Annotated in this window: 52 protein-coding genes and 3 pseudogenes (1 of these 55 only partly in view); 23 read left to right on the forward strand and 32 right to left on the reverse strand. The window is 66.0% G+C overall.

Annotation, left to right across the window (positions count from 1 at the left end):
• Positions 1 to 400, reverse strand: a pseudogene (locus CDN38_RS33480) (hypothetical protein); the annotation flags it as partial.
• Positions 397 to 1,056 (reverse strand): response regulator transcription factor, encoded by a 660-nt coding sequence (locus CDN38_RS01690; RefSeq protein WP_082277105.1) that lies wholly within the window; start codon positions 1,054 to 1,056, stop codon positions 397 to 399. The gene CDN38_RS01690 and the pseudogene CDN38_RS33480, both read right to left, overlap by 4 nt.
• Before the next feature lie 154 nt (positions 1,057 to 1,210).
• Here CDN38_RS01690 and CDN38_RS01695 point away from each other — a divergent pair, with 154 nt between their 5' ends.
• From CDN38_RS01695 to CDN38_RS01710, 4 genes and pseudogenes are all read left to right on the forward strand, one after another.
• Complete coding sequence (locus CDN38_RS01695; RefSeq protein ID WP_075510546.1) at positions 1,211 to 1,525, forward strand: hypothetical protein; 315 nt, start codon at positions 1,211 to 1,213, stop codon at positions 1,523 to 1,525.
• 88 nt (positions 1,526 to 1,613) lie between these two features.
• Positions 1,614 to 2,093, forward strand: coding sequence for a hypothetical protein (locus CDN38_RS30245; protein ID WP_082277106.1), 480 nt, complete (start codon positions 1,614 to 1,616; stop codon positions 2,091 to 2,093).
• A gap of 4 nt (positions 2,094 to 2,097) precedes the next feature.
• Positions 2,098 to 2,575 (forward strand): annotated as a pseudogene (locus CDN38_RS32095) (TetR/AcrR family transcriptional regulator); the annotation flags it as partial.
• A gap of 20 nt (positions 2,576 to 2,595) precedes the next feature.
• Positions 2,596 to 3,075: a nitroreductase family deazaflavin-dependent oxidoreductase gene (locus CDN38_RS01710; RefSeq protein ID WP_075510547.1), complete on the forward strand. Its 480-nt coding sequence runs from the start codon at positions 2,596 to 2,598 to the stop codon at positions 3,073 to 3,075.
• Here CDN38_RS01710 and CDN38_RS01715 read toward each other — a convergent pair.
• From CDN38_RS01715 to CDN38_RS01725, 3 genes are read right to left on the reverse strand one after another with little or no spacing between them, the layout of a single operon-like run.
• Entirely contained in the window at positions 3,072 to 3,428 is a 357-nt protein-coding gene (locus CDN38_RS01715; protein ID WP_075510548.1) for a DoxX family protein, read from the reverse strand. The genes CDN38_RS01710 and CDN38_RS01715 overlap by 4 nt on opposite strands.
• 9 nt (positions 3,429 to 3,437) lie before the next feature.
• Positions 3,438 to 4,583, reverse strand: coding sequence for an SPFH domain-containing protein (locus CDN38_RS01720; RefSeq protein ID WP_099318749.1), 1,146 nt, complete (start codon positions 4,581 to 4,583; stop codon positions 3,438 to 3,440).
• 21 nt (positions 4,584 to 4,604) lie between these two features.
• Positions 4,605 to 5,039: an NfeD family protein gene (locus CDN38_RS01725; RefSeq protein ID WP_036414862.1), complete on the reverse strand. Its 435-nt coding sequence runs from the start codon at positions 5,037 to 5,039 to the stop codon at positions 4,605 to 4,607.
• Between the two features lie 57 nt (positions 5,040 to 5,096).
• On the opposite strand from CDN38_RS01725, the gene CDN38_RS01730 reads away from it, so the two are divergent.
• The gene (locus tag CDN38_RS01730; RefSeq protein ID WP_075510550.1) at positions 5,097 to 6,047 is read left to right on the forward strand and encodes an Rv1486c family protein; all 951 of its coding nucleotides are present in this window, start codon (positions 5,097 to 5,099) and stop codon (positions 6,045 to 6,047) included.
• On the opposite strand, the gene CDN38_RS01735 is transcribed toward CDN38_RS01730, so the two are convergent.
• The 3 genes from CDN38_RS01735 to fabG1 are packed head-to-tail and all read right to left on the reverse strand — an operon-like array spanning position 6,013 to position 8,659.
• Positions 6,013 to 7,056 carry a ferrochelatase gene (locus CDN38_RS01735; protein ID WP_075510551.1) on the reverse strand — a complete coding sequence of 348 codons (1,044 nt, stop codon included), beginning with the start codon at positions 7,054 to 7,056 and terminating at the stop codon, positions 6,013 to 6,015. The two genes, CDN38_RS01730 and CDN38_RS01735, sit on opposite strands and share 35 nt — an antisense overlap.
• 5 nt (positions 7,057 to 7,061) lie before the next feature.
• Positions 7,062 to 7,871, reverse strand: a complete 810-nt coding sequence (gene inhA, locus CDN38_RS01740; RefSeq protein ID WP_075510552.1) for an NADH-dependent enoyl-ACP reductase InhA — start codon at positions 7,869 to 7,871, stop codon at positions 7,062 to 7,064.
• Between the two features lie 20 nt (positions 7,872 to 7,891).
• Positions 7,892 to 8,659: a 3-oxoacyl-ACP reductase FabG1 gene (fabG1, locus tag CDN38_RS01745; protein WP_075510553.1), complete on the reverse strand. Its 768-nt coding sequence runs from the start codon at positions 8,657 to 8,659 to the stop codon at positions 7,892 to 7,894.
• A 147-nt stretch (positions 8,660 to 8,806) separates the two neighbouring features.
• Here fabG1 and CDN38_RS01750 point away from each other — a divergent pair, with 147 nt between their 5' ends.
• Complete coding sequence (locus CDN38_RS01750; protein WP_075510597.1) at positions 8,807 to 9,649, forward strand: hypothetical protein; 843 nt, start codon at positions 8,807 to 8,809, stop codon at positions 9,647 to 9,649.
• 56 nt (positions 9,650 to 9,705) lie between these two features.
• On the opposite strand, the gene CDN38_RS01755 is transcribed toward CDN38_RS01750, so the two are convergent.
• The 6 genes from CDN38_RS01755 to CDN38_RS01780 all read right to left on the reverse strand — a co-directional run bounded on the left by CDN38_RS01755 (position 9,706) and on the right by CDN38_RS01780 (position 15,984).
• Positions 9,706 to 10,713 carry a VWA domain-containing protein gene (locus tag CDN38_RS01755; RefSeq protein ID WP_075510554.1) on the reverse strand — a complete coding sequence of 336 codons (1,008 nt, stop codon included), beginning with the start codon at positions 10,711 to 10,713 and terminating at the stop codon, positions 9,706 to 9,708.
• A gap of 34 nt (positions 10,714 to 10,747) precedes the next feature.
• On the reverse strand, positions 10,748 to 11,701 hold the full coding sequence (locus CDN38_RS01760; RefSeq protein ID WP_075510555.1) for a DUF58 domain-containing protein: 954 nt from the start codon (positions 11,699 to 11,701) through the stop codon (positions 10,748 to 10,750).
• Complete coding sequence (gene moxR1 / locus CDN38_RS01765) at positions 11,698 to 12,822, reverse strand: chaperone MoxR1 (protein ID WP_075510556.1); 1,125 nt, start codon at positions 12,820 to 12,822, stop codon at positions 11,698 to 11,700. The genes CDN38_RS01760 and moxR1 overlap by 4 nt, the downstream gene beginning before the upstream one ends.
• A 208-nt stretch (positions 12,823 to 13,030) precedes the next feature.
• Entirely contained in the window at positions 13,031 to 13,750 is a 720-nt protein-coding gene (ripB, locus tag CDN38_RS01770; RefSeq protein WP_075510557.1) for an NlpC/P60 family peptidoglycan endopeptidase RipB, read from the reverse strand.
• A 10-nt stretch (positions 13,751 to 13,760) separates the two neighbouring features.
• Positions 13,761 to 15,176 (reverse strand): NlpC/P60 family peptidoglycan endopeptidase RipA, encoded by a 1,416-nt coding sequence (gene ripA / locus CDN38_RS01775; RefSeq protein ID WP_099318750.1) that lies wholly within the window; start codon positions 15,174 to 15,176, stop codon positions 13,761 to 13,763.
• Positions 15,177 to 15,405: 229 nt separating this feature from the next.
• Positions 15,406 to 15,984 carry an Rv1476 family membrane protein gene (locus tag CDN38_RS01780; RefSeq protein WP_075510559.1) on the reverse strand — a complete coding sequence of 193 codons (579 nt, stop codon included), beginning with the start codon at positions 15,982 to 15,984 and terminating at the stop codon, positions 15,406 to 15,408.
• Between the two features lie 329 nt (positions 15,985 to 16,313).
• Here CDN38_RS01780 and CDN38_RS01785 point away from each other — a divergent pair, with 329 nt between their 5' ends.
• The gene (locus tag CDN38_RS01785; protein WP_142361231.1) at positions 16,314 to 19,160 is read left to right on the forward strand and encodes an aconitate hydratase; all 2,847 of its coding nucleotides are present in this window, start codon (positions 16,314 to 16,316) and stop codon (positions 19,158 to 19,160) included.
• Between the two features lie 25 nt (positions 19,161 to 19,185).
• Positions 19,186 to 19,749, forward strand: a complete 564-nt coding sequence (locus CDN38_RS01790) for a TetR/AcrR family transcriptional regulator (RefSeq protein ID WP_075510560.1) — start codon at positions 19,186 to 19,188, stop codon at positions 19,747 to 19,749.
• Between the two features lie 50 nt (positions 19,750 to 19,799).
• On the opposite strand, the gene CDN38_RS01795 is transcribed toward CDN38_RS01790, so the two are convergent.
• The 7 genes and pseudogenes from CDN38_RS01795 to CDN38_RS28805 all read right to left on the reverse strand — a co-directional run bounded on the left by CDN38_RS01795 (position 19,800) and on the right by CDN38_RS28805 (position 25,754).
• Positions 19,800 to 20,024 carry a helix-turn-helix domain-containing protein gene (locus CDN38_RS01795; protein WP_075510599.1) on the reverse strand — a complete coding sequence of 75 codons (225 nt, stop codon included), beginning with the start codon at positions 20,022 to 20,024 and terminating at the stop codon, positions 19,800 to 19,802.
• Between the two features lie 78 nt (positions 20,025 to 20,102).
• Positions 20,103 to 21,731 carry an ABC-F family ATP-binding cassette domain-containing protein gene (locus CDN38_RS01800; RefSeq protein WP_075510561.1) on the reverse strand — a complete coding sequence of 543 codons (1,629 nt, stop codon included), beginning with the start codon at positions 21,729 to 21,731 and terminating at the stop codon, positions 20,103 to 20,105.
• A gap of 35 nt (positions 21,732 to 21,766) precedes the next feature.
• Positions 21,767 to 22,588, reverse strand: a pseudogene (locus tag CDN38_RS01805) (enoyl-CoA hydratase); the annotation flags it as partial.
• 50 nt (positions 22,589 to 22,638) lie between these two features.
• Complete coding sequence (gene trxA, locus CDN38_RS01810) at positions 22,639 to 22,968, reverse strand: thioredoxin (protein WP_036414816.1); 330 nt, start codon at positions 22,966 to 22,968, stop codon at positions 22,639 to 22,641.
• Positions 22,969 to 23,011: 43 nt separating this feature from the next.
• Positions 23,012 to 23,368, reverse strand: coding sequence for a thioredoxin family protein (locus CDN38_RS01815; protein WP_075510563.1), 357 nt, complete (start codon positions 23,366 to 23,368; stop codon positions 23,012 to 23,014).
• 79 nt (positions 23,369 to 23,447) lie between these two features.
• Positions 23,448 to 25,430 (reverse strand): heavy metal translocating P-type ATPase, encoded by a 1,983-nt coding sequence (locus CDN38_RS01820; RefSeq protein WP_099318751.1) that lies wholly within the window; start codon positions 25,428 to 25,430, stop codon positions 23,448 to 23,450.
• A 45-nt stretch (positions 25,431 to 25,475) separates the two neighbouring features.
• Complete coding sequence (locus CDN38_RS28805; protein WP_142361232.1) at positions 25,476 to 25,754, reverse strand: hypothetical protein; 279 nt, start codon at positions 25,752 to 25,754, stop codon at positions 25,476 to 25,478.
• Here CDN38_RS28805 and CDN38_RS01825 point away from each other — a divergent pair.
• The 3 genes from CDN38_RS01825 (at position 25,738) to fmdA (ending at position 30,519) form a co-directional block, all read left to right on the forward strand.
• On the forward strand, positions 25,738 to 26,838 hold the full coding sequence (locus tag CDN38_RS01825; RefSeq protein WP_075510565.1) for a PE family protein: 1,101 nt from the start codon (positions 25,738 to 25,740) through the stop codon (positions 26,836 to 26,838). The genes CDN38_RS28805 and CDN38_RS01825 overlap by 17 nt on opposite strands.
• 134 nt (positions 26,839 to 26,972) lie before the next feature.
• Positions 26,973 to 28,802 carry an acyl-CoA dehydrogenase gene (locus CDN38_RS01830; RefSeq protein WP_099319311.1) on the forward strand — a complete coding sequence of 610 codons (1,830 nt, stop codon included), beginning with the start codon at positions 26,973 to 26,975 and terminating at the stop codon, positions 28,800 to 28,802.
• 457 nt (positions 28,803 to 29,259) lie between these two features.
• Positions 29,260 to 30,519 carry a formamidase gene (fmdA, locus tag CDN38_RS01840; RefSeq protein WP_075510566.1) on the forward strand — a complete coding sequence of 420 codons (1,260 nt, stop codon included), beginning with the start codon at positions 29,260 to 29,262 and terminating at the stop codon, positions 30,517 to 30,519.
• A gap of 179 nt (positions 30,520 to 30,698) precedes the next feature.
• On the opposite strand, the gene CDN38_RS01845 is transcribed toward fmdA, so the two are convergent.
• From CDN38_RS01845 to CDN38_RS01875, 7 genes are read right to left on the reverse strand one after another with little or no spacing between them, the layout of a single operon-like run.
• Positions 30,699 to 31,046: a metal-sulfur cluster assembly factor gene (locus CDN38_RS01845; protein ID WP_036401045.1), complete on the reverse strand. Its 348-nt coding sequence runs from the start codon at positions 31,044 to 31,046 to the stop codon at positions 30,699 to 30,701.
• Positions 31,039 to 31,509, reverse strand: coding sequence for a Fe-S cluster assembly sulfur transfer protein SufU (gene sufU / locus CDN38_RS01850; protein ID WP_082277108.1), 471 nt, complete (start codon positions 31,507 to 31,509; stop codon positions 31,039 to 31,041). The genes CDN38_RS01845 and sufU overlap by 8 nt, the downstream gene beginning before the upstream one ends.
• Positions 31,506 to 32,768, reverse strand: coding sequence for a cysteine desulfurase (locus CDN38_RS01855; protein WP_075510568.1), 1,263 nt, complete (start codon positions 32,766 to 32,768; stop codon positions 31,506 to 31,508). Before CDN38_RS01855 ends, sufU begins: the two co-directional genes overlap by 4 nt.
• A 2-nt stretch (positions 32,769 to 32,770) precedes the next feature.
• The gene (gene sufC / locus CDN38_RS01860; RefSeq protein ID WP_075510569.1) at positions 32,771 to 33,577 is read right to left on the reverse strand and encodes a Fe-S cluster assembly ATPase SufC; all 807 of its coding nucleotides are present in this window, start codon (positions 33,575 to 33,577) and stop codon (positions 32,771 to 32,773) included.
• Positions 33,577 to 34,749, reverse strand: coding sequence for a Fe-S cluster assembly protein SufD (gene sufD, locus CDN38_RS01865; RefSeq protein ID WP_075510570.1), 1,173 nt, complete (start codon positions 34,747 to 34,749; stop codon positions 33,577 to 33,579). Before sufD ends, sufC begins: the two co-directional genes overlap by 1 nt.
• Entirely contained in the window at positions 34,746 to 37,265 is a 2,520-nt protein-coding gene (sufB, locus tag CDN38_RS01870; protein ID WP_075510571.1) for an intein-containing Fe-S cluster assembly protein SufB, read from the reverse strand. Before sufB ends, sufD begins: the two co-directional genes overlap by 4 nt.
• Positions 37,262 to 38,047, reverse strand: coding sequence for a helix-turn-helix transcriptional regulator (locus tag CDN38_RS01875; RefSeq protein WP_082277109.1), 786 nt, complete (start codon positions 38,045 to 38,047; stop codon positions 37,262 to 37,264). The genes sufB and CDN38_RS01875 overlap by 4 nt, the downstream gene beginning before the upstream one ends.
• Positions 38,048 to 38,223: 176 nt before the next feature.
• Between CDN38_RS01875 and mptB the strand changes: the two genes are divergently transcribed.
• The 4 genes from mptB (at position 38,224) to CDN38_RS01895 (ending at position 42,745) form a co-directional block, all read left to right on the forward strand.
• Positions 38,224 to 39,936, forward strand: a complete 1,713-nt coding sequence (gene mptB / locus CDN38_RS01880; protein ID WP_075510572.1) for a polyprenol phosphomannose-dependent alpha 1,6 mannosyltransferase MptB — start codon at positions 38,224 to 38,226, stop codon at positions 39,934 to 39,936.
• Between the two features lie 14 nt (positions 39,937 to 39,950).
• Positions 39,951 to 40,883, forward strand: a complete 933-nt coding sequence (locus CDN38_RS01885) for an ABC transporter ATP-binding protein (RefSeq protein ID WP_408633052.1) — start codon at positions 39,951 to 39,953, stop codon at positions 40,881 to 40,883.
• A gap of 65 nt (positions 40,884 to 40,948) precedes the next feature.
• Positions 40,949 to 41,659 (forward strand): ABC transporter permease, encoded by a 711-nt coding sequence (locus CDN38_RS01890; RefSeq protein ID WP_233027146.1) that lies wholly within the window; start codon positions 40,949 to 40,951, stop codon positions 41,657 to 41,659.
• A 150-nt stretch (positions 41,660 to 41,809) separates the two neighbouring features.
• On the forward strand, positions 41,810 to 42,745 hold the full coding sequence (locus CDN38_RS01895) for a COX15/CtaA family protein (RefSeq protein WP_075510602.1): 936 nt from the start codon (positions 41,810 to 41,812) through the stop codon (positions 42,743 to 42,745).
• Here CDN38_RS01895 and CDN38_RS01900 read toward each other — a convergent pair.
• Positions 42,695 to 43,549 carry a DcsG N-terminal domain-containing protein gene (locus CDN38_RS01900; protein ID WP_099318752.1) on the reverse strand — a complete coding sequence of 285 codons (855 nt, stop codon included), beginning with the start codon at positions 43,547 to 43,549 and terminating at the stop codon, positions 42,695 to 42,697. The genes CDN38_RS01895 and CDN38_RS01900 overlap by 51 nt on opposite strands.
• Positions 43,550 to 43,568: 19 nt before the next feature.
• Between CDN38_RS01900 and CDN38_RS01905 the strand changes: the two genes are divergently transcribed.
• Together CDN38_RS01905 and CDN38_RS01910 are read left to right on the forward strand one after the other, a co-directional pair.
• Entirely contained in the window at positions 43,569 to 44,555 is a 987-nt protein-coding gene (locus CDN38_RS01905) for a quinone oxidoreductase family protein (protein ID WP_075510576.1), read from the forward strand.
• A 69-nt stretch (positions 44,556 to 44,624) separates the two neighbouring features.
• Complete coding sequence (locus CDN38_RS01910) at positions 44,625 to 44,939, forward strand: YbaB/EbfC family nucleoid-associated protein (RefSeq protein WP_075510577.1); 315 nt, start codon at positions 44,625 to 44,627, stop codon at positions 44,937 to 44,939.
• 4 nt (positions 44,940 to 44,943) lie between these two features.
• Here CDN38_RS01910 and CDN38_RS01915 read toward each other — a convergent pair whose 3' ends face one another.
• From CDN38_RS01915 to CDN38_RS01925, 3 genes are all read right to left on the reverse strand, one after another.
• Positions 44,944 to 45,147, reverse strand: a complete 204-nt coding sequence (locus tag CDN38_RS01915; protein WP_075510578.1) for a hypothetical protein — start codon at positions 45,145 to 45,147, stop codon at positions 44,944 to 44,946.
• A gap of 501 nt (positions 45,148 to 45,648) precedes the next feature.
• Positions 45,649 to 49,362, reverse strand: coding sequence for a trehalose-phosphatase (gene otsB, locus CDN38_RS01920; protein ID WP_099318753.1), 3,714 nt, complete (start codon positions 49,360 to 49,362; stop codon positions 45,649 to 45,651).
• A gap of 178 nt (positions 49,363 to 49,540) precedes the next feature.
• Positions 49,541 to 50,524, reverse strand: coding sequence for a heme o synthase (locus tag CDN38_RS01925; protein WP_099318754.1), 984 nt, complete (start codon positions 50,522 to 50,524; stop codon positions 49,541 to 49,543).
• Between the two features lie 293 nt (positions 50,525 to 50,817).
• Here CDN38_RS01925 and tkt point away from each other — a divergent pair, with 293 nt between their 5' ends.
• The 6 genes from tkt to CDN38_RS01955 all read left to right on the forward strand — a co-directional run.
• The gene (tkt, locus tag CDN38_RS01930; protein WP_023373281.1) at positions 50,818 to 52,908 is read left to right on the forward strand and encodes a transketolase; all 2,091 of its coding nucleotides are present in this window, start codon (positions 50,818 to 50,820) and stop codon (positions 52,906 to 52,908) included.
• Between the two features lie 14 nt (positions 52,909 to 52,922).
• Positions 52,923 to 54,041, forward strand: a complete 1,119-nt coding sequence (gene tal / locus CDN38_RS01935) for a transaldolase (protein WP_023373279.1) — start codon at positions 52,923 to 52,925, stop codon at positions 54,039 to 54,041.
• Positions 54,038 to 55,588, forward strand: coding sequence for a glucose-6-phosphate dehydrogenase (gene zwf, locus CDN38_RS01940; protein ID WP_023373277.1), 1,551 nt, complete (start codon positions 54,038 to 54,040; stop codon positions 55,586 to 55,588). Before tal ends, zwf begins: the two co-directional genes overlap by 4 nt.
• A gap of 102 nt (positions 55,589 to 55,690) precedes the next feature.
• Positions 55,691 to 56,602, forward strand: a complete 912-nt coding sequence (gene opcA / locus CDN38_RS01945; protein WP_023373275.1) for a glucose-6-phosphate dehydrogenase assembly protein OpcA — start codon at positions 55,691 to 55,693, stop codon at positions 56,600 to 56,602.
• Positions 56,599 to 57,339, forward strand: coding sequence for a 6-phosphogluconolactonase (pgl, locus tag CDN38_RS01950; protein WP_023373273.1), 741 nt, complete (start codon positions 56,599 to 56,601; stop codon positions 57,337 to 57,339). The genes opcA and pgl overlap by 4 nt, the downstream gene beginning before the upstream one ends.
• 49 nt (positions 57,340 to 57,388) lie before the next feature.
• Positions 57,389 to 57,671, forward strand: partial view of a hypothetical protein gene (locus CDN38_RS01955; protein WP_023373271.1) — the 5' portion only. Its footprint extends 116 nt past the window's final position; only the first 283 of its 399 coding nucleotides appear in the window; the start codon lies at positions 57,389 to 57,391; the stop codon falls past the right edge of the window.

The following is a 57,671-nucleotide window of genomic DNA, read 5'->3' on the forward strand; positions in this document are numbered from 1 at the left end:
CGTGGGCTCGGAGATGTGTATAAGAGACAGGGGGCGGCGGGTACCCGGGCGGCGCCGGGACGACGGGGCCCGCGGTGGTCGCGGGGCTGATGCTGCGATCACCGTAGGCGCTGCCGTCGGCGGTCACCAGCAGGGCCCGCACACTACCCCCGTTGAGCTGGGCGGCAAGCAATTCAGGTGATGTGCGCGCGGCCACCAGCGCATCGGCGCGCGAGGTGGCCGCCATGAGCCGGTCGTGCAGATTCCGTCGCGCCTGCAGCCCCAGGCTGACGTCGACGGTGACACCCAGCACCACCAGCAGCCCCGCCAGCAGGGCCACCACCAGCAGCACCACCCGGCGCTGCAACGACGGCGTCGGCGTGGCGGGATCGATCGCCGGTCTCGTCGGGGTAGCCGTCATGACCGTGGTTGTTGGAGCCGGTATCCGATGCCGCGAACCGTGTGCAGCATCCGCGGGCCATGGGCCTCGAGCTTTCGCCGCAGACTGCTGACGTGGACTTGCACCAGGTTGGTGTCGCAGGCGTCGTAACCCCACACCGCATTGAGTATCTGACGGGCGCTGACAATCCGGCCGCGTTGCTGCACGAGAAAGTCGAGCAGCCGAAGCTCGGTGGCGGTCAGTTCCAGCTGGCGGCCGTCGCGTGCGGCGACTCCGGCGTCGACGTCGAGGATCAGATCGCCGACCTGGACCACGCGCGGTAACCGGCCCCGCCGCCGCAGCACCGCGCCCACCCGTGATACCAGCTCGGCGAGTTCGAAAGGTTTGACCACGTAGTCGTCGGCGCCGCCGTCAAGACCGCGCAACCGGTCGGGCAGGCCGTCGCAGGCGGTGATCAACACGATGCTGATGTCGCCCCACGCCTGGATGACGTTGATGAGGTCGAAGCCGTCCCGACCCGGCAACATCACGTCGAGTACCACCAGATCCGGCCGCAGGCCCTCCAGGACTTCCTCCAAATCTTCACCGTCACAACGGGTTTCGGTGTGGTAACCGACGTCTGTCAATGCCTCGCCGACCATTTCCCGGATGGTCTCGGAGTTCTCGACCACCAGCACTCGCGGTGTGCCGACACTGAACCGGCCGATGCGCCCCGCTGAATGACCCGCGCCGCGAACGATCGGTCATGGCTCCATTGTTAACGTGCGGTGCTGAGATCAATCTGAAGCGCGCACGTTTGTCCCAACCAATCTCGACGACATGGGAGCTAGCATGACCGCCCACCACACCAACCCGCCACCGCCACCGGCGACCGGAGCCGCAGCCGGGCGGCGCCATTCCACCGGCGTGGTGATCGGGGCGGCGGTGGCGGGTTTGGCGATCGGCGCACTCGGTGTCTTCGCGGTCACCGGCGTCACCTGGAAAATCCGCGTCGAACTGCCCGCCCCGCTGTATCCGCCCGCGCTGTCAGCGACGCCACCGGTGAGTAATCCCCTGTCACCGCCGACAGCGCCGACCACGGCGGCGACGACCACGCCGAGCAGCTCCCCTGCGCCGCCGTTGCCGCCGTTGCCGCCTGGTCAGTAAACCGCTCGAACAAACAAGTTTCTTCAGGTCCACTTCAAGTACGGCCGTTACCGTCGCGATTACTGAGCACACCGACGTGAGGAGCCGTATGACCGCCGACGAAAGCACCGGCACGACCGGCCCTGTCGCAACTCCCGCACCGGCGGGGCCCCCGCCGGCTGTCGTCGCCGATCCCGGACGTGAGCGCCGCCGTTTCTCGCTGGCCGCGCTGATCGGCGCCGGGGTAGCGGGCCTGATCCTGGGCGCAGCCGGCAGTGTGGCTGCGATCGCGTTTGCCTGGCTGATCAGCGTCGGGCCACCGCCACCTCCCCCCGGGTCGGGGCCCATGCAAAGGCCGGGGCATGCATTCAGCCACGGCCAACCGCCTCCTCCCGGTCCCAGCGGCCCACCCGGATCGGTCGCGGGAGCTTTCCGGCCGATGCCCGGGCCGTTGGGCGTGCCGCGAGGTCCGCGACCGCCGACACCACCCCAGGCCGGGCCGTTCGGCCCGGGTCAACCACCGGCAGCACCGGGCCAGCCACCCGCACCACCGTCGGCGCCGCAATCGTCGCCGACGCCCCGTCCCTGATGCGGCCTTGGTCATCCGCCACTCGGCTCGAAGGACGGGCTGATCGAGGCCGTCGACAATCACGTTGTCGCGATCTTCGACGCGCTGCTGACCGAAATCACCGACCAGACCGGGGCATCGGACCTGGCGGCGGTGCCCGGCCTGCTCGACGGCCTGGCCACCCACCTGCCGCCCGACTCGGCGATCCCGGCTACCTGAGCCGGATGTTGCTCGCCGGGGGTCCGGCCGGATCGACCTTGTTCGAACGCCTTTTTCAGCTCAGCAAAGCCGCTCTGGATGCCATGGTGGCCGCCGGCACGGCCAGCCGCGGCGCGGATCCCGAGGTCCGGGCCGCCTTCTTACTGGTCAACGATCTGGCTCTGCTGACCCTACGGCCACGGTTGATCGAAGTGCTTGGCGTGGACCCGCTCGCCGCTACCGGGATGCAGCGCTGGGCCGGGGAAGTGTTCTCGATCTACCGCGACGGACTGTTCAGCACCTGACGAAGGATTGGAGGCGAACAATGTCCCTATTGGCGTCCCTATGGGCCTCGGCCGGCGCACGGCTGTTGCGCTCCCGCAGGCTCATGCGCGCGCCCATCTGGATTTATCACGCACGCGCCGGTGCCCTGTTCGGATCGCGGACTCTGATGCTCGAACACATCGGCCGCAAATCCGGCGCCCGCCGCAACGCGGTGCTCGAGGTCGTCGATCATCCCGACCCGCACACCTACGTCGTCGCCTCCGGCTTCGGCCGCAAGGCCCAGTGGTTCCGCAATATCGAGGCCAACCCGCACGTTCGGGTCTACGCCGGCAGCCGCGCCCCCGCTCGCGCTACCGCGCGCGTCCTCGACCAGGCGCACGCCGACCGCGCCCTGGCCGCCTACCGCAGCCGCCACCCGCGGGCCTGGCGGCGCCTCAAGCCGGCGCTCGAACAGACACTCGGCACCGCCATCACCGACACCGGCACCCCACTGCCGCTGGTCGAGTTGCGCCTCGACTAAACCCGGTCCGGCCCCCTGGCCGTCATCACCGCAAACAGCGCCAGAAACAGGGCCGCCGGAATCGCCCGGACACTGAAGTCTCGTGCGCGAATATGCGTACCCAGCGCCAACACGAAGTAGACCGTCAGCATCGCCGTCGTCAATCGCGCCAACGCGGGAAACCGGGTGACCGAGAGCAGTCCGACCGCCGAGGCGGCCTTGGCCACGGGCAGGACCGGACGAATACCGGCCGGCACACCCAGGTCGTCGAGCAGCTTCTCGATCGGTGCCAGCGGGATCGCGCATGCCACCGCATCGCCGGCCTGAAACACCGCCAGCGCTACATAGGTTTTCGGTGCGGTCAAAAGACCCATCAGCTGCTCCTAACGCCTGAGCTCCGGCGGCGGACCCAGCGGATTTTCCGCCGGTGTGCGAGCTATCGCCTCGGCCTTGGCCACCGCTTGGGCGATCGTCGGGTCGGGCTCGGTGGAGAACCACTCGGCGACCTCGGCGTCGTCGCCGTCGGCGGCGTGCTTGGGCAGCTCCTCGGCCGGAGACGGCTCGAACCGGAACACGCCGTCCTCCCCCGGCGTGCCCAAAAGCCTGGTGAAGCCCTGCAGCGCCGCACTGAAATCGCTGGGCACCACCCATACCTTGTTGGCGTCGCCGCGGGCCATCTCCGGCAGCGTCTGCAGGTACTGGTAGGCCAGCATCTCGGGTGTCGGCCGGCCGGCCTTGATCGCCGCGAACGTCTTCTCGATGGCTTTGGCCTGCCCCTGCGCCTGCAGGTAGGCCGCCGCTCGCTCCCCCTGGGCACGCAATATCCGCGACTGCCGGTCGGCCTCGGCGGCCAGGATCGCGGCCTGCTTGGCGCCCTCGGCCGCAAGGATCTGCGCCTGCTTCTGCCCCTCCGCCTGCTTGATCGCCGCTTCCCGGGTGCCCTCGGCGGTCAGGATCATCGCCCGCTTTTCCCGGTCGGCCTTCATCTGCTTTTCCATCGACGCCTGAATGGACGGCGGCGGGTCGATGCTGCGCAATTCCACCCGCGCCACCCGCAGACCCCAGCGGCCGGTCGCCTCATCGAGCACCCCGCGCAACTGCGCGTTGATCTGATCACGAGAGGTCAGCGTCTGCTCGAGGGTCATGCCACCGACGACGTTGCGCAGCGTGGTGGTGGTGAGCTGCTCGACACCGACGATGTAATTGCTGATCTCATACACCGCGGCCTGGGGCACGGTGACCTGGAAGTACACCACGGTGTCGATGTTGAGGGTCAGGTTGTCCTCGGTGATGACCGGCTGCGGCGGAAACGACACCACCCGCTCGCGCAGATCCACCCGGGCGCGGACCCGGTCGATGAACGGCACCAACAATGTCAGCTGCCCACTGACGGTGCGGCTGTAACGACCCAACCGCTCGATCACCGCGGCCTCGGCCTGCGGGATCAGCGCAACCGACTTGGCCACCACAATGATGGCGAATATCACCAGGACGGCCAGAAATACCAGGCCGGCAACGGCACCTTCCACCGGGATTCCTTTCTCGAGTTGCTACGCGTCTTTGAAGACGACCGCGGTGGCTCCGTCGATGTGCACCACGGTCACCGAATCACCCGGTTCGAACACGTCGCCCTCGTTCAGCGGGCGCGCCGTCCACACCTGGCCGTCGATTTTGACCTGGCCTTCATCACGGGCGACCCGATCCAGCACCAGCGCGCTCTTGCCCTCCAGCGCCTTGATCCCCATCGGCACGCCTTTGCCCGGCGTCAGCCGCCGCCGCAACGCGGGGCGAACCAGCACCAGCAACAGCACCGACACGATCAGAAACACCGCACCGTCGGCCCACACCGGCCAGTCCATCAGCCAGCTGCTTGCCGACGCCGCCAGCGCGCCGCCGCCGAGCATCAGCAAGAACATGTCGCCGGTCAACGCCTCCGCGCTGGCAAGCGCCAACGCTGCGATCAGCCAGATCAGGGCGACGGGCATGCGCACAGAATACGCGCGATCCCCGGCAACCGTGCCCAACAACTAGACTGCGAGATCATGTGGTGTCCCAGTGCAACGCTTTCGATGTGGGCCAACGCCTGGCTCGCCGGCAAGGCCGCGCCCGACGACCTCTTGGACGCGTTATCCCTCTGGGCCCCAACGCAATCAGTCGTGGCGTATGACGCGGTCGCGGCCGGTCATACCGGCCTGCCATGGCCGGACGTGGATAGCGCCGGGACGGTGTCGCTGTTGTCAACGCTGCGCGCCACCGCGGGCCGGGGAAGGACGTCGGCGCCGCGCCCGCCGGATCGACCGCGCGGGACGATCAACGTGGTTTTGCCGGTGCCGGGCGATGTGCGCGGGCTTTCCGCCGGAACACAATTCGAGCGCGACGCGCTGGCCGCGGGCGAAGCCATCATCATCACCAATCCCGATGACCCCGGCACATCTATCGGACTGGTCCCCGAGTTTTCTTACCGCGACACCGAACATGCCTCCGACGACGATTCGGGCCTACCCGAGTTGTGCGCACTGTCGTGGATGGTGTACTCGCTGCCCGATGCCCCGGTGTTGGACTACTGCGAACTGGGCGATGCCGAATACGCCCTGCGGGCGGCGGTGCGCTCGGCAGCCGACGCGTTGGGCGCCATCGGCATGGGACCCAACGCCGCCGACATCGCCAACCCGCGCGGCCTGGTCGAGCAGTTGCTGGAATCCGCACGGCAACACCGCATTCCCGACCATGCGCCGTCGCGGGCACTGCGGGTGCTGGAGAACGCCGCACACGTCGACGCCATCATCGCGGTCAGCGCCGGTCTCAGCCGATTGCCGGACTCCGCCGCCGACCGCTTCACGCCGCGCCTGGCGGCCGGTCTCGAACCGATCAGAGCGCAGTCGTCGTCGGAGGTACAGACTGCGTTCGACGCGCTGCGGCCGCTGACCGCGGTGGTGCGCTCCGCGCGGATAGCCGCCGTCAGCGCGATCCTGCATTCAGCTTGGTCGGACTGACCTGCAGTTCGCGCGCAACGCAATGCGGCGGACGGCAGGGCTCGCCGTTGATGCCGGCCAGACAGCCGGGCACCGGATCGGGGCCGCTGACCCGCGACGGCGCCCGACCGCAGCGAAGTTCGTCGATCAAATCCGCGGCCAGCCGGGCGAACCGCCGATCGGCGTTGGGTGTGCCGGCCCGGGCGAATGCGATGCCCAACGCCTCTGCCTGTAAGCGCAATTCATGGTCGAGATCCCACACCACCTCGATGTGGTCTGCGACAAATCCGAGGGGACAGACGATCACCGCGGTGGTACCGGCGTCGTGCAATGTGGTGAGGTGGTCTCCGACGTCGGGCTCCAGCCACGGAACCTGCGGCGGACCAGAGCGCGACTGCCAGACCAGGTCATAGTCGGCATATCCGGCGGCCTTTGCGACAAGGGTTGCGGCATAAGCGACTTGGCGGCTGTAGAGGCGGGGCCCCCAGCGCTGGTCGGCGGCCACCGGGATCGAATGCGCGGTGAACACCAGTCTCGCGTTAGCGGGCACGGTCGCCGCAGCCGCGGCGATGGTAGCGGCGAACATCTCGACGAACAGCGGATGGTCGAAGTAGGGCCGCAGCTTGACCAGCTCGGGTGCGTCCGGGCCGGCCGCCCGGCGTGCCCGGGCGACGTCCTCGGCATACTGCGCGCAGCTCGAATAGCCGCTCCACGCCGATGTCGCGAATACGGCGGCACGGCGAATCCCGTTGTCGCGCATGGCTGTCACGGTGTCTTCGACGTAGGGCTCCCAGTTGCGGTTGCCGAAGTACACCGGCAGGTCCAGTTCGGCATGAAGCTGGTCGATCAGCGCTCGGTTGATGCCGTTGATCGGTGACACGCCACCGAAATGCAGGTAGTGCTCGGCCACCGCATCGAGGCGCTCGGGCGGCACACCGCGGCCTCGGGTGACGTTCTCCAGGAACGGCCGCACCTGCTCTGGCCCCTCCGGCCCACCGAAGGACAGCAGCAGGACGGCGTCGAATTCCATGCGGGCTACAGCAACTGGGTGTGTGCGCCGCCGTCGGCGAAGATGATGTCCCCCGTGGTGGCCGGCAGCCACTCCGACAGCAGCGCGCAGACGGTCTTGGCGACGGGCGTGGGGTCCTTCATGTTCCAGCCGATGGGCGCGCGCTGGTCCCAGCCCTCCTCGAGCAGCTGGATCTGCGCGCCGGCCTCTTCGCCCAGCGCCCCGCCGACAATCGCCGCCATCGCCAGCGTCCGGATCGGCCCGGCGGCAACGAGGTTCGAGCGCACACCGTACTTGCCGGCCTCGCGCGCCACGAACCGGTTCACCGACTCCAGCGCGCTCTTGGCGACCGTCATCCAGTTGTAGGCCGGCATCGCCCGGCTCGGGTCGAAGTCCATGCCGACGATGGAGCCACCGCGATTCATGATGGGCAGCAGCGCCTTTGCCATCGAGGCGTAGGAGTACGCGGAGATGTGGATACCCTTGGACACGTCCTCGTAGGGCGCGTCGAAGAACGGGTTGATACCCATCCCGGTTTGCGGCATGAAGCCGATCGAATGGACCACGCCGTCGAGTTTGTTGCCCTCGCCGATCACTTCGACAACCCGGTCTGCGAGAGTGGCCAGGTGCTCGTCGTTTTGCACGTCGAGTTCCAGCAGCGGCGCCTTCTGCGGCAACCGGTCGGTGATCCGCTGGATCAGCCGCAACCTGTCGAAACCGGTCAGCACCAGTTGAGCGCCCTGTTCCTGGGCCACCCGGGCGATGTGAAACGCGATCGAGGAGTCGGTGATGATCCCGCTGACCAGGATCCGTTTACCCTCCAGCAGTCCTGCCATTGTTTGGTCCCCTCTTGCTCTTAGTGGCCCATGCCCATGCCGCCGTCAACCGGGATGACGGCACCGGAGATGTAACTCGCGTCCTCCGACGCCAGGAAGCTGACCACCCCGGCGACCTCGGCAGCGGTGCCGACGCGCTTCGCCGGGATGAATTGCAGTGCCCCCTCCTGGATCCGCTCGTCCAGGGCTCGGGTCATATCGGTGTCGATGTAACCCGGGGCGACCACATTCGCGGTCACGTTGACCTTGGACAGCTCTCGGGCGATCGAGCGGGCCATGCCGATCACACCGGCCTTGGAGGCTGCGTAGTTGGCCTGGTTGCCGATGCCCCAACTGCCGGAGACCGAACCGATGTAGATCAGCCGGCCGAACTTCCTTCGCTGCATGCTGCGTGCTGCCCGCTGAGTCACCCGGAACGCCCCGGTGAGGTTCGCGTCGATGACCTTCTCGAATCTCTCCTCGGTCATCCGGATGAGGAACGCGTCCGCGGACACGCCGGCGTTGGACACCAGCACCTCGACCGGACCCTGGTGCTCCTCGACCTCTTTGAAGGCACGATCGACGGCGTCGCTGTCGGTGACGTCACACTCGACGGCGAACAGCCCCTCAGGCGCCCCGGATCCGCGGTGCGTCACGGCCACCTTGTGGCCGTCGGCGGCCAGCCGCTGTGCGATCGCCAGCCCGATCCCGCGGTTTCCGCCGGTGACCAAGACTGAACGGGATACGAAGGCGGGCTTGCCGCCGTCGGTGGCGGCCTCGCTTGTGGTGTCGGTGGCTGTGTCAGTCACCCCGTCAACCTAACGCTTTGTGGAGGCAACACCGAAATCGGCTCGTCGCATGTCGCGACAGTAACGCCACGGCGAAAAATCGGGCCAAATCTCGCCGTGGCGTTACGCTCGGCGGCCGGTGTCGGTGTGATCGAGCACACTTTCGCCGTGGCCGATCCGTTCTTGGGCACTGAAGCCCTCTCCTCGCACCAGTTGTCCCGCTATGAGCTGCGCAGTCGGTATATCGCGCTGCATCAAGACGTCTACATACCGAGAGACACCGAGCTGACGGCGGTGCTACGGGCAAAGGCGCTGTGGCTGCGCTCCCGGCGCCGGGGCATCCTGGCCGGCTTCTCCGCCGCGGCCCTGCATGGCGCCAAGTGGATCGATCCGGCCCGACCGGCCACGATCATCGACACCAACCGCCGGCCCGCCAAGGGCGTGCAGGTATGGGAAGAGCTCATCGGTGACGATGAAATCGGCATTGTCGACGGCATGCGCGTCACGACGCCGGCGCGCGCCGCCCTGAACCTGGCATGCCGCTACCCGCTGGGCGTCGCAGTCGCTGCGATCGATGCCCTGGCGCAAGCTACGGAGTTGAAGCTCGTCGATGTCGAGGTACTTCTCGATCGCTATCGGGGCCGCCGAGGCGTCAGGGCGGCCCGAGCTGCCCTGGATTTTGTGGATGCCGGGGCGCAATCGCCCAAGGAAACGTGGCTGCGGCTACTGCTGGTTACCGCCGGCTTCCCGCGCCCGCAGACACAAATCGCCGTCCGCAACGAATGGGGTTGGGTAGAAGCCTATTTGGATATGGGCTGGGAAGACATCAAGGTCGCCGTCGAATATGACGGCGACCAACATCGGTCCGACCGCCGTCAATATGTGAAGGACATCCGGCGCCTTGCCAAGCTGGAGCAGCGCTACGGGTGGATAGTGATCCGAGTGGTAGCTGAAGACCACCCCGAGGATGTCATCCACCGGGTGCGCGAAGCACGAGCGCGCCGACAGTAACGCCACGGCGACATCCGGCGCGATTTTTTCGCCGTGGCGTTACGGTCGGCGAGGCGTCAGGTCGGCAGCCGGCGGTTGATCAGCAACGCGGCCAGGCCGGCCAGCGCCAGCACCAGCGCACCCAGCCGCAGCCAGCCCGCGCTGGCGTCACCTTTGATGGTCTCGTAGCCGATCTGCTGCTGCAGCGACGTGTACACCGCCTTCAACTCGGCCAATGTCGCTGCGTTGTAAGCGTTTCCGCCGGAGAGTTGGGCCACCTTCTTCAGTGTCTCGTCATCGACCGGTACCGGCTGACGCTGTCCGTTGATCTCCACGAAGCCATACGGGGTGCCGAACGAGATGGTCGAGATCGGCACGCCCTGGTCCTTCGCGGTGCGAGCAGCGGTAAAGGCGCCCTTCGGGTTGTCCGGATTGGTCGGCATCGTCTCCTTGCCGTCGGAGAACAGCACGATGCGCGCCGGCGGCGGCGTGTCGCCCCCACCGATCACCGCGCCGACGGTGGCGATGGCCTGCAAGGCGGTGAAGATCCCTTCACCGGTGGCAGTGCGATCGGCGAATTGCAGCTTGTCCAGCGCATTCTTGGTCGCTTCACGGTTCGTCGTCGGCGACACCAGCACCGTCGCCGTACCGGCGTAGGCGATCAGTCCGAGATTGATGCCGGGGGTGAGCTCGTCGGCGAACTGCTTGGCGGCCTCCTGCGCGGCGACCATGCGATTGGGCTCGACGTCGGTCGCGCGCATCGACTGCGAGACGTCGATCACCAGCATCACGACCGCCCGGTTGCGCGGAATCCGGACGTCGTGCGTCGGTCCGGCCATCGCGGTGGTCAACAGCACCAGCGACACCGCCAGCAAGATCGCCGGAACATGCCGCCAGCGGGACGGCCGTTTGGGCGCCACACTCTCCAGCAACTCCATGTTGGCGAATCGCAGCATCCGCTTCTGGCGCGCCAGTTGCAGCACGATGTAGAGCGCCACCAGGCCGACGACGACAAACAGGAACAGGAAGAACCACGAGTGTTCGAAGCCGGACAGCGTCATCGGCCCGAGCAACGGCAGTGTCATATCAGACCCGTCATAAAAGATGCGAGCAGGTGTGTCACTGAGCCCCCGCCATGGCACCACGTCGCCGGGAAGCGACGAAGCGGACGATGTCGGCCAGCCAGTCGCGGTCGGTGCGAAGCGTCAGCACCGGTGCGCCACAACCGCGGAGGGTCCGGGCCACGTCGGCGCGGTGCGCCGCTGCGGCCCTGGCGAAATCGTTCTGCAGCTGTGTGTCGATGGTGAATTCGCGAGTGACGCCGCTTTCGGCGTCCTGCAGGATCACGTCGCCGATATCGGGCAGCTCGACATCGCGCGGATCCAGGACTTCGATGGCCAGCACCTCGTGGCGGGCCGCGATCGCCCGCAGCGGCCGCATCCAGTTGATCGGCCCGAGGAAGTCGCTGATGATCACCGCCATCCCCCGACGGCGTTCCGGCCGGCGCAGCGCGTCGATGGCCACCGCCAGGTCCCCGCGTACCCCGGCCGGAGCCTTGGGCATGGTGGCGATGGTGCGCAACATGGTGTGCTGATGCTGGCGGCCGGTGCGAGCCGGAACCCGAGTCATCGTGGCGCCGTTGGCGATCAGGGCGCCGATCCGGTTGCCACCACCGCTGTTGAGGAAGGTGATGGCGGCCGCCGCCGCCACCGCGAGGTCACGTTTCTCGCAGACGGCGGTACCGAAGTCCAGGCTGGCCGACATGTCCACCACCAGCCAAGTTTCCAGTTCCCGGTCGGCGATCATCTGCCGCACATGCGGGTGGGTGGTTCGGGCGGTGACCGCCCAGTCCATCCGGCGCACGTCGTCGCCGGGTTGGTAGAGACGCGACTCCCCTGGCTCGGTACCCGGCCCCGGGATCAAGCCGAGGTGATCGCCGTGCAAGACACCGTCGAGCTTGTGCTTGACGGCCAGCTCCAGGGTGCGCAGCGCCGCCGACAGCTTGGGGTCGTCGATGTCGCCACGCAGCAACGACGGCGGATGGACGACCGCCGGCGCCTTGCTTTCGGTCACCGGCCGCTAGCCGCAGCCGCCGCCTGCATTACCGGCGGTACCGAATGGCCTTGTTGCGGAACGGCGTTCACTTGCGGCAAGGCGACGGTCTGCAGCACCCGGTTGATGATGATCTCTGGGGTGATCTCGTCGGCCAGCGCGTCGTAGGTGAGCACCAGCCGGTGCCGCAGCACGTCGGGGATGACTTCGATGACATCCTGCGGGATCACGTAGTCACGCCCGCGAACCAGCGCCAGCGAGCGGGCGGCGGCGATGATGCCCAATGAGGCTCGCGGAGACGCTCCGAACGCGATCCAGCTCTTGACGTCGTTCATCCCGAGCTGTTCGGGCGCCCGGGTGGCGAAGACGACCCGGACCACGTAGTCGACCAGCGCGTGGTGGACGAAGTTGTTGGCCGCTATGCCCTGTAGCCGCACCAGGTCGCCGGTATTCAGGATCTGTTTGGGCTGCGGCGGGGTGACGCCCATCCGGTAGATGATCTCGCGCTCTTCCTCAGCCGAGGGGTAGCCGACGTTGATCTTGAACAGGAAGCGGTCGCGCTGCGCCTCGGGCAACGGGTAGACGCCCTCGTGTTCGATCGGGTTCTGCGTCGCCATCACCAGGAACGGGTTGGGCAGCGGGAAGGTCTTACCGCCGATGGAGACGTGACGTTCCTGCATCACCTCCAGCAGCGCCGATTGCACCTTGGCGGGGGCACGGTTGATCTCGTCGGCGAGCAGGAAATTGACCACCACCGGGCCGAGCTCGGTGTCGAATTCCTCCTTGCCCTGCCGGTAGATGCGGGTGCCGATGATGTCGGTGGGCACCAGGTCGGGGGTGAACTGGATCCGGGCGAACGTCCCGCCGACGACCCGCGCGAAGGTCTCCACGGCCAGCGTCTTGGCGACCCCGGGCACGCCTTCAAGCAATACGTGGCCCCTGGAGAGCAGGCCGACCAGCATCCGCTCCACCAGCTGGTCCTGGCCCACGATGATCCGCTTGACCTCGAAGATGGCCCGCTCGAGCGTGTGTACCTCGGCGGCCAGCCCGTCAGAACCACCAGGAGCACCCGCGGATGCCTCATGGGCCGGCGCGCCGGATTGCCCGCCCGGACCCGGGTAACCGCCACCTGCTGCTGTCATCGACAACCCTCCACCGCTCGATCAGACACGACTGCTGACACGACCAACGTCGCGGGGCAGCGACGTGCCCGCGTTCAACTATTCCAGGCGCCATGGATTCCGTCGACGCCGCGGTTCCTGCCCGGCCACCCTAGACCGTCCGGGCGGGACGCAACCGTCCGGGGGAAGCCGGACCAGGGCCCCGGACAGTCGCCGGAGCCGCACCGGCTCAGTACTCGATGATCCTCGTCACGAACGGCGTCATGCCCGCCTTGCGCACCGGGCTCACCGTAACTTTGCCGGCCAGGCTGGACGCTTCCAGCATCTGACCGTTGCCCAGGTACATAGTGACGTGCTGGCTACCGCCCGGGCCGTAGAAGATCAGGTCGCCGCGTCTGGCCTCATTGGGCGGGATATGCCGGCCCGCGTTGTACTGGTCACCGGAAAACCGCGGGATCAGCACGCCCACGCCCGCGAAGGCGTAGCGCATCAACCCCGAGCAGTCGAAGCCGACCGTCCCGGCGCCGGAGTCCACACCCTTACTCGGACCCTCCAAAGTGCCGCCGCCCCAGGAATAGGGGACTCCCATCTGTGATCCGGCGCGGCGGATCACGTACTCGATGGCCTGCCGGCCGTTGGCACGCGGAATCCGGCTGGGGCTGGTGTTGGCGGCACCGGGGGCAGGACTGCCGCCGAGGTTGATGCCCAGCCCGCCCAGAAACTGTCGCCCCAGATCGAGGGTGGTCTGGGTGGCCTGGGCGGTGGCCTGAAGCGACGCGTTGGCGACGGCGAGCGCATCCCCGGGTGCGCCCGCACTGGCGGTTGCCGGCAAAGTCGGATCCCACGGACCGGGATCGGCGTCGGCCGGCGCCGCTGCAGCAACCAAGAGCCCGGTCACCATCGCGGTGATCCAGGCCAGGATGTTCAGGCGAAATCGCTTGTGCCGCATAAATCCCCGTTCACCACTCGATGTAGCGCACCACGAAGGGCGTCATGCCGCTGGTGCGCACGGGCGCAACCCGGACTTTCAGGCCGATGTCGGGCGCCTCGAGCATCTGACCGTCGCCCAGGTAGATCGTCACGTGCTGGCTGCCGCCGGGGCCGTAGAAGATGACGTCGCCGCGACGCATCTGGGAAGTCGGGATCTTGCGGCCCAAGTTGTATTGCGAACCCGAGTAGTGCGGCAGCTTGATGCCGACCCCGGCGAACGAATACAAGACCAGACCGGAACAGTCGAAGCCGGTAATGCCGGCCCCGGAGTCGATGCCTTTACTGGGGCCCGCGGCATTGCCGCCACCCCAGGAATACGGCACCCCGATCTGCGACATGCCACGACGGATCACGTACTCGCTGGCCTGCCGTCCGTAGACCCGCGGAATCCGCCCGGCATGCGTCGAACCCGCCGGGGCGTTGGTGATCCCGGTGTCGGTGGGCTTGAGGATGCCCAGCTGCTGCAGAAAGTTTCGTCCCATCTGGGCGGTGACCTGTGCCGAGGTCGCCGAGTAGCCCAACACCTGGTTGACCACCGCGATCGGGTCGCCCGGGACGTTGGCGCTGGGAATCTGCGGTAACGAGGGGTCCCACCCGTCCCAGCGGCGGCCGCCGCCGGGCCCTGCGCCCGGGTCCCACATCTCACCGGGCATACCCTGCCCGCCGGCCGAGGACCACGCGACCAGCCTGGCCGCCTGTAGTCTGGCCTGCGCCTCGTCTCGCTCTGCGGCGAGGCGATTGACCTCCTCGCGCTGTTCGTCGAACTTGCGCTGGGTGTCGGTGAGGGCGGCCACCGCTGCGTCCTGGCTGGCTTTCGCATCGGCAGCGGCCTTGTCGGCCTTCTGCTTGGCCAGCCGGGCCGCCGATTCCTTGTTCACTCGTTCGGTCCGGGCCCGCTGCAGGTTGGCCATCACCGTCTGGGTGCTGGCGGTCATCGCCCTTGTCGCGGTCGCCGCGGCGATGATGTCCTCGGGGCTCTTGGCGGTCAGATAGCTGTCGGACGGGCCATTCATATAGGTGGCCGCCGCGAACGTGTCGAATCGATGTTGCGCTGCCGAGATCGCCGCGTTGGCGTCCTTGACTGCCTGCTGGCTGATCTCGAGCTCATGTTCGGCAGCGGTGGCCTCGTCACGAGCGGTCTCCACGGCGACCATCGCCTTGTTGACGCTCTCCTGCTCCATCTCCACCGCGGCGCTGAGGTCCTCCAGCCGCTGATTGGCCTTGGCGACCTCGGCGATCAGCGCGGCGATGGGGTCAGTGCCGGGAGCGGCGGGCGCCAGTCCGGGAGTCGATACCAGCAAGAGCACACTCAAGACCGACGGAATGGCCGGCCGCACCCACCGCGCTGCCGATCGTGAAGCAGAGCCACCTCGGATCCGTCTCATCGACTCTGGTCTCCTATGGCTCAAACCGGATGGACGGAGTCAGCGCCGAAAGCGCTAATGGCATCACAATCATCATTTGCACCGTACGTCACACCTGACGCGAAAGAAACGTATGTCACAAAGTGCACCCTGGACGTGCAATTAATGTGACCGAATGGTGATGTGAAGCGTTTGCCACCGGCTAGCCGCACGGCCGGCGCACTACCCTCGGCCGAGGCTCACAAGCTGGCTAGATACCCTGGCCGGCTTGATCCGTAGTCGTGCCGGCACGGTCACCCGAGGTTGCTGAACGCCGGGCGCGCAGCTGCATGAACCGGGTGCCGACGGCTGCGGCAAGCACCGCAATCAGCAAAAAAATAGTCAACCCGGCCCAGGGAAACTCCGGTGTGTCCAGCTCGTGCAAGAAATTCTGCGCGGACTGCACCGGGTTGCCCGTCTTGGAATGGTCCTCCCCCGCCTCCAAGGTGACCCGTGGGTACTGCGTGCTGTAGCTGCCGACGTAGCTGGGACTGAGCACCAACACCGTCGCGTCCTTGTAGTCGGCGCCCACGACGGTCGCGATATCCCGCAACGGGGTGTCATTGGGCGGGTTGTGGTCCAGCAGAACGATCTTGAGGTTGATGCCCTCGGCGTGCGCGTGGTTGACCACCTCGAGCAATCCCGGCACGGCCGCCGGTGGCGCGCTGACGCCAACCGCGGCGACTTGTCCCTTGACCGCCGTCATGTCGACGTCCTGTGGAATGTAGGCCGGCAGGAACGGGATCGTCTGGGGTAACGGCAGCTGGCCTGCGGTGTCGTGCCCGGTCATGGTCTCGCTCCTCTCACACCTCCCGCGGTGCTACAGGCACCGTACGCGTCGAGGATGCGTCGGCGGCGTTCAGTGTGCCCGTAGGGACGGCAATTCGTCCGGCGATGGTCGCCAAGCCATTGGAGCGCCCTCGACACTGCGGGCCGAGTCGTCGGTATCCCGGCCAGTCCAATCGGCGAGGGGCTTTTCAACTCGCGCCCGGCACGACAAGACTGAAGGGCACGGGTACCAACCGTAATGCAGGACAAACGTACTGTTAAAGTGGCTGCGCCTGTGAAGCACCGTCGACACGGCCCGTCGGCGGCAGAACTGAATCCTCGGGAGTTGATGTGACCAGCAAAGAGTCTGTGAACTCGTTCGGAGCCCGCGACACACTCAAGGTCGGCGACCACAGTTACCAGATCTATCGCCTCGACGCCGTTCCGAACACCGAAAGACTTCCCTACAGCCTCAAGGTCCTCGCCGAGAACCTGCTGCGTAACGAAGACGGCAGCAACATCACCAAGTCTCACATCGAGGCCATCGCGAACTGGGACCCCGAAGCCGAGCCGAGCGTCGAAATCCAGTACACGCCCGCCCGGGTCGTCATGCAGGACTTCACCGGCGTGCCCTGCATCGTCGACTTGGCCACCATGCGGGAGGCGATCGCCGACCTGGGTGGCAAGCCCGACAAGGTCAATCCGCTGGCGCCGGCGGACCTGGTGATCGACCACTCGGTGATCGCCGACCTGTTCGGGCGGGCCGACGCGTTCGAGCGCAACGTCGAGATCGAATACCAGCGCAACGGTGAGCGCTATCAGTTCTTGCGTTGGGGCCAGGGCGCTTTCCGTGACTTCAAGGTGGTCCCGCCGGGCACCGGCATCGTGCACCAGGTGAACATCGAATACCTGGCCAGTGTCGTGATGGCCCGCAGCGACGATGCCGGAAATATCACTGCATACCCCGACACCTGTGTGGGCACCGACTCGCACACAACGATGGTCAACGGCCTGGGCGTGCTGGGCTGGGGTGTGGGCGGCATCGAAGCCGAGGCGGCGATGCTGGGTCAGCCGGTGTCGATGCTGATCCCGCGGGTGGTCGGCTTCAAGCTGACCGGTGAGATCCAGCCCGGCGTCACGGCCACCGACGTCGTGCTGACCGTGACCGAGATGCTGCGCAAGCACGGCGTGGTGGGCAAGTTCGTCGAGTTCTACGGCGAGGGCGTCGCCGAGGTGCCGCTGGCCAACCGCGCCACGCTGGGCAATATGAGTCCCGAATTCGGTTCTACCGCAGCAATTTTCCCGATCGACGAAGAGACCATCAGCTACCTGCGGTTCACCGGCCGCAACGAGGAACAGCTGGCGCTGGTCGAGGCCTACGCCAAAGAACAGGGCATGTGGCACGACCCGAAGCACGAGCCCGCGTACTCGGAATACATCGAACTCGACCTGTCCGACGTGGTGCCGTCGATCGCCGGACCCAAGCGCCCGCAAGACCGCATCGCGTTGTCGGACGCCAAATCCACGTTCCGCGAGCAGATTCCGAACTACGTCGGCGACGACCCCGACAAGAAGGACTACTCGAAGCTGGACGAGATGGTCGACGAGACGTTCCCGGCCAGCGACCCGGGGGCACTGAGCAACGGCCACGCCGACGACCACAAGCCGGTGGAGTCGGCCGCCAAACACGCCAAGGGCAGGGTGAGCAACCCGGTGACGGTGAAGTCCGACGAACTCGGCGAATTCGTGCTCGACCACGGCGCGGTGGTGATCGCCGCGGTCACCTCGTGCACCAACACCTCCAACCCGGAGGTGATGCTCGGCGCGGCGCTGCTGGCCCGCAACGCCGTCGAAAAGGGGCTGACCGCCAAGCCGTGGGTGAAGACCACCATGGCGCCGGGCTCCCAAGTGGTCAGCGACTACTACGACAAGGCCGGGCTGTGGCCGTATCTGGAGAAGCTCGGCTTCTATCTGGTCGGCTACGGGTGCACCACGTGCATCGGCAACTCGGGCCCACTGCCCGACGAGATCTCGAAGGCCATCAACGACAACGACCTTTCGGTGGCGGCCGTGCTGTCGGGCAATCGCAACTTCGAAGGCCGCATCAACCCCGACGTGAAGATGAACTACCTCGCCTCACCACCGTTGGTGGTTGCCTACGCGTTGGCCGGGACCATGGACTTCGACTTCGAGTCGCAGCCGTTGGGCACAGACAAGAACGGCAACGACGTCTACCTGAAAGACATCTGGCCGTCGCAGAAAGACGTTTCCGACACCATCGCGTCGGCGATCAACCAGGAGATGTTCACCAAGAACTACGCCGACGTGTTCAAGGGTGACGAGCGCTGGCGTAACCTACCGACCCCGAGCGGCAATACCTTTGAGTGGGACCAGGATTCGACCTACGTCCGCAAGCCGCCGTATTTCGAGGGAATGTCGGCCGAACCGGAGCCGGTGGGCAACATCACCGGCGCCCGGGTGCTTGCGCTGCTCGGTGACTCGGTGACCACCGACCACATCTCCCCCGCCGGCAGCATCAAACCGGGCACCCCCGCCGCGCAATACCTCGACGAGCACGGCGTGGAGCGCAAGGACTACAACTCCTTCGGCTCGCGCCGCGGCAACCACGAGGTGATGATCCGCGGCACGTTCGCCAACATCCGGCTGCGCAACCAACTGCTCGAGGACGTTTCCGGCGGTTACACCCGCGACTTCACCCAAGACGGCCAAAATGGAGAGGCCCCGCAGGCGTTCATCTACGACGCGGCGCAAAACTATGCGGCACAAAACATTCCGCTAGTGGTGCTCGGGGGTAAAGAGTACGGTTCCGGCTCCTCGCGCGACTGGGCGGCCAAGGGCACGTTGCTGCTGGGCGTGCGGGCGGTGATCGCCGAGTCGTTCGAGCGGATTCATCGCTCCAACCTGATCGGCATGGGAGTGATTCCGCTGCAATTCCCCGAGGGAGAGTCCGCTTCGTCGCTGGGACTGGACGGCACCGAGGTCTTCGACATCACGGGGATCGACGTGCTCAACGACGGCAAGACGCCCAAGACGGTGCATGTCAAGGCCAGCAAGGACGGTCAGGACACAGTCGAGTTCGACGCGGTGGTGCGCATCGACACACCCGGCGAGGCCGACTACTACCGTAACGGCGGCATCCTGCAGTACGTGCTGCGCAACATGCTCAAATCGGGTTAACGCCAAGGCGACCCCGGCCCTGGCCATGCCGAAAGTCAGCGAGGACCATCTGGCGGCTCGCCGCCGTCAGATCCTCGACGGCGCACGTCGCTGCTTTGCCGAGTACGGCTACGACAAAGCCACCGTCCGGCGTCTGGAACAGGCGATCGGTATGTCGCGCGGTGCGATCTTCCACCACTTCCGGGACAAGGACGCGCTGTTCTTCGCGCTGGCGCACGAGGACGCCGAGCGGATGGCCGATGTCGCGTCGCGCGAAGGCCTCATCCAGGTGATGCGTGACATGCTCGCCGCGCCCGAGCAGTTCGACTGGCTGGCCACCCGGCTGGAGATCGCGCGCAAGCTACGCAATGACCCGGCGTTCAACCGCGGCTGGGCGGAGCGCTCCCTGGAGCTGGCCGCCGCGACGACCGATCGGCTGCGCCGGCAGAAGCAGGCCAAAAGGGTGCGCGACGACATTCCCAGTGACGTGTTGCAGTGCTACCTGGATCTGGTCCTCGACGGATTGGTGGCCAGGCTGGCCTCCGGCGAAGACCCCCAGCGGCTCTCCGCCGTACTGGACCTGGTGGAAAATTCGGTGCGGCGCCGCTGATTTCGGCCGTGCGCGTCATGCCACGGCGAAATCTGAATTTCGGAGTGGCGCTACGTTCGCGCCGGCCGGGCGCGATGATTTGGTCCGCCGCGGCTGCGCATCGTGGTACCGGATTCGAGCAGCATGCTGTGAACCGATCCGTACGATCGCCCGACGCTAGCCGCCAAGTTGCGGATGCTGGCTCCGCCCTCATAAGCGTTGCGCAACTCGTGCAACAACTGATCGCGCGTCTTCTTCGACTTCCGCTGGGTTCTCACCGGCTGCCTCCCACGCATGGTCACGATCCCCGGGTTCCAGGGTAAGAACCGGCCGGCGATAGCGGGACCGCTTTGGCCGAAAACGCTTGCGATTTCTCAGGCCAGCTCGATGAGGTCCCGATACTCCTCGGACCAATAGTCCTCGGTGCCGTCGGGCAACAGCACGACCCGTTGTGGGTCGAGCGCCTCGGCGGCACCGGGATCGTGGGTCACCAGCACCACCGCGCCGCGGTAGCTGCGCAGCGCGTCAAGGACCTGTTCGCGCGACGCGGGATCGAGGTTGTTGGTCGGTTCGTCGAGCAGCAGCACGTTCGCTGTGGAGGCCACCAGTCCGGCCAGCGCGAGGCGCGTCTTTTCGCCGCCGGACAGTGTGCCGGCCGGTTGCTCGAGCTGCGGGCCGCTGAACATGAACGCCCCCAGCAGGCCGCGCAACTCCTGGTCACCGGTTTCCGGTGCGGCGTGCCGAACGTTCTGCCAGACGGTCGCGTCGTTGTCCAGCGTGTCGTGCTCCTGCGCGAAATAGCCGATGCGCACCCCATGTCCGGGCTCAAGCGCCCCGGTATCGGGTGTTTCGACACCGGCCAGCAGTCGCAGCAGCGTGGTCTTGCCGGCGCCGTTGAGTCCGAGTACGACGACGCGCGAGCCCCGATCGATGGCCAGGTCGACACCGCTGAACACTTCCAGCGATCCGTAGCTCTTACTGAGCCCCTTGGCCACCAGCGGGACGCGGCCGCAGGCGGCCGGGGTGGGGAACTTGATCCGGGCCACCTTGTCGGCTACCCGTTCCTCGTCGAGCGCCGCCATCATCCGATCGGCCCGACGCAACATGTTTTGTGCCGCAACGGCCTTGGTGGCTTTGGCGCCCAGCTTGGCGGCCTGGGTTCGCAGCGCGGCGGCCTTGCGTTCGGCATTGGCGCGTTCCCGGCGACGACGCTGCTCGTCGGTGGCGCGGGCGTCGAGATATTTCTGCCAGCCCATGTTGTAGGCGTCCATCTCGCCGCGCACCGCATCCAAGAACCACACCCGGTTGACCACATCGGCGATCAGGTCAACGTTGTGGCTGATCATCACCAGCCCGCCGGTGTGCGACCGCAGGAAATCCCGTAGCCAGCCAATCGAATCCGCGTCCAGGTGGTTGGTCGGCTCGTCGAGCAGCAGCGTGGTCCCCGAACCAGCGCCGCTGTCGGAGGCGGCGAACAGAATCCGCGCCAGCTCCACCCGGCGGCGCTGGCCTCCGGACAGGGTACGCAGTTGTTGGGTCAGCACCCGTTCGGGCAAGCCGAGACTCGCGCAGATCCGGCCCGCCTCGCTTTCGGCGCCGTAGCCGCCCAGCGCGACGAAGCGCTCCTCGAGCTGACCGTAGCGGCGGATCGCGCGGTCGCGCGCTTCGTCGTCGGCGACCTCGGCCATCAACGCCTGCTGCTTTTCCAGATCGGTGAGCAACACGTCGAGCCCGCGAGCCGATAGCACCCGGTCCCGGGCCAGCACGTCAAGGTCTCCCTCTTTGGGATCCTGTGGCAGATAACCTATTTCGCCGTTGCGACTGACCGATCCGGCATATGGTTCGCTCTCCCCGGCCAGGATGCGCAGCGTGGTGGTCTTGCCGGCGCCGTTGCGGCCCACCAACCCGATGCGGTCGCCCGGCTGCACGCGCAAATCCGGGCCCTCGGGCGAGAGCAGGATGCGCGCACCAGCTCGGACCTCGAGGTCCGTTGCCGTGATCACAATCGCTCTCCTCGGTGGCCCGCTAGGTTGTGCCGCTACTTGTCGTCGGTGAAGACCGGCGGCCGCTTCTCGGCGCGCGCGGCAACCGCCTCTTCGAAATTGGCTGTGAGCAGCCGGACGAAAAGTTGCCCCAGACCCTCGGCCTGCATGTGCCCTTCCAGGCTGGCGGCGTCTAGTCCACTCCACAGTGTACGTTTGGTCAACTCAATTCCCGGCCGGGAGAACGCCGCCATCCGCGCCGCGATCGCATAGCAGGTGTCCAGCAGCTGGCCGTCGGGCACTCTGCAGGACACCAGCCCGATGCGCTCGGCTTCCTCGGCGCTGACGTCTCGCCCGGTCAGCATGATCTCGAAGGCACGCGAGGATCCGATGGCCCTGGGCAACAGGTAGCTCAGCCCCAGCTCGCTGGCCGTCAGCCCGTTGTTGATGCCGGCGGCCCGAAAATATGCGCCGGTGGAGGCCACCCGGATGTCCGCGGCCAGCGCCAGGCACAGCCCGCCGCCGATGGCCGGGCCGTTGACGGCGGCGATCACCGGTTGGTGCAACCGGCGCAGCTTCAGGATGACCTCGTCGAGCAGCTCCATCGACCGCAGCGCATAGGTCGGCCGGGTCAGGCCGTCGACATTCGGCACCGCACCCGCGGACTTGTGATCCGCACCGGAGGAGAACCCGCGCCCGGCCCCGGTCAGCACCACCACCCGCACCGAATTGTCGTAGCTCACCGTCTCCAGGGCCTCCTTGAGCGGCACCATGACGTCGAAAGCCATGGAGTTCATCCGCTCCGGCCGGTTGAGGGTGATCAGCGCGATATCTGGGCGCGGGTGTTCCAAGAGGACCAAACTCACCCGTGCACGGTATCGCGTACGGCGGTGCGCCCGGCCGTCACCGCCGCCGGATTTTTGACGCTCTAGGCGACCTCATAGGCCTTGAGCTGCTGCACCAGGTCTTCCAGAGCTGCCGGGGGCAGCGCCCCGGGCTGGTTGAACAGCAGTTGGCCCTTCTTGAATGCCATCAGCGTGGGAATCGACCGGATCTGGGCCGCCGCTGCCAATTCTTGCTCTTCTTCGGTGTTGACCTTGGCGTAGACCACGTCCGGGTGTTTCTCCGAGGACGCCTGGAACGTCGGGGCGAAGGCGCGACATGGGCCGCACCAGGAGGCCCAGAAATCGACAAGCACCATGTCGTTGTCGTTGACGGTTTCGTTGAACTGCGCAGCAGTGAGGTCTTTGGTTGCCATGACTGCCCTAACGCCTCGGCCAGGCGACTTTGTTCCAGCAGGTCTACAGCAGGCCGCGCTGCGGTGGCGGTGCGTCGAACCGGTAGGCGCGGAGTTGCCGCACCAGGTCATCCATGATCGCGGGATTAGCGACACCGGGCTGCTTGAACACCAGCGTGCCCTTCTTGAACGCCATCAACGTGGGCAATAGCTTGACCCCGGCGATCGAGACCAACTCCTGCTCGGTTTCGAAGTTGACCTTGCCGTGCACGATGTCGGGATGCCTGTCCGACGAGCCCTCATACGTCGGCGTCAACACGGCACCCGGGGCGCACAACGGCGCCGAAATGTAGACGAGCACGTTGTCGTTGCCGTGGACGGTCTGTTTGAAGTTCTCGGCGGTGAGATCTCGAGTCGCCACGTGTCCCCTTATCCGCACCAGGCCTGGTGGGTCCGGCGACGTCGAGCGTACGTCGAGCGCGGCCAGAATTGCTGCGGGTTCAGGCCGTTGGTGCCCCCATCGATGCCGCTGCCCGCCAGGACCGGTTGGTCAGCAGCCGCATACCGTTGAGGGCGACCAGTACCGTGGATCCTTCATGACCGGCCACACCCAGCGGTAACGGCAAGTGCCCCAACAGATCCCACAACACCAGGACGCTGATGAAGGTGCCGGCGATCAGCAGGTTGACGGTCACCACGTGCCGGGCTTGTCTGGCGAGCCCGATGATCGTCGGGATGACCCGCAGTTCGTCACGTACGGTGACGCCGTCGGCGGTCTGCAAGGTCAGGTCGGCGCCGGCGCCCATCGCGACGGACGTGCGGGCCGCGGCCATGGCGGGAGCATCGTTGACACCGTCGCCGACGACGAGCACCCGGTGACCGCTGGCTTGCAGATCGCGGATCGCCTCGACCTTCTGCTCGGGCAACAGCGCGGCCCGCACATCGCTGATCCCGGCGCGCCGGGCCGCCCACCGGGCCGCGCACCCGTTGTCCCCGGTCAGCAGGACCGGCGGCGCCGACGTCAGTGCGGTCAAGCACGCGACGGACTCCGCGGCATCGGGGCGCACCTGGTCGGTGAGCCCCAGCACACCGGCCGCGACGCCGTTGAGCATCACGATGGCAGCCGTGGCGCCGGCGTCGAGGATCGGCGTGAGCGCGGGTAGCGGCACACCCCGGTAGCTCTGCGGACTGCACACCTCGACGAAATCGCGACCCACGGTGGCTCGCACCCCGCGGCCGGGCAAAGCACGGAAATCCTCGGCGTCGGGGATAGTGATACCGCGCCGGCGAACTTCCTCGACAATGGCCCTGCCCAACGGGTGCTCACTGGATTGCTCTGCAGCAGCAGCCAATTGGAGCAATTTTCGGACACTCACCGCATCCGGGCGCAGCAGCTCGATGGTGGTCACTTGCGGTGTGCCACAGGTCAATGTGCCGGTCTTGTCCAAGGCGACGATGCTGGTATCGGCTAGATGTTCCACTACCACAGCTGATTTGACCAGAACCCCGTGCCGACCGGCATTCGCGATCGCCGACAGCAGCGGCGGCATGGTAGCCAGGACCACCGCGCACGGCGAGGCTACGATCATAAATGTCATGGCGCGCAATAGAACTGGTTGCAGTGACGCGCCCAGCATCAACGGGATGACGATCAGCGCGAGGGTCGCCACCACCATGGCCACCGAGTAGCACTGCTCGATCTTTTCAATGAACAACTGGGTTTTGGCTTTGGTGGCCGACGCCTCGGCGACCAGCTCGACGATGCGGGCCACCACTGTCTGCGACGGGTCCCGGGTCACCAGCAGCTGCAACACCCCGGACCCGTTGACCGTGCCCGCGAACACCTCGTCACCGCGGCCCTTGGCCACCGGAATGGACTCGCCGGTGATCGAGCATTGATCGACTTCGGAGCAGCCCGACAGCTCGGCGCCGTCGGCGGGTATGCGCTCGCCCGGCCGCACCAGCACCCGGTCACCGACGACCAACTCGCCGGCCCCAACCACCCGCTCGCGACCGTCGCCGTCGACAACCACGGCCTGCTCCGGCGCGAGGTCCAGTAACCCCTTGACCGAATCGGCGGTGTGTTTGGTGGCCACGTCGTCCAGGGCGCCCGACGTCGCAAAGATCACGATCAACAGGGCACCATCGAAGATCTGCCCGATTGCGACCGCTCCGATCGCCGCCACCACCATCAGCAGGTCTACGTCGAGTGCCTTGTTCCAAAGCGCTTGCGCCCCAGCCCATGCCGAACCCCAGCCACCGGCGAGGTAACAGGCGAGATACAGCGTCCACCACACGGGCTGCGGTGCGCCGTTCAGCTGAGCCGCGAGCCCCGCAAGAAACAAGGCCAACGCGACCGCGGCCCAGCGAACCGACGTGACCGACCACAGCGCCGCACGCCAACTCAGCGGCCGCGCGACGGCGACGGGAATGTGGTCGAAAGAAACCTCGGAGGTGCACGCTTCAACAGCGGTCAAGGTCATTCCGGCGGCCTCACAGAGGGGGGAGTTCGTCAGGATGAACCGAGTCTAGGGACGCCGGCGATCGCCGAGTATCTCGATTGCATTGCGGTATGCGATTGAATTGGTCACTGGCACAAGGTAAGCGGTTTCCGCCGCCCTGACGCCGGCGCTGCCGTGGGCTGCCCCGGCGGGTATTGCGCAGGTGAGTGAAATTTGCATCAGCGCAGAAAAATTCGTGTCATGAAATTGCTCGGAGAATGGCCAATCACAGCTGCCGAAATCGCGATAGGATTCGTCAGTCGCTGACGCTTCGCTGTGGAGGTGCGGGATGTCGTTCGTGGTCACTAATACGGAGTACGTGTCGGGGGCGGCCGGGAATCTGGCCCGCGTCGGTTCGGTGATCAGCGAGGCCAACTCGGCGGCGGCGGCCCAGACGACCGCCGTGGCGGCCGCGGGGGCCGACGAGGTGTCGGCAGCTATCGCGGCGTTTTTTCGAGCTCACGGCCTGAGCTATCAGACGCTCAGCGCGCAGGCCGCGGCGTTCCATGACCAATTCGTGCAGAACCTGTTCGGCGGCGCGCAGGCCTACGCCAGCGCTGAGGCCGCCGCGGCGAACCCGTTGCAGCCGCTGCTCGACGTGATCAACGCGCCCGCCCGGGCGCTACTCGGGCGTCCGCTGATCGGTGACGGCGTTGACGGCGGGGCAGGACAGGCCGGTGAGGACGGCGGAATCTTGTTCGGCAACGGCGGTAGAGGCGGAGATGGAGTGGCTGGCCAGGCCGGTGGCCGGGGCGGCTCCGCGGGCCTGCTCGGTTTCGGCGGCGCCGGCGGCGTGGGCGGAGCGGGCGCGAACGGCGGCGCCGGCGGCACCGGTGGGCTGTTCTTCGGCAACGGCGGTGCCGGCGGCAACAGCGGCGGCGTGGGCGGTGCGGGCGGTGTCGGCGGCTCCGCCTTACTGTTCGGACATGGCGGCGCCGGCGGTATCAGCCCCAACGGCGCGGGGGCCGGCGGCGCGGGCGGCAACGGCGGTGTGCTGTACGGGAACGGCGGTGGTGGCGGCAGTAGCTTCCTCGGCGGCGGCGGCAACGGTGGCAGGGCGTTCCTGCTTGGAGAGGGCGGCACCGGCGGAGACGCCCTCTCCAATGGGCTTGGCGGTGCCGGCGGCAGCGGCGGGTTCTTTGTCGGCAACGGCGGTGCCGGCGGCAACGGTTTTAGCAACGCCAGCGGCGGGCTCGGCGGCCAGGCGGGGTTGATCGGCAACGGCGGGGGCGGCGGCAATGGCGGAGCGTTTCCGCCCGGCAACGGCGGCAACGGCGGCAACGCGCTGCTGATCGGCAACGGCGGCAACGGCGGCAATAGCACCGCCGGCACCCCCGGCACCGGCGGCCTGCGCGGGCTGCTGTTCGGCCAAAACGGCGCGAACGGCTAGCTTCCTACTAGGAGGAGCGGCAGGTCAGCGCACCGTGCCGGTGGTTACGGTTGCGTACGTTTTCCTCACTCGGGGAAACTGGGCCGGATCAAAGCCCGGCCAAGGATCGAGCCGCCGAAGTGAAGGGAACCGCATTGGGCCACTACATCGCTAACGTCCGCGATCTCGAATTCAACCTCTTCGAGGTCCTCGATGTGGGCGCCGTCCTCGGCACCGGGCCTTATAGCGAACTCGACGCCGACACGGTGCGCACCATCCTGGCCGAGGCGGCCCGCTTGGCCGAAGGTCCGGTCGCCGAGACCTTCGCCTACGCCGACCGCAACCCGCCAATGTTCGACCCGGCCACCCACTCCATCAGCGTGCCCGACGAGTTGGTCAAGACGGTGCAAGCGATCAAAGACGCCGAGTGGTGGCGCCTGGGTTTGGCCGAGGAGATCGGCGGCATGCCCGCGCCCGCGCCGCTGGTCTGGGCCGTCAACGAAATGATCTACTGCGCCAACCCTTCTGCGGCCTTCTACAACCTGGGCCCGACGCTGTCCCAGTCCCTGTACGTCGAGGGCAACGAGCAGCAACGGCAGTGGGCGGCGATGGGTGTCGAACGCGGTTGGCAGGCCACCATGGTGCTCACCGAACCCGACGCGGGCTCCGATGTGGGCGCCGGCCGGACCAAGGCCATCGAACAACCCGACGGCACCTGGCACATCGAGGGCGTCAAGCGGTTCATCTCCGGCGGCGACGTGGGCGACACGGCCGAGAACATCTTCCACCTGGTGCTGGCCCGGCCGGAAGGCGCCGGTCCGGGGACCAAAGGATTGAGCCTGTTCTATGTACCCAATTACCTTTTCGATCCGGACACCGGTGAACTCGGCCCCCGCAACGGCGTCTATGTCACCGGCCTGGAACACAAGATGGGCCTCAAGTCCTCCCCCACGTGCGAGTTGACCTTCGGCGCCACCGACGTGCCCGCGGTCGGCTACCTGGTCGGCGGGGTGCACAACGGGATCGCGCAGATGTTCACCGTGATCGAGCACGCCCGTATGACCATCGGCGTCAAATCCACGGGCACGCTGTCCACCGGCTACCTCAACGCGCTCGCCTATGCCAAAGAACGGGTGCAGGGCGCGGATCTGACCCAGATGACCGACAAGACCGCGCCTCGCGTCACGATCATGCGCCACCCCGACATTCGCCGCAGCCTGATGACCCAGAAGGCTTACGCCGAGGGCCTGCGGGCGCTGTATCTCTATGCCGCCGCGCACCAGGACAACGCTGTGGCGCAACATGTTTCGGGCGCCGACCCAGACATGGCGCACCGCGTGGACGATCTGCTGCTGCCGGTCGTCAAAGGGGTCGGCTCAGAACGGGCCTACGAGGTCCTGACCGAGTCGTTGCAGACCCTGGGTGGTTCGGGCTTTTTGACGGACTATCCCATCGAGCAATACATCCGCGACGCGAAGATCGATTCGCTCTATGAGGGCACCACTGCTATCCAGGCGCTGGACTTCTTCTTCCGCAAGATCGTGCGCGACCACGGCAAGGCGCTGCAGTTTGTGACGGCTCAGATAACGCAGACCATCGACAACATCGACGAAGCGCTGAAACCTCAAGCCGCGCTGCTGCAGACCGCGCTCGACGAGGTCACCGCAATGACGGGCGCGCTGACCACCTACCTAATGTCCGCCGCGCAGCACCCGACCGACATCTACAAGGTCGGGCTCGCGTCGGTGCGATACCTGCTGGCCGTGGGCGACCTGATCATCGGCTGGCGGCTGTTGGTGCAAGCCGGTGTCGCCCATGCGGCGTTGGCCAACGGACCTTCCAAGGACGACGAGGCGTTCTATCGAGGCAAGGTCGCGGTTTCGGGTTTCTTCGCCAAGAACATGCTGCCCAAGCTGTCCGGAGTTCGGGCCGTCATCGAATCCGTCGACGACGAGATCATGCGCATGCCTGAGGCTGCCTTCTGACGGGTCGTCGCCGTCGAAGCCGGCGTGCGGCTATGGCCGGGGCAGTGCCCGGTGCAGTGGGTTCGTAGTGATGTTGGACCTGCGACGTCGGGCAGGAGGCAGGGCACTGACCACTTGCGGTGAGTCAGCGGTGGCCCGGGTGCGGTCATGGAGTCGCATCGCGGCGGTGCGACCGATACCGACCATAGGGGTGGTGGGAATTCTTCTGGCCACGCGAGCGCACTGCGGGCAGTCGGCACTGTCGGGCACCGACGCCATCGGATGCTGCTCGACAAATTTCGGACAGCCCTGCGCGCAGCGGAATAGGTAGGTCGGCACCCCGCCGACTATAAGTCGTTGGCGGCGACATGTAGACCGCTGCCGGTGTTGTCGTGGGCGGTTTGCAGAAGATCATCAGCAGCATCACAGTTGCCGGCCAAGTTGAGCTGCAAGGGTCGTCATGTGCAGAGAGTGCGACGTGCCTGAATTACTGTTCCCGCTGGATTCGGCCAAGAAATTCAACGAACAATACATAATCGGCCACAATCGCTGGCATCCTGACATCCCCCCGGCCGTCACGGTGAAGCGCGGTGCCACGTTCCGCGCACACTGCCGGGAATGGTTTGACGGCGCCATACACAACGACGATTCGGCCGACGACATCCTCAACGCTCCCCTGCAGAACGTGCACTGCCTGTCCGGACCGTTCGCGGTCGACGGCGCCGAACCGGGCGATCTGCTGATCGTGGATATCCTGGATCTCGGTCCCATCCCGCAGGAGGACTCGGGCCCGCTTGCCGGACAGGGCTGGGGCTACACCGGGATATTTGCCAAACGCAACGGCGGCGGGTTTCTCACCGATCAATTCCCCGACGCCTACAAGGCGATCTGGGCCTTCGCCGGACAAACGGCGACCTCGCGACACATTCCCGGCGTCAAGTACACCGGCATCGTGCATCCGGGCCTCATGGGAACGGCCCCGTCCGCGCAGCTGTTGGCGACCTGGAACAGGCGCGAGGGGGCCCTCATCGCGACGGATCCCAACCGGGTGCCGCCCCTTGCCCTGCCACCGGAACCAGACGGCGCCGTTCTGGGTGCGCTGACCGGCGACGAGTTCAACCGCGTCGCGGCCGAGGCCGCCCGCACCGCTCCGCCCCGCGAGAACGGCGGCAACCAGGACATCAAAAATCTCACCAAAGGTTCCCGGGTGTTTTATCCGGTGTTCGTGCCCGGCGCGAACTTGTCGTTCGGTGATCTGCACTTTTCTCAAGGCGACGGCGAGATCACCTTCTGCGGCGCCATCGAAATGGGTGGTTTCATCGACGTCCATGTGGACGTGATCAAAGGAGGCATGCAGACCTACGGCGTCCATGAAAACGCCATCTTCGTCCCGGGCAATACCGACCCGCAGTATTCGGAGTGGATCGCTTTCTCGGGCACGTCGGTGACCTTGGACGGCGAACAGAAATATCTCGATTCTGATTTGGCCTACAAGCGCGCCTGCCTCCATGCGATCGACTACCTGACAAAGTTCGGCTATAGCCCCGAGCAGGCTTATCTGCTACTCGGATCGGCCCCTATCGAGGGACGGCTGTCCGGAGTGGTCGATATTCCCAATTCGTGTGCCACCGTGTACATCCCGACTGCGATCTTTGACTTTCCGGTGACGCCGTCAGCATCTGGACCGCATCGAATCGACCCCGGCATGGGGGCGCCGCGAGCCAACTTCACCGGTTGACCATGCAGCTAGTACCCGAATTACCCGATGCGGCCGGCACACAGTTAGCGTTAGCCCCCCAGTCGGCGACACCTTAAGGCGCGCAACGGATTTGTCGCTCACAGGTGGGCACGAGGGGTACCCCGGCCTCCGAGTGACCCGTGTGGCCAGTCACCATCTTGACCGGCAGCAAAAGAAAGTCAGACCGTGAAGCCAAGCGCGCGCAGTTGCTCGCGGCCGTCGTCGGTGATCTTGTCCGGACCCCACGGCGGGTTCCACACCCAATTGATCCGTATCTCGTCGACCAGACCGCTGCCGACCAGTGCGCTGCGCGACTGATCCTCGATGACATCGGTGAGTGGGCACGCCGCCGAAGTCAAGGTCATGTCGATCAGCGCGACGGTTCCTTCGTCGCCGTCCGCCACGTCCAGCCCGTAGACCAGGCCCAAGTCGACGACGTTGATCCCCAACTCCGGGTCGACGACGTCGCGCATCGCCTCCTCGAGATCGGCGAGCAATTCTTCGTTGGGAGCGGCGGTTTCACTCATTGCTGACCTCCTCCAGGGCATGACTGGCCTGAGCCAGCGCATCTTTGCAAGCCATCCATCCGAGCAACGCGCATTTCACTCGTGCGGGGTATTTCGCCACGCCGGCGAACGCAATTCCGTCTCCGAGAACGTCCTCGTCACCCTCCACCGTCCCACGCGAGGACACCATCTCGGTGAACGCGTCGATGATCTGCAACGCTTCCGGCACGCTGCGGCCGATCACCTGCTGGGTGAGCACCGACGTCGACGCTTGGGAGATCGAACAACCCTGGCCGTCGTAGGAGACGTCGGTGACCGTCGTGCCGTCGCCGGACAACGCGACCCGCAGCGTGACCTCGTCGCCGCAGACGGGGTTGACATGGTAGACCTGGGCGCCGAACGGTTCCCGAAGCCCGCGGTGCTGCGGGTGCTTGTAGTGATCCAGGATGACGTCCTGATACATCTGCTCCAGTCGCAATGTCAGGCTCTCTCAAAGAACTTCAGCGACCGTCGCACCCCGGCCAGCAGCCGGTCGACTTCGTCGAGCGTGTTGTACACCGCGAAGGATGCTCGCGCGGTGGCGGCCACGCCGAAGCGCCGGTGTACCGGCATGGCGCAGTGATGTCCCACCCGCACAGCCACACCTTCGTCGTCGAGAATCTGGCCGACGTCGTGGGCGTGCACCCCGTCGACAACGAATGCGACTGGGGAGCCCCGGTTTTCCATTGTTGTGGGCCCGATGATACGAACACCGTCGATACCGGACAGGCCATCGATGGTCGCGGCGACCAGCTCACGTTCGTGAGCCTCGACGGCGTCCATGCCGATAGCGCCCAGATAGCTTGCAGCGGCAGCTAATCCGACTACCTGGGAGGTCATCGGGGTGCCGGCCTCGAAGCGTTGCGGCGGCGGCGCATAGGTGGACGCTTCCATGGTCACCGTCTCGATCATCGAACCGCCGGTAAGAAATGGGGGCATGGCGTCCAGCAGCTCGCGACGGCCATACAGCACGCCGATTCCGTTGGGGCCCAACATTTTATGCCCCGAGAAGGCGGCGAAGTCGACGTTCAGCGCGTGGAAATCCACCGGCTGGTGCGGCACCGACTGGCAGGCGTCCAGCACGGTCAGTGCGCCGACTTCGGCTGCGCGGGAAACCAATTCGCCTACCGGCGCCAGCGCACCGGTCACATTGGAATGATGGCTGAACGCAACGACTTTGACGCGCTCGTCGAGTTGCAGCGAATCCAGGTCGATACGGCCGTCGTCGGTTACCCCGTACCAGCGCAACGTCGCGCCGGTGCGCCGGGCCAGCTCCTGCCACGGGACAAGGTTCGCGTGGTGTTCGAGCTCCGTGGTGACAATGACGTCTCCGGGTCCGACGGCACAGTCGAACCGCTTGTCGCCCAACACATATGACACCAGATTGAGCGCCTCGGTGGCGTTCTTGGTGAATACCAATTCGTCGGCTGATCCGGATGACGCACCGACGAACGCCGCGATGTCGGCCCGGCCCTGCTCGTAGGCGTCGGTGGCCTCTTCCATCAGCTGGTGTGCACCACGGTGCACCGCGCCGTTGGAGGTGATGAGAAACTCCCGTTCGGCGTCGAGTACTTGCAGCGGCCGCTGCGACGTCGCGCCGGAATCCAGGTACGCCAATTGGTTTCCGCCCCGCATGATGCGCTGCAGGATCGGGAAATCGGCACGGATCGCCGCGAGATCCATTGGCGTCGCGGAGATGGTCATGCTTACCCCCCCGCGGCCGCCGCTTGCTGGGGGTACCACCCGCTTGCGGGGGAGAAGCGTACGTAGCCGTTTTCCTCGAGTTCGTCGGCTAGTTCGGGGCCGCCGGATTCGACGATGCGGCCGCCGACGAATACGTGCACGTGTTGCGGATGGATGTAGCGCAGGATGCGGGTGTAGTGGGTGATCAGCAGGACGCCGCCGTGCTCGGTTTCGGCGTAGCGGTTCACGCCCTCGCTGACCACCCGCAATGCGTCGACGTCCAAGCCCGAGTCGGTCTCGTCGAGAATGGCGATCTTGGGTTTGAGCAGCTCGAGTTGCAGGATCTCGTGGCGTTTCTTCTCGCCCCCGGAGAAGCCTTCGTTGACGTTGCGTTCGGCGAAGGCCGGGTCGATGTCGAGTGCGGCCATCGCCGCCTTGACCTCTTTGACCCAGTGCCGCAGCTTCGGCGGCTCGCCGCGGATGGCGGTTGCCGCCGAACGCAGGAAGTTCGACATCGAGACGCCGGGCACCTCGACGGGATACTGCATGGCCAGGAATATGCCGGCTCGCGCTCGCTCGTCGACGCTCATGGTCAACACGTCGGCGCCGTCCAGCGTGATGGATCCCGACGTCACCTGATACTTGGGATGGCCGGCGATGGCGTAGGACAGCGTGGACTTCCCCGAGCCGTTGGGGCCCATCAGGGCATGCGTCTCACCGGAATTCACGGTCAGGTCGACACCGTTGAGGATGGGAATTTCTCGCTCCCCATCGGCGGCGTTGGGATTTTCGACGCTGACGTGCAGGTCTTTGATTTCCAGGGTCGTCATCAGGCTGTTGTCTTCTCCGTTGCGGTTGCTTCTGTGATTTCCAGTTCGTGTTCGATGGCTGTGGTCAAACGTTCGCGTATCTCGGGCACCGCGATCTTGGAGATGATCTCGCCGAAGAACCCGCGGATCACCAGCCGGCGGGCCTGCTCTTCCGGGATACCGCGAGAGCGCAAGTAGAACAGTTGCTCGTCATCGAAACGTCCAGTGGCGCTGGCATGTCCGGCGCCGGCGATCTCGCCGGTTTCGATCTCCAGGTTGGGCACCGAGTCCGCGCGCGCACCGTCGGTGAGCACCAGATTGCGGTTGACCTCGAAGGTGTCGGTGCCGGTGGCCGCGGCGCGGATCAGCACATCACCCACCCACACGGTGTGCGCGTCGGGCAGCGACGACGCCGGATCTCCTTGCAGCGCACCCTTGTACAGCACGTTCGACTTACAGTCAGGGTGCGCGTGGTCGACCAGCAGCCGCGATTCCAGGTGCTGGCCGTCGTCGGCGAAGTACAGGCCGAGCAGTTCGGCATCTCCGCCGGGAGCATCGAAACGCACGGTGGCCGCCATCCGCACCACTTCCCCGCCCAGCATGACGGCCACATGCCGCAGCACGGCGTCTTTGCCGAGCCGAGCGTGATGGGCACTGAGGTGAACCGTGTCGTCGGCCCAGTCGGCGATCCACACAACCGTCAGCCGAGCGGCGTCGTCGACGACGAATTCGACATTGTCGGCGTACGTTCCGCTTCCCCGGTTGTCGATGATGACGACGGCCTCGGCGAGTTCCTCGACCCGGATCTGTAGATGCCCGTAGGCGGTTGCGCCCTCGCCCGGGCCGGTGACGGTGATGTTCACCGGCTCGGCGATTTGCGTGTCCCGCCCGACGGTGACCAGCGTCGCCGAGTTGAACGACGAAAATGCTTGCGCCGCAACTCGGTCGGCCGGAACGCCGCCTTGCCCGAGCCGCTCGTCACCGCGGCGCACGGTTTCCACGCTGATGCCGGGGTGCTCGCTGACCGTGATCTGGGCAGCGCCGGTGGCCGGCGCGGAGCCGTCGTGCAGGCCGCGCAACCGCTTCAGCGGCGTAAACCGCCAAATCTCGTCGCGGCCGTGCGGAACCTCGAAAGCGTCGACGTCGAAAGACGCGAACAGCTCACCCTTGTTCAATACGGGAGCGGACGTCATCCGACCGCGCCCTCCATCTGCAGCTCGATCAGCCGGTTGAGCTCGAGCGCGTACTCCATCGGCAATTCCTTGGCGATCGGCTCGACGAAGCCGCGCACCACCATTGCCATGGCCTCGTCCTCGGTCATGCCGCGGCTCATCAGGTAGAACAACTGGTTCTCGCTGACCTTGGAGACGGTGGCCTCGTGGCCCATCGTGACGTCGTCCTCGCGGATGTCGACGTAGGGGTAAGTGTCGCTGCGACTGATCGTATCGACCAACAGCGCATCGCATTTCACGCTGGACTTGGATCCGTGCGCGCCCTTGTTCACCTGGACCAGACCGCGGTAGGAGGTGCGGCCGCCACCGCGGGCCACCGACTTGGACACGATGTTGCTCGACGTGTTGGGCGCCAGGTGCAGCATCTTGGCGCCGGTGTCCTGGTGCTGGTCTTCGCCGGCGAAGGCCACCGACAGCACTTCGCCTTTGGCGTGTTCGCCGGTCATCCAGACTGCCGGGTACTTCATAGTCACCTTCGACCCGATGTTGCCGTCGACCCACTCCATGGTGGCGCCGGCTTCGGCACGGGCCCGCTTGGTGACCAGGTTGTAGACGTTGTTCGACCAGTTCTGGATGGTGGTGTAACGAACGCGCGCATGCGGTTTCACGATGATTTCGACCACCGCTGAGTGCAACGAGTCCGACTTGTAAATGGGAGCAGTGCAGTTGTGCACCGCAAACCCGTAGGCCAGGTAGCTGTCCGGCTCCTCGACATCGAGGTTGTACACCGGCTCGTGCGCCTCGCGTACTGCCCGCTTCTTGATCGGCACCGCGAAGTAGTCACCACAATCGCGGGCCTGCTTGGGCCCATGGCCGCCCTCGGTCCATTGAACTTGGTAGATGTCCTTACGGATGACGTTGCGTCCCTGGATCACACCAGGGCCGGCAGCGCGCCGCAGTTCGACGGTGGCGTAATGGCCCAGCCGCGCCAGAATCGACTGTAACTGGAACGCCCAGACACGCGAGGTCGTATGAGCCCGCTTCCACAACGCACCGCCACGCTGGGTGGTGTTGCCGTCACCGTTGACGTAGGCGTCCACCAGCTCCCGCAGGAAAGTCTCGTCCTGACGCATCAGTAGGTCCGACAGCTTCTTGTTCGACGACCCGATGCCGACGTTGTCGCGCATCGCGGCATAACCTGCCTTGGTATAGACGGTGACGCGAGCCGAATGCTTGTGCTCCTCGACCAACACAGAGCCCGATTTCTCGTACAGCGCCTTGCACGCCTGCCGCACGTCCTCGACATACTCGAACTCGTCGCTATGGAATGAGAAGATCAGCGACTCACAACCATTCGTCAAACATGCATGACCCTCGGCCAGGTAGTAACCAGCCAACCGTGCGAACTCAAGCGGCAAAACTGCCTTGTGCGGGATTGGCTTCGGCTTGGGATAGACCAGGAAGTCGCCCTCGGCGACGTCTTTCGCCGGGATCCAACGCGGCTCGGTGCGACGCAGCTTGGCGCTGTCGACTTCAGCCTTCCACCCGTTGCGCTCGTTACGCTTGACACGCACCTCCCGGCGCGGAATGACAAGCAACGGGTGCTCTGCCGTGACGGAGAACTGGTTTGCGGGCGACATCGGGGTAAAGCTGAACAGCTCGCCGTAGAGGTCGCGCATTTGCACGGCAGTCACGCGGTGCGGCAGCCCGTCGTGGCCGGTGACGTAATCACCCACACGGATCGATTCGATGGGTCGCAAATCGCCGTCGGCCGTAGTTATCAGCTCACCGGCGGGCAGACAGCCCTCTACGTAGTGCACGTAGGAACCCTCGTCGGCGATGATCAGTGTTCGCTCGAACTGACCCATGTTCTCGGTGTTGATCCGAAAATAGGCCTGCAACGGAATGTCGACGTGCACGCCGGGCGGGACGTAGATGAAGGATCCGCCACTCCACACTGCTGTATTCAGCGCGGAAAACTTATTATCTCCTGCTGGAATTACTGTTCCAAAGTATTTCTTAAATATTTCCGGGTGCTCTCGCAAACCAGTATCAGTGTCTAAGAATACGACCCCTTGGACCTCTAAATCCTCTCTGATCTGGTGGTAAACAACTTCTGACTCGTATTGTGCCGCTACACCAGCAACTAATCTCTGCTTTTCTGCCTCCGGAATTCCCAGCCGGTCGTAGGTATTTCTGATGTCCTCTGGCAAATCATCCCAAGTGGCGGCCTGCTTCTCGGTAGAGCGCACGAAGTATTTGATGTTGTCGAAGTCGATGCCGTCGAGGTTGGAGCCCCAGCGCGGCATCGGCTTGCGCTCGAAGATTCGCAACGCCTTCAGCCGGTTCTGCAGCATCCACTCGGGCTCGTTCTTCTTCGCGGAGATGTCGCGAACCACCGCCTCGGACAGCCCGCGCTGAGCGCTGGCGCCGGCGACATCGGAGTCGACCCAGCCGTAGCCGTAGCGGCTCAGCGAAGCAATTGCCTCCGCCTGGGTCAGCGGCTCGGCAGCGGTCTTGCTGGCCTCGAGGGTCATGCGGACGCTCCTTTGATGCTCGTAGTGTCGCGGCGCGGGCTGGGCGCCGGGGTTAAAGGCACGTGGGTGGTGCAAGCGCAGTCGCCGTTGACGATGGTCGCCAACCGCTGCACGTGGGTACCGAGCACTTCGGCCATGGCCTGCTGCTCGGCTTCGCACAACTCCGGGAATTCCTCGGCAACATGGGACACCGGGCAGTGATGCTGGCAGATTTGCACACCATGGATCGGCCCACCCACCCGGGTGGTGGTGGCGACGTAACCGGCTTTGGTCAACGCGTCGGCGATCCGCTCCGCGGCCGCTTCCACCGCGGCGTCGCCGTGGCCGTCGGCCCGGGCGACATCGGCCAGAATCGCGTCGATGCGCCGGCGCGCGAATGCCCGCACCGCGTCGTCGCCGCCGATCTCCCGCAGTTGCCGCATAGCCGCCGACGCCAAGTCGTCGTATGAGTGGTCCAGCTTGGCCCGGCCGGCCGAGGTCAGCCGGTAACGCTTGGCGGGCCGTCCGCGTCCCGCCTGCTGCCACGACGCGGCCGGTACGGATTCCGCGTCGCCCACCTCGATGAGTGCGTCAAGATGACGCCGCACACCGGCGGCCGACAGCCCCAACCGGTCGCCGATCTCACCGGCGGTGATCGACCCGGATTCCACCAGCAAGCGCACAATGGCGCGACGGGTATGACCGTCCGGGACCGCGGCTGGGACAGCAGGAGTAGCTGCCGGGATTTTCACAACACAAGTGTGACGTAATTCCAGAGAGCTGTCTAGCGAGGGTGCCCTCACGCCGCAGCTGCGGCGTGCCCGCCCACCCCGAGTCGCCGGGGCTAGACCACACTGCCCCGCTCCTCCACACGCCGCATCCTGCGGCGCGCATCGTCGCCGGGGCTAGACCACACTGCCCCGCTCCTCCACACGCCGCATCCTGCGGCGCGCATCGTCGCCGGGGCTAGGCTGCTCTGATGGCAGCCCGCCAGCACACGCTGAGCTCGTCGATCGCCAGCCTCCACGGCGACGAGCAGGCGGTGGGCTCGCCGCTGAATGCCGCCGAACTGACCGCGCTGGCGCGCACCCGGCTGTTCGGCGCCACCGGCACGGTCTTGATGGGCATCGGTGCCCTGGGCGCCGGCGCCAGGCCGGTGGTGCAGGATCCCACCTTCGGGGTCCGGCTGCTCAACCTGCCGTCGCGAATCCAGACCGTGTCGTTGACGATGACCACCACCGGAGCCGTCATGATGGCGCTGGCCTGGCTGATGCTCGGCAGGTTCGCGCTGGGCAAGAGGAAGATGTCGCGCGGCGACCTGGACCGCACCCTGCTGTTGTGGATGGTGCCGCTGCTCATCGCCCCGCCGATGTACAGCAAGGACGTCTATTCCTACCTGGCCCAAAGCCAGATCTCCCGCGACGGACTCGACCCCTACCGAGTGGGCCCCGCGTCCGGCTTGGGCCTGGGCCACGTGTTCACGCTGTCGGTTCCCAGCCTGTGGCGGGAGACGCCGGCTCCCTACGGTCCGCTGTTCTTGTGGATCGGCCGCGGAATCTCCGCGCTGACAGGGGAAAACATTGTCGCCGCGGTCCTCTGCCACCGGTTGGTGGTGTTGATCGGCGTCGCAATGATCGTGTGGGCGACGCCGCGGCTGGCCCGGCGCTGTGGTGTTGCCGAGGTCAGCGCGCTGTGGCTGGGCGCGGCCAATCCCCTGCTGTTCATGCACTTGGTCGCCGGCATCCACAACGAGGCACTGATGCTCGGGTTGATGCTGACCGGCGCCGAAATCGCGCTGCGTGGCATCGATTTGGGGAAAGCCTCGCGACTGATGCCGAGATCGTGGCGTCCAGGCGCGGACTGGGAACCACTGGGCATGCTGCTCGGCGGTTCGGTCCTGATCGTCTTGTCATCGCAGGTGAAGCTTCCTTCCCTGCTGGCGTTGGGCTTCATCACGATGGCCTTGGCCTACCGCTACGGCGGCACGATCAAAGCGCTGCTGCTGGCCGGCGGCGGCATGGCGGCACTGTCGCTGTCGGTGATGGCCATCGTCGGATGGGCCAGCGGGCTGGGCTTCGGCTGGATCTTCACCCTGGGCACCGCCAACGTGGTGCGCAGCTGGATGTCACCGCCGACACTGCTGGCGTTGGGCACCGGGCAGGTGGGCATTCTGCTGCGCTTGGGCGATCACACCACCGCGGTGTTGTCGCTGACGCGTGCCATGGGCGTGCTGATCATCATGGTGATGGTCTGCTGGTTGCTGCTGGCGGTGTTCCGCGGCCGGCTGCACCCGATCGGTGGCCTCGGCGTCGCGCTGGGCATCACGGTGCTGCTGTTCCCCGTCGTGCAGCCCTGGTATCTGCTCTGGGCCATCATTCCGATGGCGGCATGGGCGACCCGCACCGGATTTCGGGTGGCCGCCATCGTCATCACGCTCATCGTCGGCATCTTCGGGCCGACCGCCAACGGGGACCGCTTCGCGTTGTTTCAGATCATCGATGCCACCCTGGCCAGCGCGATCATCGTGTTGGTCCTGATTGCGCTGACCTACCATCGGTTACCGTGGCAAGGACTGCCGACGGGGAACGGTAAAGCGAAACAACAGACGGAGGTGGATCCGGTACCCGCAGCTGAGACTTCGGTGACCCAGCAGACGACGTCGGCGCCGGACGCCTACGCTGACTCCACGTGAGCTCGGCCCCCCAATTGTCCCCACGAGACGCCGTAGTGGTCCGGCTACGCGGAGTGACCAAGCGGTACGGATCCCTGACGGCCGTCTCCAGCCTCGATCTCGAGGTGCGGGGCGCCGAGGTACTGGCGCTGTTGGGCCCCAACGGTGCCGGCAAGACGACAACCGTCGAGATGTGCGAGGGCTTCGTGCGCCCGGACACCGGAACCATCGAGGTGCTCGGACTGGACCCGATCGCCGACAACGCGCGGCTGCGCCCCCGCATTGGCGTGATGCTGCAGGGTGGCGGCGGCTATCCAGCCGCACGCGCCGGCGAAATGCTGAACCTGGTCGCAGCCTATGCGGCCGACCCGATTGATCCGCGGTGGCTGCTGGACACCCTAGGGCTCACCGAGGTCGCCCAAACCACCTATCGGCGGCTCTCCGGAGGGCAGCAGCAGCGACTTGCGCTGGCCTGCGCTCTGGTGGGGCGTCCCGAGCTGGTTTTTCTCGACGAGCCCACTGCCGGCATGGACGCCCACGCCCGGCTAGTGGTATGGGAGTTGATCGACGCCCTGCGCCGCGACGGTGTGACGGTCGTGCTGACCACCCATCAACTCAAAGAAGCTGAAGAACTCGCGGACCGGCTGGTCATTATCGACCATGGCGTCACGGTGGCCGCGGGCACCCCGACCGAGCTCACACGCACCGGCGCCAAAGACCAGTTGCGGTTCACCGCACCACCGCGGCTTGACCTGTCGCTGTTGGCCTCCGCGTTACCGGAGGACTACCAGGCCTCCGAGTCAACGCCCGGCGAGTACCTCGTCGAGGGCCCGGTCAACCCGCAGGTACTGGCAACCGTCACCGCCTGGTGCGCGCAGATCGACGTGCTGGCCACCGATATGCGGGTCGAACAACGCAGCCTCGAGGACGTGTTCCTGGATCTCACCGGCAGGAAGTTGCGACCGTGACCGACAACACGCTGTTTCCCCCGGGGACCTTCGCCCCGAACCCGCGCCCCAATGCCGTATCCCGGATGCTGGCCGCACAGTTCGGGCTGGAACTCAAACTGCTGTTGCGCAACGGCGAGCAGCTGCTGCTGACCATGTTCATCCCGATCACCCTGCTGGTCGGGCTCACGCTGCTGCCGCTCGGCTCATTCGGGCAACACCGCGCCGCCACGTTCGTACCGGTGATCATGGCACTCGCCGTGTTCTCCACCGCGTTCACCGGCCAGGCCATCGCGGTCGCGTTCGACCGCCGCTACGGCGCACTCAAACGGCTCGGCGCAACCCCGCTACCGGTCTGGGGAATCATTGCCGGCAAGTCACTGGCCGTGGTTGCCGTGGTGTTTCTGCAAGCAATCATCTTGGGCGCCATTGGCTTTGCACTGGGCTGGCGACCGGCGCTGGCCGCGCTGGCTTTGGGCGCGACCGTCATCGCGCTGGGCACCGCCGGCTTCGCCGCGCTCGGGCTGCTGCTCGGCGGCACGTTGCGGGCCGAGATCGTGCTCGCGGTCGCCAACCTGATGTGGTTCGTATTCGCCGGGTTCGGCGCGCTCACCCTCGAAACCACGATGATTCCGACGGCCATCAAGTGGGCAGCGCGGCTTACCCCGTCCGGCGCGCTCACCGAGGCGCTGTCGCAGGCGATGATCCTGTCGGTGGACTGGTTCGGGCTGATCGTCCTGGCAGCGTGGGGAACGCTGGCGGCACTGGCGGCGCGTCGCTGGTTCCGCTTCACCTGATCGGGCGCCGGTCAGCCCGTCGATATTGCCGCCATGGTCGTTGGCCTGGCTGAAACCACAGCCATGGCGGCCATCTCGGGTGCGACGCCCGCTTCTACTACGCGACGTAGTTGTCGTTACGATCGGGCGGTGACCGTCGGACGAACGCTGATGCGGTTGGTGGACCTGCTCCCCGACCCGAGTCTGCGGGTGCAGCGCGCAATTGCCGCCGCCGTCATCGTGACCCAGGGCGGCATCGCGGTCACCGGCACGATCGTGCGGGTCACCGCGTCCGGCCTGGGTTGCCCGACCTGGCCGCAGTGCTTCCCCGGCAGTTTCACCCCGGTAGCGGTCGCCGAGGTGCCGCGGATCCACCAGGCGGTGGAGTTCGGCAACCGGATGATCACCTTCGCGGTCGTGATCGCCGCGGCGCTGGCCGTACTGGCGGTCACCAGGGCGCGCCGGCGCGCCGAGGTGCTGGTCTATGCATGGCTGATGCCCGCGTCGACGGTGGTGCAGGCCGTGATCGGCGGCATCACCGTGCGCACCGGGCTGCTGTGGTGGACGGTGGCCATCCACCTGGTGGCGTCCATGACGATGGTCTGGCTATCGGTGTTGCTCTACGTCAAGGTCGGCGAGCCCGACGAGGGGATTGTTCGCCGGCTCGTGGTCCGACCGCTGCGCGCGCTCACGGTGTTGAGCGCGGTGAATCTGGCCGCGGTCCTGGTCACCGGCACGCTGGTGACAGCCGCCGGGCCGCATGCCGGTGACAAGAGCCCCACCCGCACGGTGCCGCGGCTGAAAGTCGAGATCAACACCTTGGTGCACCTGCATTCGTCGCTGCTGGTTTCCTACCTGGCGTTGCTGGTCGGCCTCGGATTCGGGTTGTTGGCTGTCGGTGCAGGACGGCCGATCCTGCGGCGCCTCGCCGTGCTGCTCGCCCTGGTTTTCGCACAGGCGCTGGTGGGCATCGTGCAGTATCACAACGGGGTGCCGCCCGCCCTGGTCGCACTCCACGTCCTCGGGGCCGCAGCGTGTACGGCGGCCACCGCGGCGCTATGGGCGTCGATGCGAGAACGGGCCCAGCCCCAACCGCTCCAGAGCTGACTCCACGCACAGCGCGAACCGACGCTGGCCCCGATCGCGGGCCGATGCGTCCAACCGGCGCCAGCCCAGCGACGGGTCCACCAATTGCAGTTCCAGCAACTGCCTTCCGATCAGGTGGGCCCGCGCATAGAGCAGCTCGCCGATGCCGACGCGGGACGCAGCCGCGGCGCCGCCCAGCGCGGCGGCGCCGATCTCCCAGAGTTCGAAATCGGGCTCACCCTGACGCAGCGCGTCCTCTTGCGTGGTGAAGGCGTGTGACGGCTGACCGCCGAGGAAGATCAGCACGGTTTCGGCCACCGACGCACCGGCCTGCACCACCATCGAATGGCCGCCTTGCTGACGTTCGGCGAGATACGCCGCGGCCGCCGCGGGATCACTGAACCGGCGGGTGCCGGTACCGACGGTTGGGCTGACGAAGACCGGACCCGCATCCGGCAGCCTGGGCTGCTCGCCCGGCGGGCACACCTCACCGGGCACGGTCGGCACTCCCCGACTCGCCAGGTCGTCCAGATAGTGACGGTCGGCGTTCCAGGCGATCACCGAAGGCGGATTCAGTAGTTGGGCCACGCTGTTGGTCCAGCGCAGGAACTCGTCGAGGCGCCCGGCGTAATCGCGGGTGGCCCGCAATATCACCAGATGCGCGCGAGCCACGTCGGGATGGTCCCAAGGCAACCAATGGGCGTGTAACCCCCGGTGACGCAGAGCCGCAGCCAGCCCGACGTCGTCGCCGTCACCGGCGGGCTGCCGCGGCCAACCCGCCAACACGACGCGCGGGTGGAAGACATCCGGTCGGGCAAGCTTCATTGCCGGGCATGATAACCAGATGCACGCAATCGAAGTCAGTGAAACCGGCGGCCCCGAGGTGTTGCGTTATGTGGAGACACCGCAACCCGAAGCCGGTCACGGCCAGCTGCTGATCAAGGCCGAGGCGATCGGCGTCAACTTCATCGACACATATTTCCGCTCGGGGCAGTACCCACGACCACTGCCGTTCATCATCGGCTCCGAGGTATGCGGCACGGTGGTGGCCATCGGCCCGGGAGCCGAGACCGCCAATGGCGCCATTGCTGTCGGCGACCGGGTAGTCAGCGCATCAGCCAATGGTGGCTACGCCGAATTCTGTACGACGCCAGCATTTTTGACCGCTAAGGTGCCGGATGGCGTTAGCTCCGAGGTGGCGGCGTCGGCATTACTGAAGGGGCTGACCGCCCATTACCTGCTGAAGTCGGTGTACCCGGTGCAATCCGGCGACAGGATCTTAGTGCATGCCGGTGCCGGCGGTGTCGGACTGATCCTGACGCAGTGGGCCGCTCACCTGGGAGTGCGGGTGATCACCACCGTCTCCACCCCGGAGAAGGCCAGACTGTCCCGGGAAGCCGGTGCGGCCGAGGTTCTCGACTACCCCACCGATCCCGCGCAGTTCGCCGATCAGATCCGAGCGCTGACCGACGGGGCCGGTGTGGCGGGCGTCTACGACGGCGTGGGCGCCACCACGTTCGACGCCAGCCTGGCCAGCCTGGCCGTCCGGGGGACGTTGGCGCTGTTCGGCGCCGCCTCCGGTCCGGTTCCACCGGTCGACCCGCAGCGCCTCAACGCGGCCGGGTCGGTATATCTGACCCGCCCGTCGCTGGTCCATTTCCTGCGCACCGGCGAGGAATTCGGCTGGCGCGCCGCCGAGCTGTTCGACGTCATCGGCGCCGGGGTGGTCAACGTGGAGATCGGCGGTCGGTACCCGCTGGCCGAAGCGGCCCGGGCACACCAGGACTTGCAGGGCCGCAAGACAACCGGCTCAATAATGTTGCTGCCGTGAGTCGCTGACCCCGCCGCGTGAATCGACGGAGATAACGTGAGCCCTGCTCATCACCCCCAGATCAGACGGATGTTTGATCAGGCCGACGTCGTGATGTCTCTTCTCGACCAGCAGGTTCAGCGGATGAGCGCCGAGGGGTTCACCGCGACACATCAGACAGGTGCCGTCGAGGTGACTGTCAATGGGCATCGACGCCTGACCGGACTCAGCATCGACCCTGGGATACTTGGCATGGGCGCCCATGAAGTGGCCCAGATGATCAACGAAACTATCAGTGCAGCAAGTGATTACGCAGAGGAATGCATTACTGCTGACGTCGCGGAGCTAGCGGACAGTATTGCCGACGCCTTGGCGGCGATGCGGGACCTGCCGCCTCCGGCGTAGGACCTCACGGCACCCAGATGCGGCGATCTTCCCGGTGAGCCGAGGGTGCCTCCAGCTGATAAGCGCCGTCGGCCCCGCGGGTGTAGGGGAAGATCAGCCCGATCGCCACACCTTCGCGGTGCTCGACGCTGATCTCGATACCGTCCTGATTCGCCTCGGTCAATCTGACGTTGACCGCGACTGCCGCGGCGCGCAGGCTGTCCTTCAACTCGGCGAGCGCACGCCACTGTGGGGCGATCTGCTCTGTTATCGGCAGCTCACGACCGCGGGGAGTGACGGAGGAAGCACAAGCCGACCTCGACGAGTTGGTCGACGCCGCAACCGGGTTCGCACTCGAGCAGGTCCGCCTCGGCGGGTGAATTCCTGCCGTTCGCCCTCGCGTGCGTCCGCTGCCGGCCTCACCCGCTGTTCGCTCGGTCGAGCATGCCTACTCCCGCTGGCCCAGGCGAACCTCGGCCCTGGCACGGTGCTGATCGAGTGGCCCGAATTGTTGGACGCAACTGCGACTTTCCCATCAGCCACATCAGTCTCCGCGGGTTCGCGGTGTCTCGTCCTGCCCACCTGGTAGCGACAAATTCGTTGCGCGCCTTGGCTTGTCGCTGACAGGCGGGCGTGCATCCGGGTCAGCCAGCGACCAATGTGAATGATGTGATTGCCGGGCCAGCCGGTTCCAGGACTCCGCAGCGCGGTGACTAAATCAGCATCAGCCCTAGGTGAACCGGACGACGCTGCCCGGTACCAGGCGTTCCACTCGTCCGCGGCATTCCACTTCCACCGGCGGCACATCACGCGGTTCGACGCTGATCTCCGCACCCTTGCCGCTGACCCGCAGGTGTAGGTGGTTACCGCGGTAGTGAATTGGAAAGCCAAGCGCACCAAGGTATTCCGGCCAGAGCGGAGACAGCACGATGCGATCGCCCCGGATCTCGAGGCCGGTGAAGCACCGTTGCACGAAATCGACACTGCCGGCCATGGCGGCCAGATGAACGCCTTCCGAAGTGGTGCCACCCTGGATGTCGGCGATGTCAGACTTGAGCACCTGCTGGAAAAACTCCAGCGCCCGATCCCGATTGGCCCGCGCCAGCACCCAGCCATGGACGACCGCACTCAGCGTCGACCCATGTGACGTACGCGCGAGGTAATAGTCGACCATCTCCGGAATCCGGCGCGGATCCAGGTGATAGTCCAGCCGGTCCAGCAGCTCCCGCAATTCGTCGGCCGACAGCAGGTAGAGCAGCATCAGCACATCGGCCTGCTTGGAGGCCCGGTATCGGTTGACGTCGTCGTCCTCGGCTTCGAGGATGCGGTCGAGCCGCTGAATATTGCGGTATCGCCGCCGGTAAGCATCCCAATCCAGTTCCAGCAATTGCTCGTATCCTTCGAACTGGCTGATCACACCATCGTGGAACGGGACGAACATGCGCCTGCTGACGTGGTCCCAGTGGGCGAGTTCCTCGTCGGTCAAGCCCAGCTCTTCGCACAGGTCCAGCCGGTTCGGCAGCGGCATCAGCTGCAGTGCGTCGATCGCCCGCAGGATCACCCAGACCGCCATCACGTTGGTATAGGCGTTGTTGTCCACGCCGTCATATGGCCGGTCCGGGTAGCCGGAGTGGAATTCGTCGGGCCCGATGACTCCGTTGATGGTGTAGCGGTCGCGGTCCCGGTCGTAGGTGGCCCGGCTCACCCAGAACCGCGCGATCTCGGCCATCATCTCGGTGCCGTAGTCGATCATGTACGCCAAATCACCGGTGACCTGGTAGAAGTTCCATACGTTGTAGGCGACGGCGATACCGATGTGGTGCGCGCGGTGGCTGGCATCGGGTCGCCACCGCCCGGATCGCGGATTCAAGTGCTGCTCCGGGCTTTCCTCTCGCCCGTCGCTCCCGGACTGCCATGGGTACATTGCGCCGCGGTAACCGGCCAGCTTGGCCGCGCCCCGCGCCTCCACCAAGCGCCGATGCCGGTACCGGAGCAGCGACCGCGTGACCGTGGGAACTCGCAGGTTCAGCACCGGAAAGATGAACAGCTCGTCCCAGAAGATATGGCCGCGGTATGCCTCGCCATGCAGCCCGCGGGCCGGGACTCCGACATCGAGTTCCTCGCTGTTGTAGGACACCGTCTGCAGTAGATGCAGCAGATGCAGCCGCAAGACTCGCAATTCTTCGGTGTGGTTGCTGAATTCGATCGACACCCGCTCCCACAAATGTGCCCAGGCGAGCCGATGGGCAGCACAGGTCTCGGCGAACCGTCCTTGGCGGGCGAGCCTGCGCTCGGCTCCGGTCGACGGGTGTGACGTGGCAACGTCACGCCCGGTCACCAGGGTGACGATCTTCTCCACGGTCAGCGGCTGACCCGGTTTCAGGTCGGCGAAAATTTGGTGGCCGATTTCGAATTCTTCGTCGAGCAGTCGATATGTCGCGGGCGCCGGCGCATCGCCGTGCCACACGCTGGTCCGCGCGGCCAGCGCGACCGGGATTTTCGACTGGGTGGTCTCGACGGACATCAGCACCGAATTCTCTGACAGTGCAACCTTTTCCAGTCCCTGTAGGTGGTTGCTGGCCAAGTCCCGGTAACGCTCCACCCCGGAGTTGCGGACGTCGCCGTCCAGGGTTGACCGGATCTCGATTGTCCCTTCCCAGTCCTGGGCCACGACGGTGGTTTGCAGCGCCGCCACGTGCACCTGGTTCATCGCCACGAACCGGTGCTGCGTGATCGAGGTGGTACGGCCCGCGTCGTCGCGGTAGGTCAGCTCCCGAGTGAGCACCGCGCCGCGCAGGTCGAGCGTCTGGCGGTAAGACAGCAACGTCACCGCGTCGAGGTCCAACCAGTCACCGTCGCCGATGCGGAAGGTCAACGGAAGCCAGTTGGGCAGATTCACCAGGCTCTCGTGCGCAGTCCGGGTACCCGCGACCAGATCATCGAGCCGGTTGTACACACCGGCGGCATAGGTTCCCGGGTAATGGACTTGGCCGGCCTTGGATTCGGGAGCAGCCCCTCGAGTGGCGAAGTAGCCGTTGCCCACCGTGCACAGCGCTTCACGCAGCTTTTCGTTGGGCGGGTCATAACCTTCCCAGGTGAAAGTCCAACCGCGAGCGCGGGTCTCCCGGTCATAGGCCAGCCACCTGGCGCCGCGCCGAACGAAGTCACGAGCTTCCGTGGGGCTGGTCAGCGTGAAGCTGGCGGCGGTGGGGCGGTCACCGTCGCGGTCGTGGCGGACCACGACCCCGATACCGCTGAACCGCACCGCATCGAAGGCGTCCTCGTCGGTGAGGTCGCCACCGATGTAGATCGGCAGCACCCGGCCCGGTTGCGGCCCCGATTCGACCCCCGATTCGATGACGTGATCGCGGATCCAGGCAAGTGCGGTGCCCTTGTCCCAGTCGACATCCGGGCGCAGTTCGACAACCCCGCGGCCGGTAATCAGCCGAAGGCCGTGTCGTCGGCTCTGCCGGTGCGCTGCCGCGATCACGTCGGGCACCTGCTCATGCGCGACCTTGCCATAGTGCACGCGGACCCCGAACCGGGTGTGTTCAACGTGCGCGCCCGATGTCGGGCCCAGTTCCTCTTGAAGTGTGGTTGCTGCGCTTGCCATTACGGGGACCGCGGCGGCCGCCGCGTCATGCTGATACCGGGTGCCGTCGGGTGCCATCAGGTCAAATCCGTGGCTGCCGGCATACCAGATGCCCGGCAGCCCAACCCGGTTGCGAATATCCGCCAGATCCCGGCCGGACAACATCGCGACCGGGCACTGCATCGACAAATCCGCCAGCGCCTCGGCCGCGCCGTCGACCAGCGTGGCGAGGTCGGGGTCCGGCACGATCTCCGACAGCGTGCTGTCGTAATTCACACAGACGAACGGCTGCCGGCCGGAGACCATCCCGATCACCTGACCATAGGAATCCAGCGCGTTGGGGCGCCGCGACATGCATTCGTCGCCGGTGCGGACCATGACGTCGGAGAGATCGGCGACGACGACGTCGGCGCCGCAGTGCAGTAGTTCGTCGGGATGCCCCTCCTGGTCGAGACCGACGACGTAGGCGAAGCCGCACTCACGGGCCGCCGCCACCCCGCCGCTATCACCCGCGACCACCGCCGACCGCTCCGCGGCCACTCCCAGTTTGCCGGCGGCCGCTAACAGGCCGATGCAGTAGCGCTTGGTGGGGAGTTCCGGTGCCCCCGCGGGGGCTCGCTCGACCCGGGCGGTGAACGGTTCGGCGATCCCCGTCGCCTCCAGGACTCGGATGCTGTGGCCGGCCGGCGAGTAGAGGGCGGTGACCAAACCGGCCTGGCGGAGCCTATGGGCAAGCGCGAGGGTCGACTCCATCACCGAGTTGTCGGGCTCGGGTCGCGTCGACACGGCAGGAGTGTCGAGAACGAAGATCACCCCGTCGTGCCGACGCGGATCGATCGTGAACGACTTCATCGCGGGGATCCCCCTAGGCCCGGGTACTCAACGTCCAATGGTCGCGCGCGTTTGCAACGGCGAGAACCCTTTCCGGGCCATCCGAGCATTTCGGCAGCCGATTAGTGACAAAGGTCCCGTCGAGCTGAGGCAGCTCGGCCATGGCGGCACGCCGCTCGGAACTACGGCCGCTTGAAAACTAGAGCAGGGTAGGCAGGCCCAACGCCGAGTCGACCGCCAATGCGCAGAAGACCAACGCCAGATAGTTGTTCGACTGCAGGAACAAGCGCAGCGGCTTGACCGGCTCACCGGCGCGGACACCCGCGTCCAACTGATGTGCCATCGCCAGGAACCACGCACCCGCCACCACGGCCACCGCGGCGTACAGCCACCCGGTCGCCGGCGTCAGCGCCAGCGTCGCCAACACGGTCAGCCAGGTGTAGATCAAGATCTGCCTGGTGACCTGACGTTCGGTCGCAACCGCGGGCAGCATGGGCACGCCGGCCTCTTGGTAGTCCTCCTTGTAGCGCATCGCCAGGGCCCAGGTATGCGGCGGCGTCCAGAAGAAGACGATCGCGAACATCGCCAGCGCCGGCCACGCCAGGGTGCCGGTGACCGCCGACCAGCCGATCATCACCGGCATGCAGCCGGCCGCCCCGCCCCACACCACGTTCTGGGAGGTGCGGCGCTTGAGCAGCAACGTGTAGACGAACACGTAGAACGCCACCGTCGCCAACGCCAGCAGCCCCGACAGCAAGTTCGTCGTCCACCACAGCCAGAGAACGGAGACCACCGTCAGCGCCAAACCGAAGGCCAGCGCGCTTCTGGTCGGCACCGCGGCACGTGCGAGCGGCCGGCGCGCCGTCCGCTTCATCACCTTGTCGATGTCGGCGTCGGCCACACAGTTGAGGGTGTTCGCGCCGCCGGCGGCCATCATCCCGCCGATCAGCGTGTTGAGAATGACCAGCGGATGGACGCTGCCGCGATCGGCAAGCAGCATCGCCGGAATGGCGGTGACCAGCAGCAGCTCGATGACCCGCGGCTTGGTCAACGCCAGGTAGGCCAACGCTGTTGCGAGCGCGCGGCTCTTCTTCGACGTCGCGGTGCCTGGCGCGTAGTGGCGCCTGGCCATGCCAGGTATGCCAGGTATGCGGCCCGTCGCGACGCGGCCACGATCGCTCACGAAATAACTCCTCGGGGAACGGCCGCGCACAGCTTCTACTACGCACGATGGTAGACGGCGTCGCCGCGGCAGCAGTGCCGCAGGGTCGATTCACAGCAATTTTTCCGGCCTTGCGGCACTGATTGCACAGCGTACGCAGCCGACAGGCTATTTTCACAGTGCTGTTGGACGCTTTGCGACAGGCCGCGATGGTTACTCCAACTTGGGGCCTGCAACCGCCGGCCATCCCGCACTAGGGTGGGATTGATCAGTTTGATGACCCTGGACTGCGGACTGAACTGAGGACTGAATCTGTGACCACACTCGAAGAGATCTCGACGCTTACGCAACCGCGCCACCCCGACGACTGGACCGAGATCGATTCGGCTGCGGTCGACACCATCCGGGTGCTTGCCGCGGACGCTGTCCAAAAGGTCGGCAACGGTCACCCCGGAACAGCCATGAGTCTGGCTCCGCTGGCCTACACCCTATTTCAGCGCACGATGGTTCACGATCCGAGCGACACCACCTGGCTGGGCCGCGACCGATTCGTGTTGTCGTGCGGGCACAGCAGCCTGACGCTCTACATCCAGCTCTACCTCGGCGGCTTCGGCCTCGAACTATCCGACATCGAGTCGCTGCGCACCTGGGGTTCCAAGACTCCCGGACACCCGGAATTCCGGCACACCCGAGGTGTGGAGATCACCACCGGCCCGCTGGGTCAGGGGCTGGCGTCGGCGGTCGGGATGGCCATGGCGTCGCGGTACGAACGTGGTCTGTTCGACCCGGACGCCGAGCCGGGCACCAGCCCCTTCGACCACCACATCTACGTGATCGCCTCCGACGGGGACATCGAGGAAGGGGTGACGTCCGAAGCGTCGTCTCTGGCCGCCGTTCAGCAGCTGGGCAACCTGATCGTGTTCTACGACCACAACCAGATCTCGATCGAGGACGACACCAACATCGCGCTGTGCGAGGACACCGCCGCCCGCTACCGCGCCTACGGCTGGCACGTGCAGGAGGTGGAGGGCGGCGAAAACGTCGTCGGGATCGAAGAGGCCATCGCCAACGCGAAGGCCGTCACCGACCGGCCATCGTTCATCTCGCTGCGGACCATCATCGGCTACCCGGCGCCGAATCTGATGAACACCGGTAAGGCGCACGGCGCGGCCCTCGGCGACGACGAGGTGGCCGCCGTCAAGAAGGTGTTGGGATTCGACCCCGACAAGACATTCGAGGTTCGCGAGGACGTCCTCACCCACACCCGGGGTCTGGTGGCTCGTGGCAAAGAAGCCCACGACCGCTGGCAGGTCGAGTTCGACGCCTGGGCACAACGCGAACCGGAACGCAAGGCGCTCCTGGATAGGTTGACCGCCGAGCAGTTGCCCGACGGCTGGGACGACGACCTGCCGCATTGGGAACCCGGGTCCAAAGCGCTGGCCACCCGAGCGGCCTCCGGCGAGGTGCTTTCTGCCCTGGGACCGAAGCTGCCGGAGTTGTGGGGTGGGTCCGCGGACCTGGCGGGCAGCAACAACACCACCATGAAGGGTGCGGATTCCTTTGGCCCGCCGTCGATTTCGACCAAGGATTACACCGCGCACTGGTATGGCCGAACCCTGCACTTCGGGGTCCGCGAACATGCGATGGGCGCCATCCTGTCCGGCATCGTGCTGCACGGCCCCACCCGCGCCTATGGCGGCACGTTCTTACAGTTCTCCGATTACATGCGCCCGGCGGTGCGGCTGGCTGCTCTGATGGATATCGACACCATCTACGTCTGGACGCACGACTCGATCGGGCTGGGCGAGGATGGGCCGACCCACCAGCCGATCGAGCACCTTGCGGCGCTGCGGGCGATTCCCCAGCTCTCGGTGGTACGCCCGGGCGACGCCAACGAGACCGCATATGCCTGGCGCACGATACTGGCCCGCGGCAACGGCAGCGGTCCGGTCGGGTTGATTTTGACCCGGCAGGGCCTACCGATACTCGAGGGCACCAGCGCCGAGGGTGTCGCCCGTGGCGGGTATGTGCTCGGCGACGACAGCGATGACGAGCCTGACGTGGTGATAATCGCTACCGGCTCGGAGCTGCAGCTCGCGGTCGAGGCGCAGAAGTTGTTGGCGGACAAGGACATCATCGCGCGAGTGGTGTCGATGCCCTGCGTGGAGTGGTTCGAGTCCCAGCCACCGGACTACCGCGACAGCGTGTTGCCGCCGTCGGTCTCGGCCAGGGTCGCCGTCGAGGCCGGTGTCGCGCAGTGCTGGCACAAACTGGTCGGGGATACCGGCGAGATCATCTCGATCGAGCACTACGGCGAATCCGCCGACTACAAGACGTTGTTCCGGGAATTCGGCTTTACCGCGCAAGCGGTTGCCGCCGCCGCGGAACGAGCACTCGACAACTGAGAAAGGGCGTTTCCATGAGTCAGAACCCCAACCTCGCCGCGCTCAGCGCCGTGGGCGTATCCGTGTGGCTGGACGACCTGTCCCGCGACCGACTGAATTCGGGCAATCTGCAGGAGCTGATCGACACCAAGTGTGTCGTCGGCGTGACCACTAATCCGTCGATCTTCCAGAAGGCGCTGGCCGAAGGCGATGCCTACAACGGCCAGATCGCCGAGCTGGCCGAGCGCGGAGCTGACGTGGACGCCACGGTGCGCACCGCCACCACCGACGACGTGCGCCGGGCTTGCGACGTGTTCGCTCCGGTGTGGGAGGCTTCCGACGGACTGGACGGCCGGGTGTCGATCGAGGTCGACCCGCGGCTTGCGCACGACACCGACAAGACGATCCAGCAGGCTGTCGAGCTGTGGAAGATCGTCGACCGGCCAAACCTGTTCATCAAGATTCCGGCCACGAAGGCCGGCCTGCCCGCCATCACCGCGGTTCTGGCCGAAGGCATTTCGGTCAACGTCACGTTGATCTTCTCCGTCGAACGCTACCGTGAGGTCGTGGACGCCTACCTGGCCGGAATCGAGAAGGCACGAGAAGCCGGCCAGGACCTATCCAAGATCCACTCGGTGGCATCGTTTTTCGTGTCCAGGGTGGACACCGAAATCGACAAACGGCTGGAAAAGCTCGGATCGCAGGACGCAGTGGCATTGCGCGGGCAGGCCGGGGTGGCCAACGCCCGCCTCGCCTATGCCGCCTACCAGGAAGTCTTCGGGGGCGGAGATCGTTTCCGAGCCCTCAAGACCCACGGCGCCCGCGTACAACGCCCCCTGTGGGCTTCGACCGGCGTCAAGAACCCCGACTACGCCGACACTCTCTATGTCACCGAGTTGGCGGCCCCCGACACAGTGAACACCATGCCGGAACCGACGCTGGACGCCGTCGCCGATCATGGCGTGATCAAAGGAGATACCGTCAGCGGCACCGCATCCGACGCGCAGCAGGTATTCGACAAACTTCAGGCGGCCGGCGTCGACCTTGACGATGTGTTCGTCGTACTGGAGGACGAAGGCGTGGCGAAGTTCGAGGCGGCGTGGACCGAGCTGCTCAAAGAGACTCAGGCGCAGCTCGACTCCGTAACCAAATGAGCGCAGCTCGCAACTCCGCCGCCACGCAGTGGCACAACCCGCTGCGCGACAAGCTGGACAAGCGGCTGCCCAGAATCGCGGGTTCGTGCGGCATGGTGATTTTCGGCGTCACCGGCGACCTGGCCCGCAAGAAGGTGATGCCGGCCATCTACGACCTGGCCAACCGGGGGCTGCTACCGCCCACGTTCGCCCTGGTGGGATTCGCCCGCAGAGACTGGGACACTCAAGATTTCGGCCAGGTGGTCTACCAGGCGGTCAAAGAACACTGCCGGACCCCGTTCCGGCAGGAGAACTGGGATCGGCTGGCCGAGGGGTTTCGTTTCGTACCAGGCTCTTTCGATGACGAGCAGGCGTTCGCACGGCTCGCCGAGACGCTGGACAAACTCGACGCCGAGCGTGGCACCGGCGGCAATCACGCCTTCTACCTGGCCATCCCGCCCAAGGCATTCCCGGTGGTCTCCGAGCAGCTGCACAAGTCGGGACTGGCCCGTCCGCAGAGCGGCCGCTGGAGCCGGGTCGTCATCGAGAAACCGTTCGGCCATGACCTGGACAGTGCCCGTGAGCTGAACCGGGCGGTCAACGCGGTCTTTCCGGAGGAGTCGGTCTTCCGCATCGACCACTACCTGGGCAAAGAGACGGTGCAGAACATTCTGGCGCTGCGGTTCGCCAATCAATTCTGGGATCCGATCTGGAATGCGCACTATGTCGACCATGTGCAGATCACCATGGCCGAAGACATCGGCCTGGGCGGTCGGGCCGGCTACTACGACGGTATCGGTGCGGCCCGTGACGTCATCCAGAACCACCTGATGCAGCTGCTGGCATTGACCGCGATGGAAGAGCCGGTCAGCTTCAAACCGTCTGCGTTGCAGGCGGAAAAAATCAAGGTGCTCTCGGCAACTCGGCTTGCCGAGCCGCTCGACGAGACCAGCAGCCGTGGGCAATACACGGCCGGCTGGCAGGGCGGGGAAAAAGTGGTGGGTCTGCTCGACGAGGAAGGTTTCGCCGAGGACTCCACCACCGAGACGTTCGCCGCGATCACTCTGGAGGTCGACACCCGCCGCTGGGCCGGTGTGCCCTTCTATCTACGCACCGGAAAGCGGCTGGGCCGCAGGGTGACTGAGATCGCGCTGGTCTTCAAGCGGGCGCCGCATCTACCGTTCGACGCCACCATGACCGACGAGCTCGGAGCCAACGCCTTGGTCATCCGGGTGCAACCGGATGAAGGGATGACCCTGCGGTTCGGATCCAAGGTCCCGGGCAGTGCGATGGAAGTCCGCGACGTCAACATGGACTTCTCCTACGGCTCGGCGTTCGCCGAAGACTCGCCGGAAGCCTACGAGCGGCTCATCCTCGACGTACTCCTCGGCGAACCGTCGCTGTTTCCCGTCAATGCGGAGGTCGAGTTGGCTTGGGAAATACTGGATCCCGTCCTGGATTACTGGGCGGCGCACGGCAAACCCGACCCCTACGAGGCCGGCACGTGGGGCCCGGATTCGGCCTTCCAGATGCTGCACCGCACCGGCCGGGAGTGGCGGCGCCCGTGATCCGCGCCGGCGACGATGCACTGCGAAGCGATGAAAAGGAGCGGCGCACATGATCCGCGCCGGCGACGATGCACTGCGAAGCAGTGAGAAGGAGCGGCGCACATGATCGTCGATCTGCCCGAAACCACCACCACCGCAGTCAATAAGAAGCTCGACGAGCTACGCGCAAGGATCGGCGCTGTCACGATGGGCCGGGTCCTGACGCTGATCATCGCCCCGGACAGTGAGGCGATGTTCGAAGAATCCATCGAAGCCGCCAACTCCGCCAGCCATGAACATCCCAGCCGGATCATCGTGGTGATGCGAGGTGACCCGTACGCCGAGAAACCGCGCCTGGACGCCCAACTGCGGGTGGGCGCCGACGCCGGCGCCGGGGAGGTCGTGGTGCTGCGACTGTCCGGCCCCCTCTCCGGCCACGCCCACAGCGTCGTGATCCCTTTCCTGCTGCCCGACATCCCGGTAGTGGTCTGGTGGCCCGACATCGCTCCGGCGGTACCTGCCCAGGATCCCTTGGGCAAGTTGGCGATTCGCCGCATCATGGACGCCACCAATGGCGTCGACCCGCTGTCGGCGATCAAGAGCCGGCTACCCGGATACACCGCCGGCGACACCGATTTGGCCTGGAGCCGCATCACCTATTGGCGGGCATTGCTGACCTCTGCCGTCGACCAGCCGCCCCACGAACCGATCGAGTCGGCGCTCGTCTCGGGCTTGAAGACCGAGCCGGCGCTCGACATCCTGGCTGGCTGGCTGGCCAGCCGGATCGACGGTCCGGTCCGCCGTGCGGTCGGCAAACTCCAAGTCGAGCTGGTGCGCAAGAGCGAGACCATCGTGTTGAGCCGACCGCAGGAAGGAACGACCGCCACCCTGAGCCGAACGGCCAGGCCCGATGCCCGGCTTCCGTTGGCGCGCAGGGTAACCGGGGAATGCCTGGCCGAAGATCTGCGCCGGCTGGACCCCGATGAAATCTACTTTGCGGCATTGGAAGGCATCAAGAAGGTGCAGTACGTATGAACCTTGACGTCCAAACCTTTCCTGATAGCGAGAATCTGGTCGAGGCGGCCGGCCAGCGACTGATCCAGGCCATCGACAACGCCGTGGCGGCCAGGGGGCAGGCACTGATCGTGCTGACCGGCGGCGGCAACGGCATCGCGTTGCTGCGCTATCTCGGTGCGTCCGGGCCGCGGATCGACTGGTCGAAGATTCATCTGTTCTGGGGCGACGAGCGCTACGTCTCCGAGGAGGACGACGAGCGCAACGACAAGCAGGCGCGTGCGGCGTTGCTCGATCACGTCGACATCCCACCGGGCCAGGTGCACCCGATGGCCGCCAGTGACGGTGAGTTCGGCACCGACCTGGACGCCGCGGCACTGGCCTACGAACAGGTGCTGGCGGCCAATGCCGCACTGGGTGAGCGGGCACCGAATTTCGACGTCCACCTGTTGGGAATGGGGCCCGAAGGCCACGTCAACTCGTTGTTCCCGCACACTGCGGCCGTGCGTGAGACTACCCGTCTGGTGGTTCCCGTCGAAGACTCGCCCAAACCCCCGCCCCAACGAATCACCTTGACGCTACCGGCGATACAGCGCTCCCGCGAAGTGTGGCTGATCGTTTCCGGCCGGGCCAAGGCCGAGGCCGTGGCAGCTGCCATCGGCGGCGCGGACCCGGTTGCGGTGCCGGCGGCCGGGGCGGTCGGGCGGGAGAGCACACTGTGGCTGCTCGACGAGGAGGCCGCGGCCAAGCTCGGCTGACAACGCGGTCCGCAGACTCCGAGCCGTGTCGCCTTCAAATGGCGCGATAATGACCATCATGGCAGACAGAAGCGTGCGCAGCGGGCCGGAGCGCAGCCGGATCAAGACCCTCACCCAGGCGGCGCTGAACGCCGACAAGACGGTGGAGCAGGTCGAGGACGTCCTCGAAGGACTGGACAAGACGATGAAGGAGCTGAACAGTTCACTGACGGCTCTCAACACTACGGTGGAGCGGCTGGAGGGTGGCCTGGACCACCTGGAGGGCACATTATCCAGCCTGGACGATCTGGCCAAGCGGCTCATCGTGCTGGTCGAGCCGATCGAAGCCATCG

It is taken from the genome of Mycobacterium ostraviense (assembly GCF_002705925.1).
In the GTDB taxonomy this organism is placed as follows: Bacteria; Actinomycetota; Actinomycetes; order Mycobacteriales; family Mycobacteriaceae; genus Mycobacterium; species Mycobacterium ostraviense.

Coding starts and splice junctions, on each gene's coding strand:
- CDN38_RS01695 (WP_075510546.1), top strand. CDS start 1,211: ATGACCGCCCACCACACCAACCCGCCACCGCCACCGGCGACCGGAGCC.
- CDN38_RS30245 (WP_082277106.1), top strand. CDS start 1,614: ATGACCGCCGACGAAAGCACCGGCACGACCGGCCCTGTCGCAACTCCC.
- CDN38_RS01710 (WP_075510547.1), top strand. CDS start 2,596: ATGTCCCTATTGGCGTCCCTATGGGCCTCGGCCGGCGCACGGCTGTTG.
- CDN38_RS01715 (WP_075510548.1), bottom strand. CDS start 3,428: ATGGGTCTTTTGACCGCACCGAAAACCTATGTAGCGCTGGCGGTGTTT.
- CDN38_RS01725 (WP_036414862.1), bottom strand. CDS start 5,039: ATGCCCGTCGCCCTGATCTGGCTGATCGCAGCGTTGGCGCTTGCCAGC.
- CDN38_RS01730 (WP_075510550.1), top strand. CDS start 5,097: ATGTGGTGTCCCAGTGCAACGCTTTCGATGTGGGCCAACGCCTGGCTC.
- CDN38_RS01735 (WP_075510551.1), bottom strand. CDS start 7,056: ATGGAATTCGACGCCGTCCTGCTGCTGTCCTTCGGTGGGCCGGAGGGG.
- inhA (WP_075510552.1), bottom strand. CDS start 7,871: ATGGCAGGACTGCTGGAGGGTAAACGGATCCTGGTCAGCGGGATCATC.
- CDN38_RS01755 (WP_075510554.1), bottom strand. CDS start 10,713: ATGACACTGCCGTTGCTCGGGCCGATGACGCTGTCCGGCTTCGAACAC.
- moxR1 (WP_075510556.1), bottom strand. CDS start 12,822: ATGACAGCAGCAGGTGGCGGTTACCCGGGTCCGGGCGGGCAATCCGGC.
- ripB (WP_075510557.1), bottom strand. CDS start 13,750: ATGCGGCACAAGCGATTTCGCCTGAACATCCTGGCCTGGATCACCGCG.
- ripA (WP_099318750.1), bottom strand. CDS start 15,176: ATGAGACGGATCCGAGGTGGCTCTGCTTCACGATCGGCAGCGCGGTGG.
- CDN38_RS01780 (WP_075510559.1), bottom strand. CDS start 15,984: ATGACCGGGCACGACACCGCAGGCCAGCTGCCGTTACCCCAGACGATC.
- CDN38_RS01790 (WP_075510560.1), top strand. CDS start 19,186: ATGCCGAAAGTCAGCGAGGACCATCTGGCGGCTCGCCGCCGTCAGATC.
- CDN38_RS01795 (WP_075510599.1), bottom strand. CDS start 20,024: ATGCGTGGGAGGCAGCCGGTGAGAACCCAGCGGAAGTCGAAGAAGACG.
- trxA (WP_036414816.1), bottom strand. CDS start 22,968: ATGGCAACCAAAGACCTCACTGCTGCGCAGTTCAACGAAACCGTCAAC.
- CDN38_RS01820 (WP_099318751.1), bottom strand. CDS start 25,430: ATGACCTTGACCGCTGTTGAAGCGTGCACCTCCGAGGTTTCTTTCGAC.
- CDN38_RS01825 (WP_075510565.1), top strand. CDS start 25,738: ATGTCGTTCGTGGTCACTAATACGGAGTACGTGTCGGGGGCGGCCGGG.
- CDN38_RS01845 (WP_036401045.1), bottom strand. CDS start 31,046: ATGAGTGAAACCGCCGCTCCCAACGAAGAATTGCTCGCCGATCTCGAG.
- CDN38_RS01855 (WP_075510568.1), bottom strand. CDS start 32,768: ATGACCATCTCCGCGACGCCAATGGATCTCGCGGCGATCCGTGCCGAT.
- sufC (WP_075510569.1), bottom strand. CDS start 33,577: ATGACGACCCTGGAAATCAAAGACCTGCACGTCAGCGTCGAAAATCCC.
- sufD (WP_075510570.1), bottom strand. CDS start 34,749: ATGACGTCCGCTCCCGTATTGAACAAGGGTGAGCTGTTCGCGTCTTTC.
- sufB (WP_075510571.1), bottom strand. CDS start 37,265: ATGACCCTCGAGGCCAGCAAGACCGCTGCCGAGCCGCTGACCCAGGCG.
- mptB (WP_075510572.1), top strand. CDS start 38,224: ATGGCAGCCCGCCAGCACACGCTGAGCTCGTCGATCGCCAGCCTCCAC.
- CDN38_RS01890 (WP_233027146.1), top strand. CDS start 40,949: ATGCTGGCCGCACAGTTCGGGCTGGAACTCAAACTGCTGTTGCGCAAC.
- CDN38_RS01895 (WP_075510602.1), top strand. CDS start 41,810: ATGCGGTTGGTGGACCTGCTCCCCGACCCGAGTCTGCGGGTGCAGCGC.
- CDN38_RS01900 (WP_099318752.1), bottom strand. CDS start 43,549: ATGAAGCTTGCCCGACCGGATGTCTTCCACCCGCGCGTCGTGTTGGCG.
- CDN38_RS01905 (WP_075510576.1), top strand. CDS start 43,569: ATGCACGCAATCGAAGTCAGTGAAACCGGCGGCCCCGAGGTGTTGCGT.
- CDN38_RS01910 (WP_075510577.1), top strand. CDS start 44,625: ATGTTTGATCAGGCCGACGTCGTGATGTCTCTTCTCGACCAGCAGGTT.
- otsB (WP_099318753.1), bottom strand. CDS start 49,362: ATGAAGTCGTTCACGATCGATCCGCGTCGGCACGACGGGGTGATCTTC.
- tal (WP_023373279.1), top strand. CDS start 52,923: ATGAGTCAGAACCCCAACCTCGCCGCGCTCAGCGCCGTGGGCGTATCC.
- zwf (WP_023373277.1), top strand. CDS start 54,038: ATGAGCGCAGCTCGCAACTCCGCCGCCACGCAGTGGCACAACCCGCTG.
- opcA (WP_023373275.1), top strand. CDS start 55,691: ATGATCGTCGATCTGCCCGAAACCACCACCACCGCAGTCAATAAGAAG.
- pgl (WP_023373273.1), top strand. CDS start 56,599: ATGAACCTTGACGTCCAAACCTTTCCTGATAGCGAGAATCTGGTCGAG.